The following is a 56343-nucleotide window of genomic DNA, read 5'->3' as shown; positions in this document are numbered from 1 at the left end:
CGGGTCGCACGGCGGGTGCGCATCGTGAAGGAAACGACGCTCGTGCAGGTGCTCGATACCTTGCCCGTATCGCTGGTGCCGTCGGCGCATTCGCATGGCGACGTGTTCGAGCAGATTGGCTGCGCAACGCTCGCTGATTTGCGCCAGCTGCCGCGCAAGGGCATCGCGCGCCGCTTCGGGCCGGGCATCCTGCAATGGCTCGCGCAGGCATACGGGCAGGCGCCCGATCCACGCGAGGCGTTCTGCGCGCCGGCATCGTTCGAGGCGCGGCTCGAGTTGCAGGCGCGCGTGGAAAGCGCCGATGCCTTGCTGTTCGCCGCACGCCGTCTCGTGCTGCAGCTGGCCGGTTGGCTGAGCGCGCATCACGCGGCGGTCAGCGAGTTTTCGTTCCTGCTCGAACACGAACTGGCCGCACGTCATGCGCCGAAGACATCGACCTTCAAGGTGACGTGGGCCGTACCGACACGCGATGCCGAACACATCCTCTGGCTGCTGCGCGAAAAGCTCAATCAGACGACGCTGGTCGCGCCGGTGATCGAGATGAAGCTGCTGGCCGACAAGGTCAGCGAGCACGCGCCGCCGCCCGACACGCTGTTTCCGCTGCCCGGCTCCGAGAGCGATTCGCTGGCGCAGCTGCTCGAGCGTCTGAGCGCGCGGCTGGGCGCGGAGAACGTGGTGCAGCTGGTCGAACATGACGATCATCGTCCGGAGGCGGCGATGACGGTCGAGGCGTACAAGACGGCGAGCGCAAGCAAGCCAAAGCGCAAGAAGAAGCAAACTGAAAAGACTGCTGAACCCGTCGAGCCAGCCGACACAGAAGCCGAAACCCAACCCGACGCGCCTCTCGAACTGCCGGATCGAGCGGTGCCTTCGCAGCCGCGTCCGGCGTGGATCCTCGATACCCCGCAGAAGCTGATGTTGCGCAACGAGCGGCCGTTTTACCGGCGGCCGTTGAAGCTGATCAGCCGGACGGAGCGTATCGAGGCGGGCTGGTGGGACGGCAACGGCGTGCAGCGCGATTACAACGTCGCCGGGGACGATCAAGGCCGCATGTTCTGGGTCTATCGCGAGCGCCTGACCGGCTTCTGGTTCCTGCACGGATTTTTTGGATGATGCCGCGATGGACGACGATCTGAACGACATCATCGGCTTGGGCGAAGGCGACGAAGGCGACGAGGGCGAGGGCGCAGGCAACGAAAAGCGGACCTTCCTCGGTTCGATGTCGGCCTCCGCGCTGCTGCCCGACTATGCGGAGCTGCATTGCCTGAGCAACTTTTCGTTCCTGCGCGGCGCGTCGCATCCGCAGGAACTGGCTGCCGCCGCGCTTGAGCATGGCTATACCGCGCTCGCGATCACCGACGAATGCTCGCTCGCGGGCGTCGTGCGTGCGCATGCGGCGATCAAGGACATCGAAGCGCAAGCGGACGCGGCCGCGAAAGCCGCCAGCGAGGCCGGCGAGCCACCGCCGAAAAGGCAGCACCTGAAGCTGATCATCGGCAGCGAACTGCATCTGACGGACGCCGATGGCAATCCCTTCTGCACACTCATTGCGCTGGCGACGAATCGTGACGGTTACGGCAACCTGTCCGAACTGATTGCGCTGGCGCGCTCGCGTTCCCCGAAGGGCCGCTATCAACTCGGCCCGGAGGATTTCACGAATCCGGCGGCGTCGTCGAGTGCGCTCGACGCCACCGACTTGCGCGGCGACATCGCGCATCTGAAGCATCTGCACGACTGCCTGCTGATCCTGGTGCCGCAGCGTTCGGCGACGCTCGCCGAAACCCTTGACCGCGCGCACTGGCTGGCCGGTTTCGCCGCCGGGCGCGCGTGGCTCGCCCTGGAACTCTGGCAGGACGGCAGCGATGACGAACGTCTCGCCGCGTCGCGCGTGATTGCCGAAGCGAGCGGCTTGCCGCTTGTCGCGGCCAGCGGCGCGCTGATGCACGCGCGCTCGCGCAAGCCCTTGCAGGACACGCTGACCGCCATCCGCCTCGGCCGTCCGCTCGCGCAATGCGGCTACGCGCTCGAAGCGAATGCGGAACGGCACCTGCGCACGCGGCTACGCATCGGGGCGCTGTATCCGGCGGCGGCGATCCGGGAAACGCTCCGGCTGGCCGCGCGCTGCACCTTCAGTCTCGACGAGCTGCAATACGATTATCCCGAAGAACTCGTCCCGCGCGACGAAACCCCCGCCAGCTATCTGCGCAAACGGGTGATGGAAGGCGCGCGCGTGCGCTGGCCAGACGGACTGGATGCCGACACGATCGGACTGATTGACAAGGAGCTCGCGCTCGTCGCGGCGCTGAAGTACGAAAAGTATTTCCTGACGGTCTACGACATCGTGTCGTTCGCGCGCAGCCAGAAGATCCTGTGTCAGGGACGCGGCTCGGCGGCGAACTCGATCATCTGTTTTTGCCTGTTCATCACCGAACTCGATCCGGTCCGCATGGGGCTGCTGATCGAACGCTTCATTTCGCAGGCGCGCAACGAGCCGCCGGACATCGACGTCGATTTCGAGCATCAGCGGCGCGAAGAAGTGATCCAGTACATCTATCGGAAGTACGGACGGCATCGCGCGTCGCTGGCGGCGTCGGTCATCACGTATCACACGCGCAGCGCGTTGAAGGACGTCGGCCGTGCGCTCGGGCTGGATGCGTCGCTGATCGAGCGGATCGGCAAGTCGCAGCAGTGGTGGGACGGACCGTCGGCGGTGGCGGGCTATCTGCGCGAAGCCGGGTTCAGCGACGACTCCCATGTGACCAAGCATCTGATCCGGCTCACGCGCGAGTTGCGCGGCTTTCCGCGGCATTTGTCGCAGCACGTCGGCGGCTTCGTGATTGCGCGGGAACGCTTGTCGCGGCTCGTGCCGATCGAAAACGCCGCGATGAAGGACCGTTGCGTGATCCAGTGGGACAAGGACGACATCGACCAGCTGAAGCTTCTGAAAGTCGATGTGCTCGCGCTCGGCATGCTGTCGGCGATCCGTCGCGCGCTCGAATTCGTCGCCTTGCGCCGGGGCATTCCGGATTTCGGCGTCCAGCACATTCGCCGCGAGGACAAGGCGGTCTACGAGATGTGCTGCCGGGCGGATACGGTCGGCGTGTTCCAGATCGAATCGCGCGCCCAGCAGAGCATGCTGCCGCGTCTGCGGCCCAACAAATATTACGACCTCGTGATCGAGGTGGCGATCGTGCGCCCCGGACCGATCCAGGGCGGCATGGTGCATCCGTATCTGCGGCGCAAGCAAGGACTCGAAGAAGAGGAATATCCGAAAGAGGAGTTGCGACCGGTTCTTGGACGCACGCTCGGCGTGCCGATTTTCCAGGAGCAGGTGATGAAGCTCGCGATGGTCGCGGCCGGCTACACCGCCGAACAAGCCGATCAGTTGCGGCGCGCGATGGCAGCCTGGCGGCGCGGCAGTCATCTCGAGAAATATCAGGCCGATCTGATGGCGAAGATGCTGGCGCGCGGCTATGAGCACGATTTCGCTGCGCGCGTGTGCAAGCAGATCGAGGGCTTTGGCGAATATGGTTTTCCGGAAAGCCATTCGGCGAGCTTCGCGCTGCTCGTCTACCTGAGCGCATGGATCAAGCGTTACGAACCTGCGGCGTTCCTGGCGGGCTTGCTGAACAGTCAGCCGCTCGGTTTCTATTCGCCGTCGCAGCTCGTGCAGGACGCGCAACGTCACGGCGTGAACGTGTTTCCGCCCGATGTCTCGCTGAGCGACTGGGAATCCGTGCTGGAGGCGCGTTCGGGCAACGGCGAGCGTCTCGTCTTCGATGCCGGCAAGGAGCAGCGCCGCCAGCAGTTCTATGGGGCGGGATCGTCGGGTCAGATCTTTCGCAAGACGATGCGGCGTGGGGCGCGCCGACTCACTGCGCGCGTCAAGCTGCCGTCACGGCAATACGGCGTAACCGGGCCAGGCGTGCGCATCGGCTTGCAGCAGATCAAGGGCATGTCGCAGGCGGCGGCCGAGCGGATCATGGCCGCGCGGGCGCAGGCGCCGTTCGCGGATGTCGACGACCTCACGCGCCGCGCGGCGCTCTCCCGCCGCGAGCTCGAAGCGCTGGCGGCCGGCAATGCGCTGGCGAGCATCGCGGGGCACCGGCGTCAGGCGTGGTGGGCGGTCACCGCGCAGCAGCGCGCGCCGGAACTGCTGCGCGACGCGCCGATGAGCGAAACGCCGCTCGCGTTGCCGGAGGCTTCGGAGGGACGCGAGATCGTCGACGATTACGCGAGTCTCGGGCTCACGCTCAATCGTCATCCGCTGGCGCTGCTGCGCGACAGGCTCGCGCGCATGCGCTTCAAGAGCGCGGCCGAGCTGGAAAAGACCGCCAACGGGCGCTTCGTGCGGGCGTGCGGCATCGTGACGGTGCGGCAACGGCCGGGCACGGCGAACGGCACGATCTTCGTGTCGATCGAGGATGAAAGCGGCTCGATCAACGTGATCGTGTGGCCGGGGCTCGTCGAGAAGCAGCGCAAGGTGCTGCTGGGCGCGTCCTTGCTCGGCGTGCACGGCGTCTGGCAAAAGGACGGCGACGTGCGCCACCTGGTGGCGCAGCGGCTCGAAGACCATAGCGCGCTGCTCGGCCGCCTTGCCGCGACGAGCCGCGATTTTCACTGATCTGGAAGGTTCGGATAGTTGGCAAGCAGGCTGGCGATCGCATGATCGAACGGCGTGCGCCTGCCGATGCCCAGCGCTTCCAGCCGGGCGGAATCGAGATGGCAGTCGCGCGGACGCGGCGTCGTGTCGGTCGGCGTGCGCTGCGCGATGAGCCGCGGGTCCAGCTTCAGGGCCCGCGCAATGCGCCCGGCGATGTCGAACTTCGTCATGGGTTCATCGCCGGACCAGTGCGTGATGCCGGAAATCGTCGCGCCGCGCGCGTGATGTTCGAGCATGCCGCGGATCACCACGGCGACGTCGGGTGTGAAGGTCGGATAGCGCGTTGCCCAGGCGTCCATCGGCGCGCCGGGGTGCACTGCATCCGCCGATGCGACGATGGCCGGCGTCAGGCTCGTCACCGCGGATTCGTTCCAGTCGGTGCACGGCCCGTAAAGCAGCGGCAGACGCAGCACGCAGGACGCCGGATCGCAGTCGAGCAGCGCGCGCTCGCCATCCAGCTTGCTGCGCCCATAGGCGTTGAGCGGCGCGGGCGCGTCATCGGGACGATAGGGCGGCGAGGTGCCGTCGAACACGTAATCGGTCGAGATCGACAGCACCCATGCGCCGGTCGCGCGCGCCTCGCGGGCAATCTCGCGCAATGCGTCCACGTTCAGGGCGCGAGCCAGCGCGGGATCGTGCTCGCAGACATCTGGCCGACGTTCGGCTGCCGCGACGACGATTGCATCGGGTTTGAGGTCCTTCAGGAAGGCGCGGACGGCGCCGTGGTCGAGCAGATCGAGTTTGACGTCGTGCAAGCCGGCGCGGCTGTGCGCGGTGGTCACGACGCGCCATGTCCTGGCGCTGTCCGCGCGCGCCAGTTCGGCGGCGACCGCCCGTCCAAGCAGGCCTGAAGCGCCGATCAGCGCGACGGTGAAAGGCGTGTCGCCCGTCATGCCGAAGCGACGTTTACCACGGTATAGCCGGCTTCGTCGATGGCGTCTTTCAGGGCATTGGCCGGTTGCGCCGATTCAACCGCGACCCGGCCGCGTTCAAGATCCACGCGCACTTGCGCTTGCGGATCGATTTCCTTGATGGAGCGCGTCACGGCGCCCACGCAGTGCTGGCAACTCATGCCTTGAACTTCGAATTCGGTCATTGCGATTTTCCTCGTGAGAAGGTTCGATGGACACATCGTATACCTTGCCATTGTGGGAAGGTGTAGAGTCGAAGTGACTTTTTTCCGGGAGTACACGATGAACATCGGCGAAGCGGCCCGCGCCTCGGGCGTGACAGCCAAGATGATCCGCTACTACGAGAGCGTCGGACTGCTCAATCCGGTGGGGCGGACGTCGTCGGGGTATCGCGTCTACGGCGCGCAGGAAGTGCATGCGTTGCGCTTCGTGCGGCAGGCGCGCCGGCTCGGGTTTCTCGTCGAGGACATTCGCAAGCTGCTCGCTTTGTGGCACGACCGCACGCGTGCGAGCGCGGAAGTGAAGTCGATTGCGATGGAACATGTTGCGGACCTGGACCGGCGCATTGCCGAGCTCACCGAGATGCGCGAAACGCTGGCCCATCTTGCGAATCACTGCCACGGCGATGAGCGGCCGGATTGCCCGATATTGGACAGGCTGGCTCAGTGATGCACCAATATTGTGCTCAAGCATAGGCTGCATTGCGGCTGGAATCCGGAATCCTTACATAAAACATCGACCTGAAGACGGTCCCAGTTCCGCACCATTCCGAAACAGAATGCACAGTATTCAAGCATTTCCTAACACAGCGCCACAAAACTTCCCTATAATCCGGGTATTCCCTAACGGGTAATCCCTGACCCAACCGCCAGGGATCGTCTTGATACCTTGGAGCACATCATGGTTGCGTACATCATCGAAAAGTTGAGCATCTGGTTTGAAGCCGCTGAGCAGCGTCGTCGCGAGGCGTATTTGTCGGAATCGACGGATATCGTCCAACTCGAACAGCGTATTCGCTCGCTCGAATCCAACGGCTACAACGCGTAAGCGTCGGTCGTGAAGGCAAAAAGCCCCGCATTGCGGGGCTTTTGTTTTTTGGCTGGCGTAGTACGCCCTGCGTGCCGCGCCGCGCTTTCTGCGTTCTATTGCTTGCGTGGATGCTGCTCCAGCCACTGCTTCATGAACGCAATTTCCTTGTCCTGCGCGGCGATGATGTCCTTCGCCAGTTTGCGCATCTTTGCGTCCTTGCCGTATTTCAGCTCCACCTTCGCCATTTCCACCGCGCCCTGGTGATGCGGAATCATGTGCGCGACGAAATCACGGTCCGGATCGCCCGTGTATTCGATGCCCGACATCCCCGACATCATCTTCTGATCTGCGGCCTGATAGGCGGCGGTGGACGATACGTCGGTCGGCTTCTGTGTGTGCTGTTCCATGTTCATACCCGGCATGGCGTCGCTCGCGGCCGGCGCATTCTGAGCCACTGCGCCTGCGCTCAGGCAGGTGGTGAGAACGGCAAGCGCGATTTTTGTTGACTTCATCGTTTCTCCTGGAGAAGGGGCAATCGGTGCTGCTTCGGGCAACGGCGCCTAGCCTAAAGCTTGCCACCGCGGTAATGTAAAGCGATTTCGTCTACATAAAGAGCGAGCGATGCGCCATTCCATGACGACCCCGCGTCCGGCACTCCTTCCATTGCGCACGGTGCGCGCTTGTGCCGCACTTGTCGCCCCCGCCGCGTTCGCCGCAGGTTTGTGCTGCTTGAGTCCGGCGCAAGCCAAGGCCGGAGGCGAACCGCTCGTGCTCGATACGCAAACCGGCATTCACAGCGGCGTGAGCGGCACGGTGCTGCAAAGCGGGTCGCTCGGCGGCCCCGGCATGGTGCCGATGCAGACCTTGCCCGGGCCGCCGCAGGAGGCTCAGCCGCCGATCGTCGTTTCGCCCTATGTCGAGTATCCGGGTGCCGGTCAGAACAGCGTGCCGACACAACAAGGGCACGGAGGACGCAGCCGCGTGCCGGTTGCGCCTCATCCATAAGGACTCGCGCGCAGACGGATTCAGTCGCCGCGATGTTCGAGCTTGAACGAAGCGCCGCTGTCTTCGCCCAGCAGTTCGACCAGGCGAGGCAACGCTTCCTTGAGATCGCGGGCGAGCGTGTAAGGCGGATTCAGCACGAACATGCCGCTGCCGAACAGGCCCAGCCCATCCTCGGGCGGCTTTTTGACGGTGAGGCTGGCGTGCAGCCAGCCAGTCGGCCGAATGGCCTTCAACTGATCCGCGAACCGTTGCGATTCCATGCGCGTCACGAGCGGATACCAGACCGCATAGGTTCCCGTTGCGAACCGTTTCAGACCTTCCCCAAGACATTCCAGCGTGCGCGCGTAGTCGCGCTTGTCCTCGTACGACGGATCGATCAACACGAGCGCACGCCGCGGCGGGGGCGGAAGAAGGGCCTTGATGCCGTCGAAGCCGTCGCCGGCGTAGATCATCGCGCGCCGGCCCGCGTCGCGGAAGTTGTGGCGCAGCACGTCGATCTCCGTGCTGTGCAGTTCGAACAGACGCATGCGATCCTGCTCGCGCATCGTGCGCCAGGCGAGATACGGCGAGCCGGGATAGAAACGCATCGCGCCGTCGGGATTCAGCGCCTTGACCTCAGCGACATAATCGGCCAGCAGCGGCGGCAGATCATCCCGCTCCCACAGCCTGCCGATACCCGTCTCGAACTCGGCGTTCTTCGCGGCGAAGCCCTCGGTGAGGGCGTAGACGCCGGCGCCCGCATGCGTGTCGATGTACCAATACGATTTGTCCTTCAACCCGAGGTGCTGAAGCATCTGGATGACGATGGCGTGTTTCAGGACATCGGCGTGATTGCCCGCGTGGAAGGCGTGACGGTAGCTGAGCATGACGAAAGGCCCGCGAGGGCATGAAAAGCAGTAATGAAACGGAGCGCAACAAGGTGCTCATAAAAGGGCACCCATTCTAGCCGAGACTGCCCGCCGCGCCGGAGGCCGGTTTGCGTCAGCGCGTCACGGCCTTCATGCACAATAACCCGGCGCGCCGCGTCGTGACAGTCGGCCGAATGGCCAGGGTCGCGAACACACACGACTCGTCCTAGGCCGATCGGCCAGCTTGATGGCGGCGCCGATGAATGGTGTCATTGCTTCGATGTCGTTCAATCACGTGCGCCGTTTCTCAAGCGTGCGTGCGTCATGACGGTTCCATGCAGCGAGGAGGCGTACGCGGAATGTCGGAAATCGAAAATCAGAACGCAGTGCCACGGGGGCGCGTCAGGCAGCAAGCCGGGGAACGCGCGGATTCGGCCATCACCTTGCCGCCCTACGAGACGGTCGCGCTGATGCTGCAGGGCGGAGGCGCGCTCGGCGCTTATCAGGCGGGGGTCTACCAGGGCCTGCACGAGAGAGGTATTCATCCGAACTGGATCGCCGGCATTTCAATCGGCGCGCTGAACACGGCGATCATCGCTGGAAACGCGCCCGAACAGCGCGTGACGCGGCTGCTCGAGTTCTGGGAAACCATCTGCCAGCCGGCGTTCGGCTTCCCGCTTCCCGGCCTCGTCGAACGGGCGCTGTTCGACTCCGCCGACGAAATCCGCAAGGCGTTCACCGCCTGGCAAGCTTTCGGCGCGCTCGTCGAAGGGCAAAAGGGCTTCTTCATCCCGCGCTTTCCGCCGCCGTCGCCCATTGCCTCCAGCTCGCCGCAGACCGCCAGCTACTACGACACCACGCCGCTCAAAGCCACGCTCGAGCGCCTGTGCGACTTCGACCGCATCAATTCAGGCGAAACTCGCGTGTCGGTCGGCGCGGTGAACGTCGCGACCGGCAACTTCGCCTATTTCGACAACACGCAGATCCGCCTGCGCGCCGAGCATTTCATCGCGTCCGGGGCTCTGCCGCCGGGTTTCGCTGCCGTCGAGATCGACGGGCAGTTTTACTGGGACGGCGGACTCATGTCGAACACGCCGCTCTACGAGGTGGCCATGGCCACGCCGCGCCGCGACACGCTCGCTTTCCAGGTCGATCTATGGAGCGCGCGCGGACCGGTGCCGGACAGCATCGTCGACGTGATGGGGCGCGTGAAGGACGTGCAGTATTCCAGCCGCACGCGGCTCGTCACCGACCAGATGCAGCGGTCGCAGCGCGCCCGCAACGTGTTGCAGCACGTGCTCGACCTCGTGCCCGAGGACATCCGCCAGAACAACGAATGGTGCCGGCGCGCGGAGGAACTGGCGTGCTCGAAGCGCTACAACATCATCCACCTGATCTACCGCCAGAAGGAGTACGAGGGCCACTTCAAGGACTATCAGTTCGGCCTGTCGACGATGCAGGAACATTGGGAAAGCGGCCTGTCCGACATCCGCCGCACGCTCGCGCACCGCGACTGGCTCGAGATGCCCAACGGCGAAGCGCGTTTCGTCACGCACGACATCCATCGCGACGAGCCCTGAATACGTCACGCGAAGCACGCGAGGCGGTCCTGAGCGGGAAATTCTCCCTCTTTGTATAATCCGGAGCGCTTCGGGCGGCGTCCCGCTGACACGACCGCCCATCACGACTTCCTCCGGTTCCGAATGACTCCGATCTCGGTCTGCTTCGTCTGTCTCGGCAATATCTGCCGCTCGCCCAGTGCTGAAGGGGTGATGCGGCATCTCGTCGAGCGCGCGAACCTGGCCGGTCATATCGTGATCGATTCGGCCGGTACCGGTGACTGGCAGATCGGGGACGCGCCGGACGCGCGTGCCCAGAAGGCCGCGAAAAAGCGCGGCTACGACCTCTCGATGCTGCGCGGGCGGCAGATCGGCGCCGCGGATTTCGCGCGCTTCGACCTGCTCATCGCGATGGACGACGCCAATGTCGCTGCGCTGACGGCTATTTGCCCGCCTGAGCATCGCGACAAGATTCGCCTGTTGATGGACTTCGCCACGCGCAAGGACAGTCGCGTCGTGGTCGATCCTTATTTCGGCGGCGAGGCGGGTTTCGAAACCGTGCTCGATCAGTGCGAAGACGCCTGCGAGGGCCTGCTGAAAGCCTTGCAAGCGCGACTCTCCGCGTAGATCGCCGCAGCAGTCCGCATCGGGCAAGCGAAATTAAGAAACTACTTATCTCGTCCCGGATACTTGACTAAAACTGTGGGATATTTATACTTGACGAAAATCATCGAGTATTAGCGTTAGCTCCCCATTATGAGACTCACCACGAAAGGCCGTTTCGCCGTTACGGCGATGATCGACCTGGCATTGCGCCAGGAGCAGGGCCCGGTGACGCTGGCAGGCATCAGTCAGCGCCAGCGCATCTCGCTTTCCTATCTCGAGCAGCTCTTCGGCAAGCTGCGGCGGCATGAGATCGTCGAATCGGTCCGCGGACCGGGCGGCGGCTACAACCTTGCGCGCCGCGCGGAAAACGTCACGGTGGCGGACATCATCATCGCCGTCGACGAGCCCATCGACGCTACTCAATGCGGCGGCAAGGGCGCGTGCGAAGGCACCAAGCAGCATGACGGCCATTGCATGACGCACGAGCTGTGGGCCACGCTGAACCAGAAGATGGTCGAGTATCTGGATTCCGTTTCGTTGAAGGATCTGGTCGACCAGCAGCGTGCGCGCGAAGGTTCGGCGGCGGTGCTGCGCGATCGCCGCACGGATGCGTCCGGCGTCGAGGCCACGCGGGTGGTGCCCAAGGGTCCGAATTCCATTTTCAATCTGGCCGGATGACCTGCGCCGCCGCGCGGCACGAGCCGTGCGCGTGATGATGCAAGGCGCGTCCCAGCCGGAGCTTTGACCGATTTTCCCGGAGCGACTGATGAACAACGATATTCCCCACCTGCCCATCTACATGGATTACAGCGCGACGACCCCTGTCGACCCGCGCGTGGTGGACAAGATGATCCCGTATCTTCGCGAGCAGTTCGGCAATCCGGCCTCGCGCAGCCACCAGTACGGCTGGGATGCGGAGCGTGCAGTCGAGGAAGCGCGCGAGAACGTCGCGGCGCTCGTCAATTGCGATCCGCGCGAGATCATCTGGACCTCGGGTGCGACGGAATCGGACAACCTCGCCATCAAGGGCGCGGCGCATTTCTACAAGAGCAAGGGTAAGCACCTCATCACCGTGAAGACCGAGCACAAGGCCGTGCTCGACACCACGCGTGAGCTGGAACGCGAAGGCTACGAAGTCACGTACCTCGACGTGAAGGACGACGGTCTCATCGACCTCGAGAAGTTCAAGGCGGCCATCCGCCCGGACACGATCCTCGTTTCCGTGATGAACGTGAACAACGAGATCGGCGTGATCCAGGATATCGCGGCGATCGGCGAGATCACGCGCGAGAAGGGCATCATTTTCCACGTCGACGCGGCGCAAGCCACCGGCAAGATCGAAATCGACCTGCAGAAGCTGAAGGTCGACCTGATGTCGTTCTCGGCGCACAAGACCTATGGCCCGAAGGGCATCGGCGCCCTGTATGTGCGTCGCAAGCCGCGCGTGCGCATCGAAGCGCAGATGCACGGCGGCGGTCACGAGCGCGGCATGCGTTCGGGCACGCTCGCGACGCATCAGATCGTCGGCATGGGCGAGGCGTTCCGCATTGCGCGCGAAGAAATGGCCACGGAAAACGAGCGCATCCGCATGCTGCGCGACCGTCTGTTGAAGGGCCTGCAGGACATGGAAGAAACGTATGTGAACGGCGACATGGAACAGCGTGTGCCGCACAACCTCAACATCAGCTTCAACTTCGTCGAAGGCGAGTCGCTGATCATGGCGGTGAAGGACGTCGCGGTGTCGTCGGGTTCGGCGTGTACGTCGGCGTCGCTGGAGCCTTCTTACGTGCTGCGCGCGCTCGGCCGCAACGACGAACTCGCACACAGCTCCATCCGCTTTACGGTGGGCCGTTTCACCACCGAGCAGGACGTCGACTACGTCATCAACCTGCTGAAGAGCAAGATTGCCAAACTGCGCGATCTGTCGCCGCTCTGGGAAATGCACAAGGACGGCATCGACATCTCGAGCATCCAGTGGGCCGCTCATTGAGCTTGCACTGAACGCACGCGACACCGAATACAGGAGAGTTTGAAAATGGCTTATAGCGACAAGGTCCTTGACCACTACGAAAATCCGCGCAACGTCGGTTCGTTCTCGAAGGACGACGACACCATCGGCACCGGCATGGTCGGCGCACCGGCTTGCGGCGACGTGATGAAGCTGCAGATCCGCGTCGGCGCGGACGGCGTGATCGAGGACGCGAAGTTCAAGACCTACGGCTGCGGCTCGGCGATTGCATCGAGCTCGCTCGTCACCGAATGGGTGAAGGGCAAGACGCTCGACGAAGCCATGAGCATCAAGAACACGCAGATCGCCGAAGAACTGGCGCTGCCGCCGGTGAAGATCCACTGCTCGATTCTCGCGGAAGACGCGATCAAGGCGGCGGTGGCGGATTACAAGCAGCGTCACGGCAGCGCGGCGCCGGCAGCGGAAGCCAGCGAGGCGAAGCAGCACGCGGCGTAAGGTTCAACGCGGGCGTCGTGCAGGAGCATGACGTCCGCCCGAACGACGAAGGTCGGTTAAAGCGACGAGAAGCGAAAGATCATGGCAATCACGTTGACGGACAAGGCGGCACAACACGTGCAGAAGTATTTGACGCGGCGCGGCAAGGGCGTTGGCCTGCGTTTGGGCGTGCGCACCACGGGCTGTTCGGGTCTGGCGTACAACCTCGAATACGTCGATGAACTCGCGCCGGAAGACACCGTGTTCGAAACGGCGGGCGTCAAGATCGTGATCGACCCGAAGAGCCTGCCGTATCTCGACGGCACCGAACTCGACTTCGCGCGCGAAGGGCTGAACGAAGGCTTCCGCTTCAACAACCCGAACGCGAAGGACGAGTGCGGCTGCGGCGAATCGTTCCGCGTGTAACACGCAGGGCGCCGGCAGCAACGGCAAAAGAGGCGGCGCGGGCCGCCTTTTTCATTCGCGCAACCTGAAACCTCATCATCGTCATGGCTTCGCTCACCGACACCCACTTCGCGCTCTTCGACCTGCCGCAGACCTTCGCCATCGAGCAGCCGACGCTCGACGACGCCTATCGCACCGTCCAGGCGCAAGTGCATCCCGACCGCTTCGCCGCGGCCGGCGACGCCCAGCGGCGTCTCGCGATGCAATGGGCCACGCACGCGAACGAGGCGTATCAGACGCTGCGCGATCCGCTGAAGCGCGCGCGCTACATGCTGTCGCTGCGCGGCATCGACGTCGGCGCGGAGAACAACACGGCCATGGAGCCCGCGTTCCTGATGCAGCAGATGGAATGGCGCGAGAATATCGAGGATGCGGCCGGCGCGAAGAACGTCGGCGCACTCGAAGCGCTGCTCGACGAGTTACGCGACGAGGAGCGCGTGCGCTTCGCGAAGCTCGCCGCATTGCTCGACAGCCAGTCCAACCAGGCCGCGAGCGAAGCCGTGCGGCAGTTGATGTTCATCGAGCGCGTGGCGCAGGAAATCGGCGCGCAAATCGAACGGCTGGAGCACGCGTAAAGACGCGCTCGCCGTCACCACCCCATAAGATCAACGATGGCTTTACTGCAAATTTCAGAACCCGGCATGGCGCCGGCGCCGCATCAGCGGCGCGTGGCGGTCGGCATCGATCTCGGCACGACCAATTCGCTCGTCGCGGCCGTGCGCAACAGCGTCCCCGAAGCGCTTCCCGACGAGGACGGCCATGTGCTGCTGCCATCGGTCGTGCGTTACCTGGAGAAGGGCGGGCGGCGCATCGGCCGTATCGCGAAGGAAGAAGCCGTTCTCGATCCGCGCAACACGATCGTCTCGGTGAAGCGCTTCATGGGCCGCGGCAAGAGCGAAGTGGAAGGCGCCGAGAACGCGCCGTACGATTTCATTGACGCGCCGGGCATGGTGCAGATCCGCACCATCGACGGCGTGAAGAGCCCGGTGGAAGTGTCGGCGGAAATTCTCGCCACGCTGCGGTATCGCGCGGAAGATTCGCTCGGCGAGGATCTCGTCGGCGCGGTCATCACAGTGCCCGCGTATTTCGACGAAGCGCAGCGCCAGGCCACCAAGGATGCCGCGAAGCTCGCGGGCCTGAACGTGCTGCGGCTGCTCAACGAACCGACGGCGGCGGCGATTGCCTACGGTCTCGACAACGGCGCCGAAGGACTCTACGCGGTCTATGACCTGGGCGGCGGCACCTTCGATCTGTCCATCCTGAAGCTGACCAAAGGCGTCTTCGAAGTGCTCGCGGCAGGCGGCGATTCCGCGCTCGGCGGCGACGATTTCGATCACGCGCTGTATCGCCACGTGCTGGCACAGGCGGGCGTGTCACTGAACGCGCCCGAAGACGTGCGCTTGCTGCTCGACCGCGTGCGCGCGGCGAAGGAAGCGCTGTCGGATGTGGCCGAGACGCGTGTGCAGGCCACGCTGTCGACCGGCGGGGAAATCGATGTCGCCGTGAGCGAGGCGCAGTTCGCCGAAGTGACGCAGGCGCTCGTCGCGCGCACGCTTGCGCCGACGAAAAAAGCGCTGCGCGACGCCAAGGTGACGGCGCAGGACATCAAGGGCGTGGTGCTGGTCGGCGGCGCGACGCGCATGCCGGTGATCCGCCGCGCGGTCGAGACGTTCTTCGGCCAGCCGCCGCTCATCAATCTCGATCCGGATCAGGTCGTCGCGCTCGGCGCCGCGATCCAGGCCAATCTGCTCGCCGGCAATCGCCGTGGCGAGGGCGACGACTGGCTGCTGCTCGACGTGATTCCGCTGTCGCTTGGCGTCGAGACAATGGGCGGCCTCACCGAGAAGATCATCCCGCGCAATTCCACCATCCCGACCGCGCGCGCACAGGACTTCACGACCTTCAAGGACGGCCAGACCGCGATGGCCATTCACATCGTGCAGGGCGAGCGCGAACTGGTGTCCGACTGCCGTTCGCTCGCGCGTTTCGAGCTGCGCGGCATCCCGCCGATGGCCGCCGGCGCGGCGCGCATCCGTGTGACCTATCAGGTCGATGCCGACGGTCTCCTGTCCGTGTTCGCGCGTGAGCAGACGTCGGGCGTGGAGGCATCGGTGGTGGTGAAGCCATCCTATGGCCTCGCCGACGACGAAGTCGCGCGCATGCTCGAAGAGAGCTTCAAGACCGCCGACATCGACATGCGCGCGCGCGCGTTGCGCGAGGCGCAAGTGGAAGCGCAGCGCATGATCGAAGCGACCCACGCAGCGCTTGCATCCGACGGCGAACTGCTCGACGAGCAGGAGCGCGCGGAGGTCGATACGCTCACCGCGGCGCTGGCGCAGGTTGCGCAGGGCGATTCGCCGGAGCAGATCGAGGAGGCGACGAAGACGCTCGCCACGGCCACCGACGAATTCGCCGCGCGCCGCATGAACAAGAGCATTCGTCGTGCGCTTGCGGGCCGCAAGCTCGACGACGTCTGATCATCCCCATTCGAGAACTTACGAAAAATGCCTCAAATCGTTGTACTGCCTCACGTGGAGCTGTGTCCGGACGGCGCGGTGATCGACGCCGATACGGCCAAGAGCATCTGCGACAACCTGCTGGATCACGGCATCGAGATCGAGCATGCGTGCGAGAAGTCGTGCGCGTGCACGACCTGTCACGTCATCATCCGGGAAGGCTTCAACGCGCTCGAACCGTCCGAGGAACTCGAGGACGATCTGCTCGATAAAGCGTGGGGGCTGGAACCTACATCGCGGTTATCATGTCAGGCAATGGTGCCGGCCGACGAGGATCTGGTGGTCGAGATCCCGCGCTACACCATCAATCACGCCAAGGAAAATCACTGACAGGAGGCTCGCCCATGAAGTGGACAGATACTCAGGAGATCGCGATGGCTCTCACCGACGCGCATCAGGATATCGATCCTCAATATGTGCGTTTCACTGACCTGCACCGCTGGATCACCGAGCTCGATGGCTTCGACGATGATCTCGACAAGTCCAACGAGAAGATCCTGGAATCGATCCAGGCAGCGTGGATCGAGGACGCGGATTACTGATCCCTCACGCTTGTCCGGCTTGAAATGAAAAACGGCGGCTTCGCAGGAAGCCGCCGTTTTTTTGTGCCCGTTGCGTTCAGATGTTCAGACCCGTACGCCCTTGTCCTGCAACTGGCGTTGCAGCGTCGGCCACATCTTCGCCACCGCTTCTTCACCCGCGAGGATCGACGCGTTGCGCTGGCTGAAGTCGCTGCTGCTCATCGCGTTGAGGTTCGGGCGGATCACCGCGTTGGCGTACTTGTCGAGCTCGTAGGCCTTGATGGTCTGGCCCATGATCGTGAAGGTCTGCATGAGCACGTCGAACGAGCTTGTCGTGAGACCGCTTTCGGGGCGCGCCGAGATATCGACGGCAATCACGAAGTCTGCGCCCATCTTGTGCGCGAACGCGGCCGGCACCGGGCTCACGAGGCCGCCGTCCACATACTCGCGATCGCCGATCTTCACCGGCTCGAAGATCGACGGCACGCTGCATGATGCCCGCACCGCAATGCCCGTGTCGCCGCGCTGGAAGAGGATCGGCTGGCCATTCCTGAGGTCCGTGGCGACGATGCCGAGCGGCCGCGCCATCTTCTCGATCGGACGGTTGTCGAGGGTCTTGTTGAGGTAGTTCTGCAGCGCCACCCCCTGCAGGATGCCACGCGTGCGAAAGGGCATGGCCCAGTCGCTGATGGAGGCTTCGTCCATCGTCAGCGCGAGCTTGTTGATGGCGATGCCGTTCATGCCTGACGCATACAGCGCTGCGATCACCGAGCCCGCGCTCGTGCCGGCCACGAGATCCACGTGCAGATTGCGCGCTTCGAGCGCCTTGATCACGCCGATATGCGCGAAGCCACGCGCCGCGCCCCCGCCCAGCGCAAGGCCGATGCGCACCGGCCGCTGCGGCTCTTGCCGGGGCGGCGGGGCGGATGCGGTCTCGCCCGACAGGCCGCTGTTGGTCGTGGTGCAGGCAGCAAGAACGGACGACGCGGCCGCGAGCGAAAACGCGCGGCGCGAAAGACGGGGTGACGATGAACTCAAGGCGTGCTCCGGATGCAGCGGGTCCCGGACGGATGGCGCAAGGCGTCGGGGAGGTTGCGTGGACATGAAACGATCAGGCGCGCACATCATAAAGCAAAGGCTCGCGGGCCGACACGATGCGGCCGGCGAGTATAATTTCGGCTCATTTTGGGTGGGCTTCGCGCGCGGCTGTTCCGCGCGCCACGCCGCGCGCAGGGCCGTCTCCGACGGTCATCGCGCAGGCCGCCCGACACATGCATTCCGGCCTCGGCCGCGCGTCACCCGCACCGGGTACGGCGCGCGACGGCAGCGCCATCATCGAGTACACAGCAATGACCACCCCAGTCCGCACACGCTTCGCTCCGAGCCCGACCGGCTTCATCCATCTCGGCAACATCCGTTCCGCGCTGTATCCGTGGGCGTTCGCGCGCAAGATGAAGGGCACCTTCGTGCTGCGCATCGAGGACACCGATCTCGAGCGCTCCACCGACGCCTCGGTCGATGCGATTCTTGAAGGCATGGACTGGCTCGAACTCGATTTCGACGAAGGCCCGTTCTATCAGATGCAGCGCATGGACCGTTATCGCGAGGTCGTCGCGCAGATGCTCGAGAAGGGGCTGGCGTACCACTGCTACATGTCCACGGAAGAGCTCGACGCCCTGCGCGAGCGCCAGCGCGCCGCCGGCGAAAAGCCGCGTTATGACGGCACGTGGCGTCCCGAACCGGGCAAGGTGCTGCCGCCGGTGCCGGAAGGCGTGGAACCGGTGGTGCGCTTCCGCAATCCGCTGACGGGCGTCGTCGCGTGGGACGACGCGGTGAAAGGCCACATCGAGATCTCGAACGAAGAACTCGACGACCTCGTGATCGCGCGTCCCGACGGCACGCCGACCTATAACTTCTGCGTCGTCGTCGACGATCTCGACATGAAGATCACGCACGTCATCCGCGGCGACGATCACGTCAACAACACGCCTCGCCAGATCAACATCCTGCGTGCGCTCGGCGGGGAAGCGCCGGTGTTCGCCCATCTGCCGACCGTGCTGAACGAGCAGGGCGAAAAGATGAGCAAGCGCCACGGCGCGATGAGCGTGACGGGCTATCGCGACAACGGCTATCTGCCGGAAGCGGTGGTGAACTATCTCGCGCGCCTCGGCTGGTCGCACGGCGACGCGGAGATCTTCTCGCGCGAGCAGTTCGTCGAGTGGTTCGATCTCGAGCATCTCGGCAAGTCGCCCGCGCAGTACGACCATGACAAGCTCAACTGGCTCAACGCGCATTACATCAAGGAAGCCGACAACGCGCGCCTGGCGGAGCTGACCCGGCCGTTCCTGCTCGCCGCCGGGATCGACGCCGCCGCGCTCGATGCCGGCGCGCCGCTTGATCAGGTGATCGGCCTGCTGAAGGATCGTGCATCGACGGTGAAGGAAATCGCCGACAACGCCGCGATGTTCTATCGCGAGCCGGTGATCGAACCGGATGCGTATGCGCAGCATGTGACGGATGCCGTGCGTCCGGCCATCGCCGATCTGCGCACGGCGCTTGCCGAGGTCGAATGGACCAAGGAAGCGATTTCGGCTGCGCTCAAGGCGACGCTCGGCGCGCACAAGCTCAAGATGCCGCAGCTCGCGATGCCGGTGCGGCTGCTCGTGGCCGGCACGACGCACACGCCGTCCATCGATGCCGTGCTGATGCTGTTCGGCCGCGACGCGGTCGTGAATCGTCTGGAAAAGGCAGCGCGTTGATGCTCCTTTGGAACCCAGCGCGCGGGTAGCGCCGGGCTCCATCGATTGCGCGCAACGGCGCGGTATGAGCCAAATAATTTGCGATTTGTTCGTCAGAGGGTATTTACAACTACGAAAACGCCCTATACAATCTCGTTTCTGTTCTGCAAGGGGGTATAGCTCAGCTGGGAGAGCGCTTGCATGGCATGCAAGAGGTCAGCGGTTCGATCCCGCTTACCTCCACCAAGAACAGTCGAGCAGAGTGAAGTAGGGCGAAGTTGTTCTCCAGAAGCTTGGAAGCCGCAAGAAATACTTCACAAACAGCACGAAGTTGTATAGAATTTCGGTCTTCGCTGACGAGTGACAAATAAGTCAGCGAGACAGTAGTCAAGACAGAGTCAACAAGTTTCTGTCCCCTTCGTCTAGAGGCCTAGGACATCACCCTTTCACGGTGAGTACAGGGGTTCGAATCCCCTAGGGGACGCCAGATTATCGGCGGCTGCTAGAAAGCGCTGCAGCGTTCGCCGGTGACACGGCGAATCGATAGCAGGAAAGTGGAGCGGTAGTTCAGTTGGTTAGAATACCGGCCTGTCACGCCGGGGGTCGCGGGTTCGAGCCCCGTCCGCTCCGCCAACACTTGGTTTGGTTTGAAAACTGCGAGCAAAAACACTCCGGCTATTGAGAGCCGGTTTTTTTTCGCCGCAGCATTGCACGAAGTTGAAGTCCCCTTCGTCTAGAGGCCTAGGACATCACCCTTTCACGGTGAGTACAGGGGTTCGAATCCCCTAGGGGACGCCAGATTATCGGCGGCTGCCAGAGAGCGCTGCAACGTGCGCCGGTGACACGGCGGACCGATAGCAAGAAGTGGAGCGGTAGTTCAGTTGGTTAGAATACCGGCCTGTCACGCCGGGGGTCGCGGGTTCGAGTCCCGTCCGCTCCGCCAAGCAGTAATGAGAATCCAGTCTTCGGGCTGGATTTTTTTTGCCTGCTCGTTTGCCTCTCTGTTTATCTGCTCGTCGCCTATCGTTCGTACCTGGCCGAATGGACGATCGCCCGTAGTAATGGCCATTGCCAGCCTGCGCGCACTGACTTAGTGTTGAGGCACTTGTTCTCGTGCCGCACCCGCGATGCTCGATCCCACCGAAGACCTCTCGCTGTATCAATTGCGCCAGGCGACCATGGCGGACTTTGCATTTGCCGAAGCGCTCATGCACGACAACATGGCGGGCTACTATCGACGCCACAATCTCATCTGGCGCGGCGATCTCTTTCTTTCCAGCTGGCGCGAATCCGAAAACTTCGTTCTTCAAGCGGATGGCACGCCCATCGGCGTCATGCGCGTGACCGAAGAAGGCGACTCGCTGCACATTCGCGACGTACAGATCGCACAAGCTTATCGCGGTCGCGGCGCGGGTACGTTCCTGCTCAACACGGCACATCGCTGGGCGCGGGCGCGTGGACTGGCCGAATGCCAGTTGCGTGTGTTCGTCGACAACCCCGCAGCCCGGCTTTACCTGCGCATGGGCTATCGGCTGGCCGGGCCGCGTCTCGCGCAACTCGGCGCGATCCGTCATATGGTGCGGCGCGTCTGACCGGGCCTTATGGGCTGTCCGGATCGCGCGTACTCCGATCTTCACGGCTGTCGCCGTTGTCGCGCGCGAAGAACTCACGCGGACTCTCGCCGAACGCGCGCCGGAACATCGCTGAGAAGGCGCTCTGACTCTGATAGCCGAGTTCGCGCGCCACCTGCGCGAGCGGACGGCCCTGGCTCAACAACGGAATCGCGCGCGCGAGCACGGCCTGCTGGCGCCATTGCGAAAAGCTGACGCCGAGTTCCCGCCTGAACAGCCGCGCGATGGTACGCGGACTCGCGCCCGCCTCGGACGACCAGCGCTCAAGATCGGAATGAGACGGTTCGGCGAGCACGGCGTTGCACAGCGCGCGCAGGCGCTTCTCGTTGGGCATCGGCACCGAGAGCGGCAAGGGTTCCGAGCGAATGATCTCGTCCAGTGCGAGCGTGCCGAGCAGCCGTTCCCGCTCTGGGGAGATGGACGCGTCGTCGAGCGCGGCGATCACCTCGCGAAGCAGCGCCGACACCTCTACCACGCGGCACGCGCCGAGGCCCGCCGGCACGACGCTCGCATCGACGTAAAGCGTACGCAGATAGGCATCCTCGACAATCACCACTTCGTGCGTGACATTCGGCGGCACCCAGATGGCCCGGGAGGGCGGCACCATCCAGGTCGAATCGACGGTCGCGACGCGCAACACCCCGCGCGACGTATAGGCGACTTGCGCCCACGAATGCGTGTGCAAGGCGATGCGTACGCCATACGGCACGGGTCGGGAGCGCACGCGAATCGGATGCGCGAGCGTGGGCGCATGCTCGGGCGGGATGTCGAGATGTTCGACTTCCTCGTCCGGCGATGTCGCTTCGACAAGGTTGGCCATGTGTGCCCGATGGATGGAGGTGCGAATTGACTGCGCGCCGACGCGCAACCATCAGCCGACGATGTTAGCCGAAAGCCGGTTTTTTTGGCCCGGCTCGCCGGCGCACGCAGCCGGCGCATAATTCGCCATCGATGGATTCAACGACAGGAGCGGCATTTCCGATGCAATACGTTTTCGTGTACGGCACGCTGCGCGCGGGCGAGGCGAACGATATCAACCGGGCGGCCGAACGGCACGGCATTGCGGCCCCGCAGTGTCTCGGCAGCGCGCACGTTCATGGACAGCTCTTCGATTTCGGCGCCTATCCGGGCCTTGTGATCGATGACGACGGACAGCTGGTTCATGGCGACGTGTACCGCATCGAGGATGCGCTGGTGCCGGTGCTGGATGAGATCGAGGAGGTTTATCCGGGCGTGGAAGGACTGTTCCGGGCGCACCGGCTGCACGTGGAGGTGGAGATGGATGGCCGCAGGGACCGGATCGATTGCATGATCTATCCCGTCACCGTGCAGGCGGTAGCAGGTCTGTCGCGCATCGAGAGTGGGGACTGGGTCGCGCATCGCGCCAGCCGAATCCGATAAACGGGCAAGCCAACGCAGGAAGCGCTGCTGTATATGTCCGCGCCGCCTTTGACGCGACATGGCGTCAAAGGCGGCGTGAATGGCCCCGAAGCTTGAAGGGCGGTTCGACCGTTACTGGCTCGAGCCGCTCATCGGCTTGCTGTGTGACTTCTTGTGATGCATCGACTTGTGCGACGGCGTTTGCGAATGCATGCTTTGCATGTTGTCCTGCTGCGACTGCAAGTTTTGCGCACGCGTTTCGATATCGGAGATCTTGGCGGGATCAGTGCTCATGGTCACGCCTTGATCGCTCTGCGCGTAAGCGCCCGTTGCGATTGCACTGAGGGACAACAAAACAGCCAGGGACACTTTCTTCATTGTTACCTCCTAGTAGGTGTTGAACCCGGGAATCGCCTGTCCGATCCGGTGGAAAAGCGCTTGCGAGTGAGCAATAAACGCTCCTGATATCAGCAAGCATCCTTCTTGAAGCCGCGTGTCCGCGATCCGGACCATCCTATGATAGGCGCGGAACAGGGCGGACGTGTCGGGCGATGTCCAGCGCCGCGCCCGTTTTGACCGTTAGAAATCATATCGACGGATTGTTTCAGTTGCCAGTACTGATAAATCGAGACGGTCGATCATCCGCCCTTTTCAGACGATTCGTCCGATTTCGCGACCTCGATTCAATACAAATGCAGCCAGCGATACACCCTGAGTTGCGCCAGCCCGACAAGTTCATGCAGTGCAATTTCGCTCGTCTCGACACTTCCGAGGCGCGGAAGGAGCGTGACCTGGCCGCGCCGGGCGTTGGACACGTACAGCTGGGGATCGAGGCCGAATGCCTGAAACGCGCGGAGCGAACGCCGCATGTGATAGGCGGAGGTTACGATGATCAAACGGCTGTCATGTGCGCGGCCCACAATGGCAGCGACGTTGCGGGCGTTCTGCCGGTATTGAGGCTTCGGTTCTCACGCACAAGATCCTCGGGCCGCACGCCTTGGGCCAGCACATAGGGCGCGTAGTTGTCCGCTTCGGCCTGGCCGTGATGTTCGGGATCCCCGCCGCTCACAATCACCTTGCACGATCGCACCGCTTCCCGGCATTCACGGTAAAGCGCTGTTGTCGCTGCAATGCGCTGTATCCAGGCAGGCTTGGGCACGAGGCCCGTGTCGCTGCGATGGGTCCCGCCGCCCATCAGCACGATGATCGTATCCGGACCGAAGCGGGGCGCGGCCGTGCGGGCGTAGCCGCGCTGCGCCACATCCATCAGCGGCGCGGCGAACCAGCCCGCACCGACGCCCCACGCCAGCGTCATCGTGACGATTGCGATCTGTGCGCGGCGGTCGCGCCACAGCGCGAATGATGCAAAAAAAAGCAGGAATAAAGTGAATAGAACCAATTTGATTGGGGTAACGTATTGGTTTTAAGACAAATCGTTTCGCCATCGCGCAAATCGGAGCGCATCGGCGGGTTGGCAGCAAAGCGCGCGATCAGCGCGTTTTCATCGGGGGCTTGTAATAGAAAGCAGCACCTAACGCAAGCGGCGGCCAAACATTCGGCTGCGAGTCGCCTTGCTCGCAAACGAGATTCGGCGCGCCGCGTTTAGTCGACGTCGCGGACCGTCTTGCGACCGTCACGAGCGTCGTCATGGCTGCATAGGAAGAAAGAACGAGATGACCACGTATTCCAACGAAGCCGTACTCGAAGCACTTCGCCGAGCGCAGTATCGTCAGGTTCCCTGGGCGAAACGCCCCAATGTCTTCGATCTCCTGCGCGCACTCGGCCTGCTGGAATTGACCCGTCAGCGCACCGTTGCGCCTGCGCCAGGCTTTCATGCACCGGTCGACATCGCTGTCGTGACCGAACGGGGAAAAAACGAATTCTCGAGACTTTCGCGCGATGAGCGCTCGACCGACTGGGACTTGCGCCGCACAGAACGCTACACGTTCGGTGGACAGGAAACGCTGGTGGAGGCCAAGGTCTAGTCCGCCGGACAACGTTGACGCCGTCCTGTTTCGGGCGGCAAGCCGATCGGCGCAGGCCGAGGGACAAGCTTCGCCCGTTCGTTCTTCCGGCGCCGAGGCGACCGGATGCGCCCGCCGCAGCGCGCAGTGCTCCTGCTGGAGCCGCAGCCGAAAAAAGCCCGTATCAGGAAGATACGGGCATTGCAGAGTTCACTGCTGCCACGCTACGGGCACGGCAAAAACCCGTGTCCATCGTTGACGAGCGGCATTCCTTCTCGTCGTCTCCCCATGCGAACGCAGGGTCGAGCGCACACCTGCACAAGTTCAAACCTAATGATGTTGCGGGCGTCCGTCGCGCCCAGAATCCGGCCGTGCGCGCACATTGCTGGCGATATCGCCGCGCAGGTCGCCACGAGGCGCCGGAGGCGTCACGCCGCGCGTGCGCGGCCCGCCTTGCGGTGCTTCCATGGCTGCCCTGGTGCTGACATGAAAATCGGACGCGGCTGGCGGCGGCTGAGCCTGGCTCATCGCCGTCGTGCTCATCAGCGCAACCAGTGCGCCGGGGGCGAGCAGAGTCGATGCCTTCATGGCGAAATCCCTCCAAGCCCTCATGGAGCTTGTTCGATCATTCACCAAGCTAAGCGTCGAGCCGCGTCCGCGCTGTAAGGAATAGTAAAGAGTTGTTTCGCTCCGGGCGTGCGCCGACGGCGTCTGTTAGCGTACAGAGCCACAGGGATAAGCCGATGGAGAGAAGAAGCAGGGCGCAAGGCGAGCTTGCGCAGCAGGACGTTGAGGCGCCAAGGCCGCCGGACGACGGCCTCGGGAAGGCAAGACGGTCAGGCCATCTTCGCCGGAGCGCGCCACGATTCCGGGTTGGTCCAGAACGCGCCGCGCAGGCGGTCGCGGCTAGGCGGCGAGGGCGGCTTGGCAGCGCTTGAGCCGATGCGGCCACGCAGCGACACTTCGCGGCCATTGCCCGAGAGACGCTTGACGATCTCGGCCAGCGTGCCGTCCGCTTGCCATTCGTCGAAGCGTCGACGGCAGGTCGGCGGGGAAGGGTAGCGGCCGGGCAGCTTCGACCAGCCTTCGCCTGTCGAGAGCACCCACAACACGGCATTGACCACCGCACGCGCTTCGACGCGCGGGCGGCCGCGCCGCTCGCTACGCGCCGGTTCGGCACAGAACAACGCCTCAACCAGCGCCCACTCGTTATCTCTCAAATCGTCGAACAGCACCATATCTCACCTCAGCGAAGCTAACCCCGGTGCGCTGCCCCGCGCCGCGCACTCTGGTCGGAATCCGATGAACGAATACCCAGGAAAGGCCGGAGCGCATGACGGTGAACGATCATTTCGTGCTTCCGTGTAATAACTCCGACCTCTGTGCGCAATGAAATGCGAGAACCGTGCCATGCATGTCGCTAAATCCGGGAAACCCGCATGGCAGTAGGCTGACGCGATGTCAGCATGGCCCGTATCAGACCCGAAATGAATCAATTAAGAAATCGGGACAATCACCAATCCAGTGCAATAGGCCCATCCAGCGTGCGTTTCCAGAATTTGCTGCACCGCAGCGAAACGTACGTTCGCGCATCCAGTCTGGCCAAGAAAACCTATAATTCTGACTGAAACGACAACATTGATGAGTGAGTGGAATGAACGCGCCCTTGAACGTGACCCTGCGGCAGCTGCGCGTCTTCATCGAGGTTTCGCGGCTGCGCAGCTTCAGCCGCGCGGGCGATGAAATCGGCCTCACGCAGTCGGCCGTCAGCCGCTGCGTGCGGGAGCTGGAAGGCGAGATCGGTTTCAAGCTGATCGACCGAACGACCCGCGAAGTGCAGTTGACTGATGTCGGCTTGAACCTCGTCGGCACGGTGTCGCGGCTGCTCGCGGATCTGGACGAGGCGCTGCGCGAAGTCCGCGACCTGGGCGAGCAGCGTCGCGGGCGGGTGATCGTCGCCGCAAGCCCGACGATCGCGTGCCGGCTGATGCCGCGCGTCGTGGCCGCGTGCCTGCAGCAGTTCCCGCTGATCTCGCTGGGCCTGCGCGACGACGTCCAGTCCGACGTCCTGCGCAAGGTGAAGTCGGGCGAGGTGGATTTCGGCGTCGTGATCGGCCCGTTTGCCTCGGATGACCTGTACGGCGAAGCCGTCATGACAGATTCGTTCTGCCTCGTGGCACGCCGCGATCATCCGCTCGGCCGTCACGACGCCGTGCCCTGGGAGCAGCTGGCCGGCGAGCGCCTCGTGATGCTCGATCACGCATCCGGCAGCCGGCCGCTCATCGATGCCGTGATGCGCGAGCACGGCGTCGACGCGCAGGTGGTGCAGGAACTGGGGCACCCGGCGACGGTGTTCGGGCTCGTCGAGGCGGGCGTCGGCGTGAGCGTGCTGCCGTGGCTTGCGTTGCCGTTGCCGGCGGAGTCGTCGCTGGTGGCGTTGCCGCTCGAACCGCGCGCGGAGCGCACGGTGGAACTGGTGCGCAGGCGCGATCGTTCGCTTTCGCCGGCGGCCGAATCGGTCTGGTCGCTGATCGCCTCGCTGCCGCGGCGCGCGGAGGATCTGAATTGAACCGGCTTGAACCGGCGCGGCGCCGCTGAACGGACGGTGGCGCGTTAGACTTGACTTTCTCTGAAACGACAACGCAACGGGGCGGGCAATGAGCGAATCGGAAGGCGCAGTGATCAGCGAACTGAATCAACTCGGAGGCGCGCACGGATTCGGTGCGCCGAATGCACGCGACGCCGTGCGGGCGCTGCGCCCGTCGCAGATCCGCGAAGTGGCGAACGCGGGATTTGGTGTCGCGAATGTCCTGCCGTTCTGGTTCGGCGAATCCGACCGCGTGACGCCGCCCTTCATTCGCGATGCCGCCAGCCGCGCACTCGCCGACGGCGACACCTTCTACACGCACAATCTCGGTATCGTCCCGCTGCGCGAGGCGCTTGCCGCCTATGTGAGTGGCTTGCACGGCGCAACCTCGGCGGATCACGTCGCCGTGACGAGCGCCGGTGTGAACGCGCTGATGCTCGCGGCCCAACTGGTGGTCGGCGCGGGCGATCGCGTGGTCGCGGTGACGCCGCTGTGGCCGAATCTCGTCGAGATTCCGAAAATTCTGGGAGCGAGCGTCGAAACCGTGTCGCTGAACTACGGCGCGCGCGGCTGGACGCTCGATCTCGACCGTCTGCTGGCGGCGCTCACGCCGGACACGCGCATGCTGATGATCAACTCGCCCAACAACCCCACCGGCTGGACGATGAGCCGCGACGACCAGCACGCCGTCCTGGCGCATTGCCGGCGTCATGGCATCTGGATCGTCGCGGACGAAGTCTACGAGCGTCTCTACTACGGCGATGAAGGCGGCGCCGCGCCGTCCTTCCTCGATCTCGCCGCGCGCGACGAGCGCGTGATCGCGGTGAATTCCTTTTCGAAGGCGTGGCTCATGACGGGCTGGCGGCTGGGCTGGCTCGTCGCGCCGACTCAACTGATGGACGATCTCGGCAAGCTCGTGGAGTACAACACGTCGTGCGCGCCGTCCTTCGTGCAGCGGGCGGGCGTGGTCGCCGTCGCGGAGGGCGAGGGCTTCACGCAGTCGCTCGTCGCCGATCTGCGCGCGAGCCGCGATCACCTCGTGAGCGCGTTGCGGGGCATTGAAGGCGTCGACGTGCGCGCGCCGGACGGCGCGATGTATCTGTTCTTCTCGCTGCCGGGCGCGGCGCACAGCCTCGACCTCTGCAAGTCGCTGGTGCGCGACGCCGGGCTCGGGCTCGCGCCGGGCAGCGCGTTCGGACCGGAGGGCGAAGGCTTCGTGCGCTGGTGCTACGCCTGCGATCCGGCGCGCCTCGATGCGGGCGTCGAGCGTCTGCGGCGCTTCCTGGCGGCGCGCGGCGCAGCTTGAGCGGAAGGGAGGGGAATAGGCGGAATGCCGGCAAGCCGGCGCCGTCGAGTGAGTTTCGGCTGCGATGCTGCTTCACCTTTACGCACCGGTTCTTTTTGCGTAATATGGCGCTCAGTCACGCGCTTTCGTCTTGGAAAGCGCCACCTCGACCGGCTGGACTGGCCCGGCGTTCGCTCACCGAACGCCCAATGCTGCCTCTCCCCGGTGCGTGCTCCCAATCAATATGACCGATTCCGATCGGGCGAGAAATCGGGCGAGCGCGTCTTGAAATTCCGCGTACAGCTTTATCGTTCGCACCGCTTCGGTGGCGTTCGAATCTGCTCAAGCTCGCATTGAATCGAATCATTGACCATACAGGGTTGACCCAAGCTGCATGAATACCCAAGAGGCGAAGATCGTCCTCGAGACTGCCCTGATTTGCGCGCAGGAACCGCTGAGGCTGCCTGATTTGCGCAAGCTGTTCGCCGACGAGATCTCGGCGGACACCGTGCGCACCTTGCTCGAAGCGCTTCAGGCCGAGTGGTCGGGCCGTGGCGTGGAACTCGTGGCGCTCGCCTCGGGCTGGCGCTTCCAGAGCAAGCCGGCAATGCGGAGTTATCTCGACCGCCTGCATCCGGAGAAGCCGCCCAAGTATTCCCGCGCGGTGCTCGAAACGCTCGCGATCATTGCGTATCGGCAACCGGTGACGCGCGGCGATATCGAAGAGATTCGGGGCGTGACCGTGAACACGCAGGTCGTGAAGCAACTGGAAGACCGCAGCTGGATCGAAGTCATTGGTCATCGCGACGTGCCGGGACGTCCGGCGCTGTACGCCACGACCAAGCAGTTTCTCGACGACCTCGGCTTGAGCGCGCTCGACGAACTGCCGGCACTGGATAATCCGTCGGCGCAATTCGAAGCGTCGTTGCTCGCGCAGCATTCGATCGAATTTCCCGAAAGCGCGGCAGCGGATGCGCCCGCCGCGGACGCTCAGGCGCAGGAAACGACGGGCGCCGGGGAACACCCGCCCGAGACGCCGGTCAACGCCGATGACACGTCGGAGGCAGCGAGCGTGTCTGCTGCGCCGGACGAGGAATCGCAGCCGCCTGGCGCGGCTCTCGAAGCACAGCAGGGCGAGGAAGACGGGCGGCAGGGCACGCAAGCCGCGCAGGCCGAAGCGGATGGCATCGACTCGACCGAGGCGGTCCCCGCCGCGCTTCACCCGCAGCAATTGAATACCGCGCAGGACGCGCACACCGCGCCCGCTCCGGCGCCGCGCGACGACGCGCAAGACGTGGGTCCAGGGTATGAAGACGAACTGGACGACGACTCCGAAGAACCGAAGGCGCGCCGCGCCTGACGCAAAGACGCATGGCCCCTGATCCGAACCCGGCTCTCCATAAAGAACATTTCGAGACGACCAGCCGGGCCGATCAGCGGATTTTTTGTCGCGCCCGCGAGGGGCGCGCAATTCGACATTTGAGGTTGTTTTGACACACTCCCACGACAGCGATTCGCCTGATTCCGCACGCCGCGTGCACGACGCGGATGCACCCGAGTCGGCCGATGCCGGCGAACGCACGCGCAACGACGAGCATGGCGAGGGCGACGATCGTCCGCGCCGCGGTCTGCGCCGCGGGCCGCGCAGCCTGATCGCGCGGCGTCGCGCTGTCGCCAAGACAAAGGGCGGCGAAACGTCGCCGGACGCGCCGGGCGTCGTCACCGAAACGCCGCCGGACGGCGTCGTGGCAGCCCAGGTGCGCACGCCGCGCAAGGATCCGAACGCCAAGGGCGCGCGCAAGGAAGGCGCGAAACCGCGTAGTCGCAAGAACCCGCGCGCCGAAGCAGGTGAAACCAACGGCGACGCGTCGCTCGAGGCTGCGAACGGCGCCGCCGGCCAAACCGCCGCGCCCGCCCAGCCCGCACGCGAAGGCGCGCGCCGCAAGCAGGCCCAGCCGCAGCAGAAGCGCGGCAAGCGCAACGACGGCGGCCCCGCGACGGTGGAAAGCGCCGCGGCCGCAGCGGTCGACGACGTCTTCGCCTACGTTACCTCCCCGGCCTTCGATGCGGACAACACCGGCCCCGGCGGCGGCGCGCCGATGCTGCGTCGCGGTCACGCGACCCCGCAGCAAAAGCGCGTGCTGGAGCCGGACGACGACGCGCCGAAGCTGCACAAGGTACTCGCCGACGCGGGCATGGGCTCGCGTCGCGATATGGAAGAACTGATCATCGCGGGGCGCGTGTCGGTGAACGGCGAGCCGGCCCACATCGGCCAGCGCATCATGCCGACCGATCAGGTCCGCATCAACGGCAAGCCGGTCCGGCGCAAGCTCGCCAGCAAGCCGCCGCGTATCCTGCTGTACCACAAGCCGACCGGCGAGATCGTCAGCCACGCGGACCCGGAAGGCCGTCCGTCGGTGTTCGACAAGCTGCCGTCGATGAAGACGGCCAAGTGGCTCGCCGTCGGCCGGCTCGACTTCAATACCGAAGGGCTGCTGCTGCTCACGACCTCCGGCGACCTGGCGAACCGTTTCATGCATCCGCGCTATAGCGTCGAACGTGAATACGCGGTGCGGGTGGTCGGGCAGCTGTCGGAAGGAATGAAGCAGAAGCTCCTCAAGGGCGTCGAACTCGACGACGGCCCCGCCAACTTCCTGCGCATCCAGGACGGCGGCGGCGAGGGCACGAATCATTGGTACCACGTCGCGCTGGCGGAAGGCCGCAATCGCGAAGTGCGCCGCATGTTCGAGGCCGCCGGCCTGATGGTGAGCCGCCTGATCCGCACGCGCCATGGTCCGATCGGGCTGCCGCGCGGTCTCAAGCGGGGCCGCTGGGAGGAGCTCGAGGACACTCAGGTGCGCAGCCTGATGGCGTCGGTCGGACTCAAGCTGCCGACGGAAGAAAAGGGCGGACGCCAGTCCGCGCCGCGCGTGCAGCCCGATCCCATGCAGACATCGATGGGCATCATCACGCGCGAGCCGGTGCTGAGCTCGCATTCGCGGATGACGCAGCAGACGACGCCGGGCCGTGGCGGACGCCGCGGGCAACCGGGTGGCATGGCCAGCAGCTTTGGCCTCGGCGGCATGGGCGGCTTCGGTGGCAATTCCGGCAACGCGGGCAATGCCGGCGGCGGCGCGGGCCGTCGCGGCGGCCGGGAGCCGAACGGCAACCGCGCCGGCCAGGAGCCGAATGGCAATCGCGCCAACGGCGGCCGGCCCGGACCGCGCGGCGCGCGCCCACAAGGCAATCCGCAGGGCGTGGCCGGCGCCGGCAAGCGCCCGGGCAACAACGCGCCGCGCGGCAATCGTTCAGGCGGCGGCGGTCAGCCGGCTGGCGGGCAAGGCAAGCCGGGCGGCGTGAATCGCGGCGCGCGCAATCGGTCGCGAGGGCGGTAAGACGCGGAGCATGGGCGGGAGCGGGCACACGCCGGCTCGCCTTGGTCGCCTTCGTTGCCTTTGTGCTCCCGCGCCGCGACTGCACGGGCTTGCAGCATCGGGATCAAGCGCGTTGAAACCGGCATCAACAGGGCATCAACGGGCCTGAAAGCGCGCTGTACGTTTGCGTTCGTCGCGAAAAACGGCTAAAATTACGAAGTCGCTGGGCACGTAGTTTTTCTGCTGCCCGGGTGCGACCTGGTTGAAAAAGATGGGCATTGGCCCATTTTTTTTTGGCTTTTCGGTTCGGCATCTCGGGAGCAGGGGTGCGCGCCCGCATGTAGGCGCTGCCCGCGGGTGTTTCGGCGTGGAGCGCGCGAACACCTTGGAGTTACTGTGCAACTGACGGAATTGGTAGAAACCACGGTCTCGGGCCTGGGCTACGAGCTGGTCGATCTCGAGCGTTCGGGCGGCGGCTTGCTGTGCGTGTATATCGACCAGTCGGCCGGTATCGCCATCGAAGACTGTGAGAAGGTCACGCGCCAGCTCCAATATTTGTTCGAAGTCGAGAACATCGACTACGGTCGGCTCGAAGTCTCGTCGCCGGGCCTCGATCGGCCGCTCAAGAAGCTGGCCGATTTCGAGCGCTTCGCGGGAAGCGAAGTCGCCATCACGTTGAAAAAGCCGCTGGACGGGCGCAAGTCGTTCCGCGGCATCTTGCACGCCCCCGAAGGCGAAACGATCGGATTGGAATTTGAAGGGAAGGACGGCGCCGCGATGCTGGATTTCACGCTCGCGGACCTCGATCGCGCACGTCTCGTCCCCAAGGTTGACTTTAGGAGCCGCAAACAATGAGTCGCGAAGTATTGATGCTGGCGGATGCGCTGGCACGCGAAAAGAACGTCAACAAGGACGTCGTGTACGCAGCGCTGGAAGCTGCGCTTGCTTCTGCTACGAAAAAGCTCTTCGAAGAAGACGTGGACATCCGCGTCGCGATCGACCGCGAAAGCGGCGAGCACGAAACCTTCCGCCGCTGGCGCGTGGTGCCGGACGAAGCCGGTCTGCAGGAGCCGGATCAGGAAATCCTGCTGTTCGAAGCGAAGGAACAGAAGGCCGACGCGGAGATCGACGACTTCATCGAAGAGCCGATTCCCTCCATCGAGTTCGGCCGCATCGGCGCGCAGGCCGCCAAGCAGGTCATCCTGCAGAAGGTGCGCGACGCCGAACGCGAGCAGATCCTGAACGACTTCCTCGAGCGCGGCGAAAAGATCATGACCGGCTCGGTGAAGCGCCTGGACAAGGGCAACTTCATCGTTGAATCGGGCCGTGTCGAGGCGCTGCTGCGCCGCGACCAGCTCATCCCGAAGGAAAACCTGCGCGTGGGCGACCGCGTGCGGGCGTACATCGCGAAGGTCGACCGCACCGCGCGCGGCCCGCAGATCGAACTCTCGCGCACGGCGCCCGAGTTCCTGATGAAGCTGTTCGAACTCGAAGTGCCGGAAATCGAACAAGGCCTGCTGGAAATCAAGGCGGCTGCGCGCGATCCCGGCGTGCGTGCGAAAATCGGCGTGATCGCCTACGACAAGCGCATCGATCCCATCGGTACCTGCGTCGGCATCCGCGGTTCGCGCGTGCAGGCCGTGCGCAATGAGCTCGGTGGCGAGAACGTCGACATCGTGCTATGGTCGGAAGACCCCGCGCAGTTCGTGATCGGCGCGCTCGCGCCGGCAGCCGTCCAGTCCATCGTCGTCGATGAAGAAAAGCACTCTATGGACGTCGTCGTGGACGAGAACGAGCTCGCCGTCGCCATCGGCCGCGCAGGCCAGAACGTGAGACTCGCAAGCGAACTCACCGGCTGGCAGATCAACATCATGACGCCGGACGAGTCGGCGTTGAAGCAGAACGAAGAGCGTGGCAAGTTGCGCGACCTGTTCATGGCGCGTCTGGATGTGGACGAGGAAGTCGCCGACATCCTGATCGACGAAGGCTTCACGAGCCTCGAAGAAATCGCCTACGTGCCGCTCAACGAAATGCTCGAAATCGAAGCCTTCGACGAAGACACCGTGCACGAATTGCGCAATCGCTCGCGCGATGCGCTGCTCACGTTGGCCATCGCCAATGAAGAGAAGGTGGAAGGCGTCGCGCTCGACCTGAAGAGCCTCGAAGGCATGGACAACGAGCTGCTCGCGAAACTCGCCGAGCATCAGATTCAGACCCGCGACGAGCTCGCGGAGCTGGCAGTCGACGAACTGGTTGAAATGACCGGTATGGAAGAGGATGCCGCTAAGGCGTTGATCATGAAAGCACGTGAACACTGGTTCCAGTGAGAAATGACCATGGCGCACTGATATATGGCGGCCTGTCTGGCCGCGTGACCCCGATCTAACCGCAAGGATCTGTCCTTGCATCAAGAGGAATGAATGGCGAGTAACAACGTAGCCCAATTTGCCGCGGAACTAAAAATGCCTGCAGGCGTACTGCTGGAACAACTGCAGGCGGCTGGCGTACAGAAAGCGAGCGCGAACGACGATCTCTCCGAGACGGACAAGGCGCGCCTGCTCGATCATTTGCGCAAGTCGCACGGTTCCACCGATGCCGACAAACGCAAGATCACTCTGACCCGCCGGCATACGTCGGAGATCAAGCAATCCGACGCAACGGGTAAGGCTCGCACCATTCAGGTCGAGGTGCGCAAGAAGCGTGTGTTCGTGAAGCGCGACGAGCCCGGTATGGAGCAGGGCGAAGCGGCGGCGAATCACGTCGATGAACCCGAAGTCGACGAAGCCGAACTTCAGCGGCGCGAGGAAGAAGCGCGCCATGCCGCCGAGCAGCTCGAGCGCGAAGAGCGCGAGCTGAAGGAGCGTCAGGCGAAGCTCGAGATCGAGGAAGCCGAGCGCCGCGCCCGCGAGGAAGCGGCCGAAGCGGAGCGCCGCAAGCAGGAAGAGGAAGTCGAACGCCGTGCGTCGGCCGCGGCTCAGGCGGCGGAACTCTCGCGTGCCGCGCAGGCGTCGCGTCAGGAAGCCCGCGACGAAGCGCGTGAAGAAGCGCGCGCCCAGGCAACGGCCGAGGCCAAGCAGAGCGAAGCGAAGCGGAACGAAGACGCGCAGCGTGAAGCCGCGGAAAAGGCTGCCGAAGAAAAGGCCGCCAGTGAACGCGCCGCGCAACGTGAAGCTGCGAAGAAGGCGGAAGAAGACGCGCGTGCTGCGTCCGAGAAGGCCCGTCTCGAGCAGGAAGCCATCGCGAAGCGTCGTGCGGCGGCGGAAGCCGAAGCGCGTGCGATCCGCGAAATGATGAACACGCCGCGCAAGGCGCAGGTGAAGGCGCCGGAACCAGCGCCCGTCGCGAAGCCGGTCGAAGCGGCGAAGGCCGCTGAAGCCAAGGGCACGCTGCACAAGCCGGCCAGGCCGGAAGGTGCGCAGGCCGCCCGTCCGGCGGCTGCCAAGCGCCCGGCACCCGGCACCACGGCCGCGCCCGCATCCACGGCGCCCGCAGGCGCCGGCGACAAGAAGAAGGCCGGCGGCAAGGGCGGCTGGCAGGACGACGCATCGAAGCGGCGCGGCATCAAGACGCGCGGCGACAGCAGCGGCGGTGTCGACCGCGGCTGGCGCGGCGGTCCGAAGGGTCGCGGCAAGCATCAGGATCTGAACACGTCGTTCCAGGCGCCGACCGAACCCATCGTTCGCGAAGTGCACGTGCCGGAAACCATCTCGGTGGCGGATCTCGCGCACAAGATGTCGGTGAAGGCTTCGGAAGTCATCAAGGTGATGATGAAGCTTGGCCAGATGGTCACGATCAACCAGGTGCTGGACCAGGAAACCGCGATGATCGTCGTCGAGGAACTGGGCCATCGCGCGGTCGCGGCAAAGCTGGACGACCCGGAAGCGCTGCTGATCGAAGGCGAAGCCACGGAAGACACGGCCGAGAAGCTGCCGCGTCCGCCGGTCGTCACGGTCATGGGTCACGTCGATCACGGCAAGACCTCGCTGCTGGACTACATCCGTCGCGCGAAAGTGGCGGCGGGCGAAGCGGGCGGCATCACGCAGCATATCGGCGCGTATCACGTCGAAACACCGCGTGGCGTCATCACCTTCCTCGACACGCCGGGTCACGAGGCCTTCACGGCCATGCGTGCGCGTGGTGCGAAGGCAACCGACATCGTCATTCTGGTGGTAGCCGCCGATGACGGCGTGATGCCGCAGACGAAGGAAGCCATCGCTCACGCGAAGGCGGGTGGCGTGCCGATCGTCGTCGCGATCAACAAGATCGACAAGCCGGATGCCAACCCGGACCGCGTGAAGCAGGAACTGGTCGCGGAAGGCGTGGTGCCGGAAGAGTACGGCGGCGATTCGCCGTTCCTCGAAGTGTCGGCGAAAACCGGCAAGGGCATCGACGATCTGCTGGAAAACGTCTCGTTGCAGGCCGAAGTGATGGAACTGACCGCGCCGGTGGAAGCCGCCGCGAAGGGTCTCGTCATCGAGGCGAAACTGGACAAGGGCAAGGGCGCGGTCGCGACCATCCTCGTGCAGTCGGGCACGCTGAACCGCGGCGACGTGGTGCTGGCCGGCAGTGCATATGGCCGCGTGCGCGCCATGCTGGACGAAACCGGCAAGCCCACAAAGTCGGCGGGTCCGTCGATCCCGGTGGAAATCCAGGGTCTGTCGGAAGTGCCGGCGGCGGGCGAAGAAGTCATCGTGTTGCCGGACGAGCGCAAGGCGCGCGAAATCGCGCTGTTCCGTCAAGGCAAGTTCCGCGACGTCAAGCTGGCCAAGCAGCAGGCCGCCAAGCTCGAGAACATGCTCGAGCAAATGGGCGAAGGCGAAGTGCAGAACCTGCCGCTCATCGTCAAGGCGGACGTGCAGGGCTCGCAGGAAGCGCTGGTGCAGTCGCTGCTCAAGCTCTCGACCAGCGAAGTGCGCGTGCAGATCGTGCACAGCGCGGTCGGTGCGATCAGCGAGTCGGACGTCAACCTGGCCACGGCTTCGAAGGCGGTCATCATCGGCTTCAATACGCGTGCGGATGCTCAGGCGCGCAAGGTGGCCGAGGCGAACGGCATCGACATCCGCTACTACAACATCATCTATGACGCTGTGGATGAGGTGAAGGCGGCAATGTCCGGCATGCTCGCGCCGGAGAAGCGCGAGACGGTGACGGGCACGGTCGAGGTGCGCCAGGTGATCCGCGTGCCGAAGATCGGCCTGATCGCGGGTTGTATGGTCACGGACGGCGTGGTCAAGCGTTCCTCTTCGGTGCGCGTGATCCGCAACAACGTCGTGATCCATACCGGCGAGCTGGATTCGCTGAAGCGCTTCAAGGACGACGTCAAGGAAGTGCGTCAGGGCTTCGAATGCGGTATGTCGATCAAGAACTTCAGCGACATCGTCGAAGGCGATCAGTTCGAAGTCTTCGAAGTGACCGAAGTGGCACGTACGCTGTAATGCGCTAAGCCGCTGGATAGAGGGCGGGGTGAGTCTCACGGCTCGCTCCGCCTTTTTCATTTGCAGCGGCGCGAAAGAGATACGGAAACAACATCATGGCTAAACGCAAGTCTTCCCCCAATCGCAACGTGCAGATTGCGGACCAGATTCAACGCGACCTGTCGGCGCTGATGCGCGAGGTGAAGGACCCGCGCATCGGGCTCGTGACGATTCAAAGCGTCGAACTCACGCCCGACTACGCGCACGCGAAAGTATTTTTCACGACGCTCACCGGCGATCCGCAACAGACCCAGGAAGGGTTGAATCACGCGGCCGGGCATCTGCACAACCTGCTGTTCAAGCGCCTGCACATCCACACCGTGCCGACGCTGCATTTCCACTACGACAAGACGATCGAGAGGGCGGTGGAGATGTCGCGCCTGATCGACGAAGCGAACGCGACGCGCGCGAAAGACGCCGACGACGGTCAGGAAGGCGCGTAACCCATGAGCGGTTCGGAGAAACAGGCGCGGCCGAAGCTTCCGCGCCGCGCGCTGGATGGCGTGCTGCTGCTGGACAAGCCGCTCGGGCTATCGAGCAACGACGCGCTGATCAAGGCAAAGCGCATTTATCTGGCGAAGAAGGCCGGCCATACGGGCACGCTCGATCCGCTTGCAACCGGCCTGCTGCCCTTGTGTTTCGGCGAGGCGACGAAGTTCTCGCAGGATCTGCTGGAAGCCGACAAGACCTACGAGGCGACCATGCGCCTGGGCGTGCGCACGACCACGGGCGACGCCGAGGGCGAGGCCGTGCAGACGCGCGACGTGAACTGCGATGAAGCGGCTGTGATCGACGCGATGCAGCAGTTTCTGGGCGACATCGTGCAGATCCCGCCGATGTACTCGGCGCTCAAGCGCGACGGCAAGCCGCTCTACGAATACGCGCGCGCGGGTCAGACGGTGGAGCGCGAGGGACGTCCGGTGACGATTCACGCGTTGCAGATGATCGCCTGTGCGTTGCCGCTCGTGACGTTCCGCGTGACGTGCAGCAAGGGGACATACGTGCGCACGCTTGCCGAGGACATCGGCGAGACGCTGGGTTGCGGAGCGCATCTGACGGCGCTGCGGCGCACGGGCGTGGGCGCGCTGACGCTCGAACACGCGGTCACGCTCGATGCGCTCGCCAGTTTGAGCGAAGCGCAGCGCGACGAGCGGCTTCAGCCGGTGGATGCGCTGCTGTCCACTTTCCCCGAGATTCGCCTCGACGGTGACGCGGCGAAGCGCTTCCTGCACGGCCAGCGGCTGCGGCTCGCGGACCTTGCCTCCACGCCATTCGATGACGGACGCGTGCGGGTCTACGCGCAGGACGACGGACGGCTATTGGGCGTGGCGCGCGCCGGCGAGGGCGTGCTGGCGCCGGAACGGTTGATCGTCACGGCGCAATAAAGAAAAAGCCTGGATTCTCATCCAGGCTTTTGTCATTGCAGCACTCAAAGCACCCGCAGCGCGCTCAATGCGCAGCCGATGCCGCCGCTGCTGAATCTCCACCGCCCGAGCGTTCGGGCCGCGTGATCCAGATCAGCGCGATCAGCGCAATGAAGATCCCCGCTGAGATATAGAACATGTCGTTCACCCCGAGCTGCGCGGCCTGCTGGGTCGCCATGCTGTTGAACAGGCCGTAGGTCTGCTCCTGCGAGAGTCCCATGCCGTGCAGTTGCTGCATGGAGTTTGTGAAGTTCGGATTGAAGGCGTTCGCCTGTTCCGTCAGTTGCACGTGATGCACGATGGTCCGGTGCTCCCACGCCGTCGAGAAGATCGACGTGCCGATGCCGCCGCACATGATCCGCACGAAGTTCGAGAGCCCCGACGCCGCCGGAATCCGGTGCCCCGGCAGACCCGACAGCGTGATGGACACGAGCGGGATGAAGAAGCCCGCCATCGCGATGCCCTGGATCAGCGTCGGCAAGGTCAGCGCCCAGGTATCGACGCCCGTGGTATAGCGCGAACGCATCCAGAAACACAGCGCGAAGACGATGAACGCAGCCGTCGCGATGCGGCGCGGATCGGTGCGCGGCAGGAACTTGCCGGTGATCGGCGAGAGCAGCACCGCGAACAGTCCGACCGGCGCCATCACGAGCCCCGCATCGGTCGCGGTATAGCCGATGACCGTCTGCAGCCACAGCGGCAACAGCACCAGATTCCCGAAGTACAGCCCGTAGCCGACCGACAGCGCGATCGTCCCGCCCGAGAAGTTGCGCAGCGCGAACAGCGACAGGTCGACCACCGGATGCTCGGCCGTCAGCTCCCACACGATGAAGAACGCAAACGCGATCACCGCGACCAGCGCGAGCACGACGATCGTCGTGGAGTTGAACCAGTCGAGATCCTTGCCCTTGTCGAGCATGACCTGCAGCGAGCCCACCCAGATCACGAGCAGCGCCAGGCCGACCGAATCGATCGGCGCCTTGCGGATCGCCGAGTCGCGGTCGCGGAAGATTGCGAAGGTCGCGCCGGCCGCGACGATCCCCACCGGGATGTTCACGTAGAAAATCCACGGCCAGGAGATGTTGTCCGAGATCCAGCCGCCGAGAATCGGCCCGGCGACCGGCGCGATGAGCGTGGTCATCGACCACATCGACAGCGCCACCGGCGCCTTCTCGCGTGGATAGCTCGCGAGCAGGAGCGTCTGCGACAGCGGGATCATCGGCCCGGCCACGGCGCCTTGCAGCACGCGCGCGGCGAGCAGGAAGGGCAGCGTCGGCGCGAGGCCGCACAGCCAGGACGCAATCACGAACAGGATGATCGAGCCGAGGAACAGCCGCACCTGGCCCACGCGCTGCGTGAGCCAGCCGGTGAGCGGCACCGAGATCGCGTTGGCGACGGCGAACGACGTGATGACCCACGTGCCCTGGTCCGATGCCACGCCGAGGTCGCCCGAGATCGACGGAATCGAGACGTTCGCGATCGACGTGTCGAGCACGTTCATGAAGACCGCGAGCGACACGGCGATCGTGCCGATGACGAGCTTCGCGCCCGACAGCGGCGGATGGACGACGTTTTGCGAAGACATGACGCGCGCCCGCTTACATCAGCTTGGTGGCCGAGGCGGACTGGGTCGCCTTGCCGCCGCGCGGCTTGGCCGACGAAGTCGAAGACGTCGATGACGCCGTGCCCTGCGAACCCGTGCCCGTACCCGCGTTCTGCTGGATGATGCGCGCGATTTCCTGATCCGCTTCCGCGCCGTACTTGTCGAACACGTTGGTCTGGTAGACCGTGTTCTGCGCGTTGCCGAGCTGGCCGCCCTGGTCGTTCTTGATGGTCACGTCGACGTCCATCGACAGGCCGATGCGCAGCGGATGCTGCTCGAGTTCCTTCGGATCGAGTTCGATACGCACCGGCAGGCGCTGCACGACCTTGATCCAGTTACCCGTCGCGTTCTGCGCGGGCAGCAGCGAGAAGGCCGAGCCCGTGCCCGCCGAGAAGCCGACCACCTTGCCATGGAACACGACGCCCGAGCCGTACAGGTCGGCCGTGAGTTCGACCGGCTGGCCGATGCGCATGTGCTTCAGCTGCACTTCCTTGAAGTTCGCGTCGACCCACACGGCGTTCAGCGGAACGATGGCCATCAGCGGATTGCCCGGCGAGACGCGCTGGCCGACCTGCACCGAACGCTTCGCCACATAGCCCGTCACCGGCGCCGGCAGCGTGTTGCGCGCGAAGTTGATGTACGCGTCACGCACCTTCGCGGCGGAGGCCAGCACGTTCGGATGATCGGCGATGGTCGTGTTCGCGGTCAGCGAGCGGTTGGACGCCAGTTCCTGCTGGGCGGCATCGAGTGAAGCCTGTGCGCCGCGCACGGCGTCGCGCGCATGGGAGATCTCTTCCTGCGACACGGCGCCGGTCTGCGCGACCATCATGCGGCGCTTCAGGTCGTCCTGTGCGCGCTGGAGGTCCGAGCGGCGCAGCGCGATCTGCGCTTCGTACTGGTTGTTGTTGACGAAGAAGGTGCGGACCTGGCGCACGGTCTGCGCGAGGTTCGCTTCCGCCTGATCGAGCGCGACCTTCGAATCCGCCGGATCGAGCGCGACCAGCGGGTCGCCGATCTTCACGGTCTGCGTGTCGTCCGCATTCACGGAGATGACCGTGCCCACGACCTGCGGCGTGATCTGCACGACATTGCCGTTCACATAGGCGTCGTCGGTGCTCTCGTGGAAGCGCGCGACGAGGAAGTAGTACAGCCCGTACGCGACGGCCGCGAGGATGACGACGAGCACGATCAGCGTCATCAGCCGGCGGCGTTTGCCGTTGCCCGCTTTCTGCGCGGGCGCGGCCGCGGCGTTTTGTTGAGGGTCGCTCATGAAATGACTCCGAGTATTCCTGTTATGTCCTGATGCGTATTCGGTGTGCGGGACTTGGCGCTTATTGCGCCGGCGCCGTGGCCTGATTCGCCGCCTGCTGCTGGCCGCTGCCGTCGATCGCGAGATTGCTGCTGGTGGCGTCGAAGCCGCCGCCGAGCGACTTGATCAGCGCGATCTGCAAGTCGGTGCGTTTCAGGCGCAGATTGGTCACGGTCTGCTCGTTGGCGAGCCGGTTCGAGTCGGCGTTCAGCACCTGCAACTGCGGCGACAGTCCCGCCTTGTAGCGGATCACGGCGAGCTGATAGGCGCTCTCCGCGGCCGTCAGGGCGCGCTGCGCGTCAGCCGTCTGCTTGTTGAGCGAGCGGATGGCCGTAATGTTGGTGGCCACGTCGTTCATCGCGTTGATCAGCGTCTGGTTGTAGTTCGCGACATCGCCCTCGAAGTCGGCGTAACGGCCCTTCAACTGGGCGCGCAGGGCGCCGGCGTCGAAGATCGGCAGATGCACGGCCGGACCCGCCTGGATCTGGCGGCTGCTCGATTGCAGGAAGCGGCCCCAGCCGAACGCATCGAAGCCGAAGCCCGCCGCGAGGTTGATGTCCGGGAAAAACTCGGCCTTCGCTTCCTTGATGTTGTGCGTCGCGGCTTCCACCTGCCAGCGCGCGGCGACGATATCCGGGCGGCGCGCCACGAGATCGGCGGGCACGTTGTCGGGCAGGATCACGTCCACTTTCGGGTCGAGCGCGGGTCTCGCGATCTGCAGGCCGCGGTCCGGACCCTTGCCGAGCAGCGCGGCGATCTGATAGCGCACCGATTCGATCTGGCCGTCCAGTTCGGAGAGATTCGTCTGGCTCGTCGCGACATTGCCTTCCGCAGTGCGGCGCTCGACGTTCGTATCGATGCCGGCCGCGACGCGCCCGTCCGTGATGCGCCCGACATTCTGGCGGTTGGCGATCTCGCGCGCGGCGACGTCGCGCAGCGCGTAGAGCAGCGCGAGCTGGTTATAGGTCCGCGCCACCGACGCCGCGAGCGTCACGCGCGCCTGCTGCATGTCGGCTTCGGCCGCCTTCTGCTGCGAAACCGCCTGATTCAGCCGTGCGCGGTTCTTGCCCCAGAGGTCGAGATCCCACGAAGCGCTGGCCAGCACGTTGTTCTCGCTGAACCACGTGCCGCCGTAGGGCGGCGGGAAGAGGGCATTGCCCGAATAGAGTTCGCGGGTCCACGAATAGGAGCCATTGACCTTCGGATACAGCGCCGAGCGCGAGCTTTCGATGTACGACGACGCCTTCGCGATGCGCGACTGCGCCTGCGCGATGCTCGGGCTGTCGGCGAGCGCTTCGTCGATCAGCTGCGGCAGTTGCGGATCGCCGAACTGTTTGGCCCAGTCGAGCGTCGGCCACTGGCCGCCTTGGCCGGGGACGCTCTGGGTCGCCGCGAAGTTGTCGGGCGTGGCGATGGTCTTGTCGCTGGAAATGCCGGCGTAGTTCGCGCAGCCCGCCACCACGAAGGCGGCCGCCGCGGCCGCGGCTGCGCTTCTGGCGCGGCTGAGCGGCCGGGCTCCGGAGCGAAGCGCGGACAAGGAGAGGTGTTTCATTTCCCGTCTCTCGAGATGAACATCAATAATGGACATTGCAATCAGTTTGCGGACTGGCGATCGGCGATTTGCTTGTCATCGCAAGGAACTGCCGGCTCGGTCGCCGGCGCAGGCCAGTCCGGCTACCGACGGATCACACGAGTTCGCGAGGATGCGCCGGAGCATGCTTTTCAGGAAGCCTGCTTCCTCGGGCGTGAAGCCGGTGAGCAGGTGATCGAGCACGTGCGTGAAGATGGCCGGTACGCGTTCGGCGGTGGCCTGGCCTTCGTCGGTCAGCGCGAGCCGCACGACGCGCCGGTCCTCCTCGCTACGCACCCGCGACAGCAATCCGCGCTTCTCCAGCCGGTCGATCAGGCGCGTGACCGCGCTGGCGTCGATGCCGTATTCGCGAGCGATATCGGCCGCTGTCACGCATTTGCCGACCGCCAGCATGAAGAGAATGCTGGCCTGCGTGCTGGTGATGCCGAGTTCGGACGTAGTGTGCTGCGTGACCATGTTTCCCATGGTCGAGCGCACGCGGCCGATCAGATACCCGACGCTCTCGTTGAGCACGTATTCACTGATCGGGATGGCTTTCGGGGCGTCGCTCATGAAAAACTGGGTGCGCTTGCAATAGTTGACTAGGCAGGATTATAAGTAAGCGTCTCTTGTGCTGCAAGAATGTTTTTCGGAAAATGCTTAACGATTGTGGGGCCGCACGGCATGAGGGCGGGGCCGCGAAAACCACGTGGAGACGTCCCGGGTTGCGTCCTATTGCGAGGGAACGACATTTGTGCGTGCTATAATTTACGGTTCTCACCGCGCCGAGCCCGCGAAGTCATGCTTGCATGACGGTTCTTGAGGGGCTGCCGGGCCAAGAAGTCTCGCCTATCCCTTGAACGGGATTCGGGGATTCGCTCGACGGCGCACAACCAAGATACCTCTATATGACTCGCGCCCTCCGCAATATCGCCATCATTGCCCACGTCGACCACGGCAAGACCACGCTCGTCGACCAGTTGCTCCGCCAGTCGGGCACGTTCCGGGAAAATCAGCAGGTCGCCGAACGGGTCATGGACTCGAACGACATCGAAAAGGAACGCGGCATCACGATTCTGGCCAAGAATTGCGCCGTCGAATACGAAGGCACGCACATCAATATCGTCGACACGCCGGGACACGCGGACTTCGGCGGTGAAGTCGAGCGCGTGCTGTCGATGGTCGATTCCGTGCTGCTGCTGGTCGACGCCGTCGAAGGCCCGATGCCCCAGACGCGCTTCGTCACGAAGAAGGCGCTTGCGCTCGGTCTGAAGCCGATTGTCGTGATCAACAAGGTGGACCGTCCGGGCGCGCGTATCGACTGGGTGATCAACCAGACGTTCGACCTGTTCGACAAGCTCGGCGCCACCGAAGAACAGCTCGACTTCCCGATCGTCTACGCGTCGGGCCTGAACGGCTACGCCGACCTGAATCCGGAAGTGCGCGAAGGCACGATGCGTCCGCTGTTCGAAGCCATTCTCGAGCACGTTCCCGTCCGTCCGGCCGACCCGGACGGTCCGCTGCAACTCCAGATCACCTCGCTCCACTACAACTCGTATGTGGGCCGTATCGGCGTGGGCCGTGTGGCGCGCGGCCGTATCCGCCCCGGCATGCAGGTGGCGGTGCGTTCGGGTCCGGACGGCGCGATTCTGAACCGCAAGATCAACCAGGTGCTGTCGTTCCACGGCCTCGAGCGCGTGCAGGTCGAGGAAGCGCAGGCCGGCGACATCGTGCTGATCAACGGCATCGAGGAAATCGGCATTGGCGTGACCATCTGCTCGCCGGAGCAGCCCGACGCGCTGCCGATGATCACCGTCGACGAACCCACGCTGACGATGAACTTCCTCGTGAATTCGTCGCCGCTCGCGGGCAAGGAAGGCAAGTTCGTGACGAGCCGCCAGATTCGCGACCGTCTGACGAAGGAACTGAATCACAACGTCGCGCTGCGCGTGAAGGACACCGGCGACGAAACCACATTCGAAGTGTCGGGCCGCGGCGAACTGCATCTGACGATTCTGGTCGAGAACATGCGCCGTGAAGGCTATGAACTCGCGGTGTCGCGTCCGCGCGTGGTGCTGCAGGAGATCGACGGCGTGAAGTGCGAGCCGTACGAGAACCTGACGGTGGATATCGAAGACCAGCATCAGGGCGGCGTGATGGAAGAGCTGGGCCGTCGCAAGGGCGAAATGCTCGACATGACGTCCGACGGCCGTGGCCGCACGCGTCTCGAGTACAAGATCTCGGCACGCGGCCTGATCGGCTTCCAGAGCGAGTTCCTGACGCTCACGCGCGGCACGGGCCTGATGAGCCACACGTTCGATTCGTATGCGCCCGTCAAGGAAGGCTCGGTGGGCGAGCGCCGCAACGGCGTGCTGATCTCGCAGGACGACGGCGCGGCTGTCGCCTATGCACTGTGGAAGCTGCAGGATCGCGGCCGCATGTTCGTGTCGCCGGGCGATGCGCTCTATGAAGGCATGATCATCGGCATCCACAGCCGCGACAACGACCTCGTCGTGAACCCGATCAAGGGCAAGCAGCTGACGAACGTGCGCGCCTCGGGCACCGACGAAGCCGTGCGCCTCGTGCCGCCTATTTCGATGTCGCTGGAATACGCGGTCGAGTTCATCGACGACGACGAGCTGGTCGAAGTCACGCCGCAAAACATCCGTCTGCGCAAGCGTCATCTGAAGGAACACGAGCGTCGCCGCGCGAGCCGCGAAGCCAACGCTGAGTAACAAGACGCGCGTCGCGATTGCGGCGCGTGGCGAATCATGAAAACCCGGCGGTGCGTCATGCACCGTCGGGTTTTTTTGTCTCAGGCTCGAAGCATGTGCGATCGCTTTGCTACCGAGCCGTCGCGCGGCGGGTTATTTCACCAGATCAGAGAGTCCGGCCAAGGGCTGGAAAACGGCCTGCAGGGCGTGTTGCGCCAGGTTCGCCACATCATGGAACGCTGCCGCCAGCGGTCCCTGGGTCTGCTGCTCGGCGGGAGCCTGAGCCTGCGTGTCCTGCGGTTGTGCGATCTGTGGCTGGACGATCTGCGGTTGAACAATCTGCGGCTGGATGATCTGCGGTGTAACTTGCTGCTGTGCGCCGTGTGCCGCGAGAATCTGCCCCGCCCGGTCCACCGCCGCGTCCCGCATCTGGGCCACCACATTCGGGTCGTTCATCATCGACGAGAACTCATCCGTGTTGGAGTGCGAGCCGTAGAAAGCGGTCCATCCATGGATAAGAAGTCGGCGGCGCGCTGACCGACGAGGTGGACGAGGTCGAATAGTTGCTGCCGGTGTCGGAAGACGACGACTGCGTGGAACTCGACCGGCTGGTGAAGACCGGCGGCACAAGCGGACCGCCCGCCATGCCTTGATAAGACTGGGACGAAGCATTTGAAAAATTGAGGCTGGATAGCATATTCACTCCTGTAGCACATTGCGTGCGTTGGTTGCGATCCGGATGCGTCAGAGCCGGGAATGCCCGGCCCATCGTGCGTTCCGACCCGTCGCGACAGAGTCGCCCGGGCAGTTCAGTGTGCAAAGCTTGAGGTCGGTCGCGGTGTCAATCCGATATCGCGCCATGCGCGTCGGGCATGCGTCGAAAGCGGCGGCAAGCAACGGCAAAGTGCCGCTTGCAAATCCGGTCATCGGCATGGGACAAGCGTTTGCGGGCTTCCTGAACTTCAGAGCAATGGTGTTCTGTGCTATGCTTCTCAGATTAGCTAGTGCTATTAGGTCCTTCCAAGCAGACTTGATTCGCGCAATCCGCTAAACGGTCAGGCCGTGGCGCGGAAGGTTTTGTAACCCGCACTTCCTCGAGAAACTCGAAGAAAGGTGAGCGTAAAATGATGAAGCAATTCCAGTCGAACTCTTATCTGTTCGGCGGCAATGCTCCGTACGTCGAAGAGTTGTACGAGCAATATCTCGATAATCCTGCGTCAGTGCCCGAGACCTGGCGCGCCTATTTCGACGCGTTGCAGAACGTGCCCGCCTCCGACGGCACGGCACACAACGACGTGGCCCACGGCCCCATCGTCGAATCGTTCGCCCAGCGCGCGAAGGCCAATGCCTTCCTGCCGCGCGAGAGCGCCAGCACCGGCGACCTCACCACTGCACGCAAGCAGGTCTACGTCCAGTCATTGATTGGCGCCTATCGCTTCCTCGGCTCGCAGTGGGCCAATCTCGACCCGCTCAAGCGCCGCGAGCGTCCCGCCATTCCCGAACTCGAACCCGGTTTCTACGACTTCACTGAAGCCGACATGGACCAGGTGTTCAACGCGACCAACCTGTACTTCGGTTTCGAGCAGGCTTCGCTGCGCGACATCGTCAAGGCGTTGCGCGACACGTACTGCGGCACGATCGGCGCCGAGTACATGTACATCAGCGATCCGGAACAGAAGCGCTGGTGGAAGGAAAAGCTGGAATCCATCCGTTCCACGCCGGACTTCTCGAACGACAAGAAGAAGCACATCCTGAATCGCCTGACGGCCGCCGAAGGCCTCGAGCGCTTCCTGCACACGAAGTACGTCGGCCAGAAGCGCTTCTCGCTGGAAGGCGGCGAGAGCTTCATCGCGTCGATGGACGAAGTCGTGCGTCACGGCGGCAAGAGCGGCGTGCAGGAAATCGTCATCGCGATGGCTCACCGCGGCCGCCTGAACGTGCTGGTCAACACGCTCGGCAAGATGCCGGCGGACCTGTTCGCCGAATTCGAAGGCAAGCACGTCGATGACCTGCCGGCCGGCGACGTCAAGTACCACAAGGGCTTCTCGTCGGACGTCTCCACCGAAGGCGGCCCGGTCCACCTGTCGCTCGCATTCAACCCGTCGCACCTGGAAATCGTGAACCCGGTGGTCGAGGGTTCGGCGAAGGCGCGTATGGACCGTCGCGGCGACGATGAAGGCCTGCAAGTGCTGCCGGTGCAAGTGCACGGCGACGCCGCATTCGCCGGCCAGGGCGTCGTGATGGAAACGCTGAACCTCGCGCAGACGCGCGGCTACGGCACGCACGGCACGCTGCATATCGTCATCAACAACCAGATCGGCTTCACGACGTCGGACCCGCGCGATGCGCGCTCCACGCTGTATTGCTCGGACGTGGTCAAGATGATCGAAGCGCCGGTGCTGCACGTGAACGGCGACGACCCGGAAGCGGTCGTGCTGGCTACGCAGCTGGCCATCGACTTCCGCATGAAGTTCCACAAGGACGTGGTCGTCGACATCATCTGCTTCCGCAAGCTGGGTCACAACGAGCAGGACACGCCGGCGGTCACGCAGCCGCTGATGTACAAGACCATCGCGAAGCATCCGGGCACGCGCGCCGTCTACGCCGAGAAGCTGGTGCAGCAGGGCGTCATCACGGCCACGGACGCGGACAACTTCATCAAGGAATACCGCCAGGCGATGGACGAAGGCCACCATACGGTGGATCCGGTGCTCTCGAACTACAAGAGCAAGTACGCAGTCGACTGGGTGCCGTTCCTGAACCGCAAGTGGACCGACGCAGCCGACACCGCCGTGCCGCTCGCGGAACTCAAGCGTCTGGCCGAGCGCATCACGACGATTCCGGACAACTTCAAGGTTCACCCGCTGGTCGAGCGCGTCATCAACGACCGCCGCGCCATGGGTCTTGGCGAAAGCAAGCTCGACTGGGGCATGGGCGAGCATCTTGCGTTAGCGTCGCTGGTGGCTTCGGGCTATGCCGTGCGTCTGACGGGCCAGGACTCGGGCCGCGGCACGTTCACGCACCGCCACGCGGTGCTGCACGACCAGAACCGCGAGCGCTGGAACGACGGCACCTACATTCCGCTGCAGAACATCGCGGAAGGCCAGGCCAAGTTCAATGTGATCGACTCCGTGCTGTCCGAAGAAGCCGTGCTCGGCTTCGAGTACGGCTATTCGACCGCCGAGCCGAATACGTTCGTCGCGTGGGAAGCGCAGTTCGGCGACTTCGTGAACGGCGCGCAGGTCGTGATCGACCAGTTCATCTCGTCGGGCGAAGTGAAGTGGGGCCGTGTCTCCGGTCTCACGATGCTGCTGCCGCACGGCTATGAAGGCCAGGGTCCGGAGCACTCGTCGGCGCGTATCGAGCGTTTCCTGCAACTGTGCGCGGACCACAACATGCAGGTGGTCCAGCCCACGACGCCGGCGCAGATCTTCCACTTGCTGCGCCGTCAGATGATCCGCCTGTTCCGCAAGCCGCTGATCATCGCCACGCCGAAGTCGCTGCTGCGTCACAAGGAAGCGGTGTCGGACCTGTCGGAACTGGCGAAGGGTTCGTTCCAGCCGGTCATCGGCGAAGTGGACGAAAGCATCGAGCCGAAGAAGGTCAAGCGCGTGATCTGCTGCTCGGGCCGCGTGTATTACGACATCGTCGCGCATCGCCGTGAAGCGAAGTCGAACGACGTCGCGATCGTCCGGATCGAGCAGCTGTATCCGTTCGCGCACAAGCAGTTCGACGCGGAAATCAAGAAGTACGAGAACGCAACGGAAGTCGTGTGGGTGCAGGACGAGCCGCAGAACCAGGGCGCCTGGTTCTACATCGAGCACCATCTGCGCGAAGGCATGCGCGACGGCATGAAGCTCGCCTACAGCGGCCGTCCGGCTTCGGCCTCGCCCGCGGTCGGCTACTACGCGAAGCACTACGAGCAGCAGAAGGCGCTCGTGGAAGGCGCGTTCGGCCGCCTGAAGGGCGCGCAGATCGTCGCGAAGTAAGCATCGCTTGAAGGAACCGGCTGAGCGCACGCTCGCCGGTTCTTCGCTCGAACACACACGAACACGCATCAGGACAATACAGAAATGGCTATCGTAGAAGTCAAGGTTCCCCAGCTTTCCGAGTCGGTCTCGGAAGCCACCATGCTGCAGTGGAAGAAGAAGCCGGGCGAGGCTGTCGCACAGGACGAAATCCTCATCGAAATCGAAACCGACAAGGTCGTGCTCGAAGTGCCCGCGCCGTCGGCCGGCGTGCTCGCGCAAGTCATCAAGCATGACGGCGATATCGTCACCGCCGACGAAATCATCGCCAAGATCGACACCGAAGCGAAGGCCGGCGAAGCACCCGCCGCCGCCGCTGCCGGCGACGCCGAAGTGAAGCCCGCGCCGCAAGCCGAGCCGGCTGCCGCCGCTGCAGCGGCTCCGGCTGCTGCCGCCAGCGCATCGACGGGCGGCGCTACATCGCCGGCTGCGACCAAGATCCTGGCCGAGAAGGGCGTGTCGGCGGATCAGGTGTCGGGCTCGGGCCGCGACGGCCGCATCACGAAGGGCGACGCACTCGCTGCTTCGGCATCGGCACCGGCACCGGCGGCGAAGGCAGCCCCGGCCGCCGCTCCCGCAAAGGCCGCGAAGCCGGCGCTGCCGCAAGTCAGCGCACCCGGTTCGGCCGACCAGTGGCTCAAGGACCGTCCGGAACAGCGCGTGCCGATGTCGCGTCTGCGCGCACGTATCGCCGAGCGTCTGCTCGAGTCGCAGCAGACCAACGCCATCCTGACGACGTTCAACGAAGTCAACATGGCGCCGGTCATGGATCTGCGCAACAAGTACAAGGACCGCTTCGAGAAGGAACACGGCGTGAAGCTCGGCTTCATGTCGTTCTTCGTGAAGGCGGCGGTGCACGCGCTGAAGAAGTTCCCGCTCGTGAACGCGTCGATCGACGGTAACGACATCGTTTATCACGGCTACTTCGACATCGGTATCGCGGTCGGTTCGCCGCGCGGCCTGGTGGTGCCCATCCTGCGCAACGCAGACCAGATGAGCCTCGCCGACATCGAGAAGAAGATCGCTGAATTCGGCCAGAAGGCGAAGGACGGCAAGCTGTCCATCGAGGAAATGACGGGCGGCACGTTCTCCATCTCGAACGGCGGCGTGTTCGGCTCCATGCTCTCGACGCCGATCATCAACCCGCCGCAGTCCGCCATTCTTGGCGTGCACGCGACGAAGGAACGCGCGGTCGTGGAGAACGGCCAGATCGTCATCCGTCCGATGAACTACCTCGCCATGTCGTACGACCACCGCATCATCGACGGCCGCGAAGCCGTGCTGTCGCTGGTCGCGATGAAGGACGCGCTGGAAGATCCGGCCCGTCTGCTGCTGGACCTGTAAGAACTCAGTGCCTTCGGGCGCGCGCGATAGGCTCGCGCGCGCCTTCTGGAAGGCGTCTCCGCAAGAGCGGAGTCACGATCAAGGAAAGTCATGTCCAAGGAATTTGATGTCGTCGTGATCGGCGCGGGCCCGGGCGGCTATATCGCGGCGATTCGCGCAGCGCAGCTCGGCAAGACAGTTGCGTGTATCGAGAAGTGGAAGAACCCGGCGGGTGCATTGAAGCTTGGCGGCACGTGTCTGAATGTGGGCTGCATTCCGTCGAAGGCGCTGCTCGCTTCGTCGGAAGAGTTCGAGAACACGTCCAAGCATCTGGCCGATCACGGCATTACCGTGTCGGACGTGAAGCTCGACGTATCGAAGATGCTTGCCCGCAAGGACGGCATCGTCGAGAAGATGACCAAGGGCATCGAATTCCTGTTCCGCAAGAACAAGATCACCTGGCTCAAGGGCCATGGCAAGTTCACCGGCAAGAACGACGCCGGCGTGCAGATCGAAGTGTCGGGCGAAGGCGAAACGGAAACGGTCACGGCGAAGAACGTGATCATCGCTACGGGTTCGAAGGCGCGTCATCTGCCGAACATTCCCGTCGATAACAAGATCGTCGCGGACAACGAAGGCGCGCTGTCGTTCGACGCCGTGCCGAAGAAGCTCGCCGTGATCGGCGCGGGCGTGATCGGTCTGGAGCTCGGCTCGGTGTGGCGCCGTCTGGGCGCGGACGTGACGGTGCTCGAAGCACTGCCGCAGTTCCTCGGCGCGGCGGACGAAGCGCTCGCGAAGGAAGCCGCGAAGCAGTTCAAGAAGCAGGGTCTCGACATTCACCTCGGCGTGAAGATCGGCGAAGTGAAGACCTCGGACGAGGGTGTGTCCATCGCCTACACGGACAACGCCGGCAACGCGCAGACGCTGGACGCGGATCGCCTGATCGTGTCGATCGGCCGCGTGCCGAACACCGACAACCTCGGTCTGGAAGCCATTGGCCTGAAGGCCAACGAACGCGGCTTCATCGACGTGGACGATCACTGCGCGACCAGCGTGCCGGGCGTCTACGCGATTGGCGACGTGGTGCGCGGCCCGATGCTCGCGCACAAGGCGGAAGACGAAGGCGTGGCGGTGGCGGAGATCATCGATGGTCAGAAGCCGCATATCGACTATAACTGCGTGCCGTGGGTCATCTACACGGAACCGGAAATTGCGTGGGTCGGCAAGACGGAACAGCAGCTCAAGGCCGAAGGCCGCGAGATCAAGACCGGCCAGTTCCCGATGATGGCCAACGGCCGCGCGCTGGGTATCGGCAAGGCTGAAGGCTTCGTCAAGATGATCGCGGACGCGAAGACCGACGAGATTCTCGGCGTGCATGTGATTGCGGCGGACGCATCGGACCTGATCGCGGAAGCGGTCGTGGCGATGGAGTTCAAGGCAGCATCGGAAGACATCGGCCGGATCTGCCATCCGCACCCGTCGCTGTCGGAAGTGATGCGTGAAGCGGCGCTCGCCGTCGACAAGCGCGCGCTGAACATGTAAGAAGCTCGGCTTCGGGCATTACGCAAGGCATCGCAACGAAGGCGAGCGGCTCACACCGCTCGCCTTCGTCATTTTCAACGTCATCGAAGCACAGACGCCGCATCATGAACGTCACCGAATACTACGAAAACGAACTGCGCACGCGGAGTTATCAATCGGACGAGGCCCAGGTCGCGGCGGTCGCGCGTCTGCAGCGCTGCTATGACGAGTGGGTCGCCTACAAGGCGCGCCGTTCGAACGCGCTGAAGAAGTTCCTGGTGCGCCCGGAGTTGCCGCGCGGCGCGTACTTGTGGGGCGGCGTCGGGCGCGGCAAGAGCTTCCTGATGGACAGCTTCTACGCGGTCGTGCCGGTGCAGCGCAAGACGCGTCTGCACTTTCACGAGTTCATGCGCGAGGTGCATCGTCAGCTGGAAGAGCTGAAAGGCCAGGCCGATCCGCTCGACGAAGTCGCGAAGCGCATTGCGAAGCGCTATCGGCTGATCTGCTTCGATGAGTTCCACGTGTCCGACATCGCCGACGCGATGATCCTCTATCGCCTGCTGGACCGTCTGTTCAAGGCGGGCGTGCAGTTCGTGATGACGTCCAATTACGAGCCGGACACGCTGTATCCGGAAGGGCTGCACCGCGACCGTCTGCTGCCGGCCATCGAGTTGCTGAAGGAGCATCTCGACGTGCTCAACGTCGATGCCGGCACCGACTATCGCAAACGCACGCTGTCGCAGGTGAAGGCGTATCACACGCCGCTCGGCGCGGCGGCGAGCGAGGCCTTGCGCGCTGATTTCGCGAAGCTCGCGGCAGTGCCCGACGAAAGCCCGATCCTGCACATCGAGAAGCGCGAGATCAAGGCGTTGCGCCGCGCGGATGGCGTCGTCTGGTTCGACTTCGCGACGCTGTGCGGCGGTCCGCGCTCGCAGAACGATTATCTCGAACTGGCGAACCGGTTTCATGCGGTGATCCTGTCCGACGTTCCGCAGATGAGCCCGCGCATGGCCTCGGAAGCGCGCCGTTTCACCTGGCTCATCGACGTGTTCTATGACCACAAGGTCAAGCTGCTGATGTCCGCCGCGGTGCCTGCGGAGGAGCTGTACGTCGAAGGACCGATGGCGAACGAATTCACGCGCACCGTTTCGCGGATCGTCGAGATGCAGTCGAAGGAATACCTCGAAGCGCCACGCCGGGTCGCGGATATTACATTTAATTAATAAGAGAACAGGGGAAGGGCGATCGGTCAAACGGCGTAAGGCTAGAGGGTATTTTCAAGATTCGGATCACTCTGATGTGCGGGCTGGCAGGGACTCGGTATTGTCGAATCCGGTTATCAGTCAGCGATTGGAGAGATGAACGTGAAACCCTACCGCGATATGTCCGACGATGAATGGCAGATGGTGGCGCCGCTGCTTCCCGAACTACGGCCGCGCTCGGAGTTGCGCGGCCGGCCGCTCGCCAACACGCGCGCGGTGCTCAATGGCGTGTTGTGGGTGATGTACAGCGGCGCGTCGTGGTCCACGTTGCCGCGCAAGTACCCGTCATATCAGACGTGTCACCGGCGTTTCAAGGCCTGGTATGAATCGGGCGTGTTGTTGCGCGTGATGACGCAGTTGTTCGGACCATCGGGTGAATCGCTGTACACGCTGATGATGTCGCGCATGCGCGTGCCGGCGGAATTCGAACACGGCGCCGTGTGCGCTTGAAGAGGTGCAGGCCGAAGTGGCGGAACGTCAGGCGGCTTGAGATTGCAGGGCGCGCACGAGGCTCGTGAAGAACGCCACGCCGTTCGAAGATGACTCCCCTGGCATGGCCCGTCGCATGGCCCGTTGACTCAAGGCTGCCGCAGCCAGGTCTGCGAACGCCCGAGCAGCGACACGCCAATGAATCCGCGCACCACGAGTTTCTGGCCGTTGTCGTCGAGCTTCATCTTGCACTTGTACAGCTTGCCGCTGTCCGGGTCGAGGATGTGTCCGCCGTCCCACGTGTCGCCGTCCTGACGCATGCCCGTGATGATCGTCATGCCCTTGACGAGTTGATCGTGGCGCTCGTCGGTGCAGGCGGTGCAACGCTTGTCCGGCTGATCGAATTCGCCGATGCCGCGCACCACCTTGCCGGACAGCTGGCCGTTGCCTTCGTCGACAATCTGGATGATCGCTTTCGGCTTGCCGCTTTGATCGTCGATGGTCTGCCAGGTGCCGACCGGCGTGGCGTTCTGCGCGAACGCGCTCGCGGCCAGCATCGCGCAGAGTATGCCGAGCGGGAAACGCATGCCGCGCGGACCGATGAAACGGGTCATGTTGCCTCCTCGTTCTGATTTTGATTGGGACCTTGTGACCATGCCGCCATGCATCCGGCCGCGCCACGCACGCCGCCGGACCGGCTCAGCATAAAGGAAACCGGACACCGCATTCGAGAGGAAAGGTTCTAGACGTGCGCGCGCGAATGCGTGTGCCAGCCGCAGCCCGGGCCGTGCGTCAGGCCGTGCGCGTGAGTCCCGCCTGAAGCGTGGCGAAGGTGCGCTCGTCGGTGCGGTCGAAGTGCAGCGGCGTCACCGAGACACGTCCGGAGTTCACGACCGCCGTCTCGCTATCGGGCGAATTCGGACGCGGGCCGCGCTGGAAGCGCAGCCAGTGATAGTCGATGCCGCGCGGATCCACCTCGGCGACCACGTCGATGCCCTCGACCAGACCCACGCCCTGGCGCGTGACCGTCAGCGGTCCGGCGGTGGAGGCATCGCAGTCGGGGAAGTTGACGTTCAGGCAAGTGGGCGCGTCGTGCGAGATTTGCAGCAACTGACGGATCACACCGGGCGCGAGCATGCGCGCCGTGTCCCAGCGGACGTTGTCGCGATCGCGAAAGGTCTGGCTGAGCGCAATGGAAGGCAAGCCGAGCAGCAAGCCTGTCATCGCGGCGCCTACGGTGCCGGAGAACATGGTCTCCACGCCGAGGTTCGCGCCGCGATTGATGCCGGACAGCACGAGCGTAGGTGGCGCGTCCTTCATGATGTGGCGCGCGGCCATCACGACACAGTCGCCAGGCGTGCCCTGCACGCCGAAGCGCCGCTCGCTCCGGCGCGATACCCGCAGCGGCGAATGCAGGCTGATGGAGTGCGAGGTGCCGCTCTGATCGTGTTCCGGCGCGATCACCCAGACCTCGTGCCCGAGTTCGGAGGCCACGGCCTCGAGGACAGCCAGTCCGGGGGCGTCGATGCCGTCGTCGTTGGTGATGAGCACGCGTTGCAAGATGGGCGAAGAGGCGGACATCGCGAATCACTCCTGGTCGATGGTGAAATTGATCGACCGATTATTGCAGAGTTCGCATGACGGGGGCGTCCGCCTTCCCCGGTACAACCCGGCTTACTTGACCCCGAGACCCCGCAGGAGGGCATTGCCGTTTTCGGTCAGGCGCACTTTGGGACCGCTCGCGTCCGGCGACACGATTTCCACATAGCCGTATTCCTGCAGCGAGGCGACATCCGGCGTGGCTGCCATGACGTCGATGGGTGCGTGCAGCAGCAGGAGCAGCGTGGCGATTTCGTGATGGCTGAGGAGCCGCTTGATGGCTCGCACGGGAGCCGAAGCCGGACGGATGAAGTTCATGGTATTTCCTCAAGTGTGCATGACGATGTGCGGCGCCCGGGGCCGGCTGTGCCGGGATGGTGCGCGTGCTGTGATGTCGATGGAATGCGCGCAGGTTATCGGCCGACACTTAGGCGAGACTTAAAAATCGCGCTCCGCGCCCGCCGCGGTTGTTACATTGAATGTCACGTCTTATGCGGGCACTGCACTGCCTGCACGACCGTCGCGCTCAGAAGTGATAGTCGGGGTTTTTCGGGTCGAACGT

General features: G+C 64.1%; 52 protein-coding genes, 5 tRNA genes and 1 pseudogene (2 of these 58 cut by a window edge). 39 read left to right on the top strand and 19 right to left on the bottom strand.

Going from position 1 to position 56343, the window contains the following annotated elements; translation table 11 throughout:
- Both QCE63_RS09840 and QCE63_RS09835 read left to right on the top strand, forming a co-directional pair.
- A protein-coding gene (locus QCE63_RS09840) for a DNA polymerase Y family protein (protein ID WP_309832583.1) crosses the window boundary here: on the top strand, nucleotides 1-1113 show its 3' portion. 462 nt of this gene lie to the left of the window's left edge; 1113 of the gene's 1575 nt are visible here — the last part of the coding sequence; its start codon lies beyond the left edge, outside the window; the stop codon is at nucleotides 1111-1113.
- 106 nt (nucleotides 1114-1219) lie between these two features.
- Entirely contained in the window at nucleotides 1220-4624 is a 3405-nt protein-coding gene (locus tag QCE63_RS09835; protein ID WP_309833758.1) for an error-prone DNA polymerase, read from the top strand.
- Here QCE63_RS09835 and QCE63_RS09830 read toward each other — a convergent pair.
- Both QCE63_RS09830 and QCE63_RS09825 read right to left on the bottom strand, forming a co-directional pair.
- On the bottom strand, nucleotides 4618-5556 hold the full coding sequence (locus tag QCE63_RS09830) for an SDR family oxidoreductase (protein WP_309832582.1): 939 nt from the start codon (nucleotides 5554-5556) through the stop codon (nucleotides 4618-4620). The two genes, QCE63_RS09835 and QCE63_RS09830, sit on opposite strands and share 7 nt — an antisense overlap.
- Nucleotides 5553-5759, bottom strand: coding sequence for a heavy-metal-associated domain-containing protein (locus tag QCE63_RS09825; protein ID WP_309832580.1), 207 nt, complete (start codon nucleotides 5757-5759; stop codon nucleotides 5553-5555). The genes QCE63_RS09830 and QCE63_RS09825 overlap by 4 nt, the downstream gene beginning before the upstream one ends.
- A 97-nt stretch (nucleotides 5760-5856) precedes the next feature.
- Here QCE63_RS09825 and cueR point away from each other — a divergent pair, with 97 nt between their 5' ends.
- Together cueR and QCE63_RS09815 are read left to right on the top strand one after the other, a co-directional pair.
- Entirely contained in the window at nucleotides 5857-6243 is a 387-nt protein-coding gene (gene cueR / locus QCE63_RS09820) for a Cu(I)-responsive transcriptional regulator (protein WP_309832579.1), read from the top strand.
- A gap of 231 nt (nucleotides 6244-6474) precedes the next feature.
- Nucleotides 6475-6621 (top strand): DUF3563 family protein, encoded by a 147-nt coding sequence (locus QCE63_RS09815; RefSeq protein WP_309808650.1) that lies wholly within the window; start codon nucleotides 6475-6477, stop codon nucleotides 6619-6621.
- Nucleotides 6622-6716: 95 nt separating this feature from the next.
- On the opposite strand, the gene QCE63_RS09810 is transcribed toward QCE63_RS09815, so the two are convergent.
- A complete protein-coding gene (locus QCE63_RS09810) occupies nucleotides 6717-7115 on the bottom strand; it encodes a DUF305 domain-containing protein (RefSeq protein WP_309832578.1) in 399 nt (132 codons plus the stop codon).
- A 217-nt stretch (nucleotides 7116-7332) separates the two neighbouring features.
- Between QCE63_RS09810 and QCE63_RS09805 the strand changes: the two genes are divergently transcribed.
- Nucleotides 7333-7608, top strand: a complete 276-nt coding sequence (locus QCE63_RS09805; RefSeq protein WP_309832576.1) for a hypothetical protein — start codon at nucleotides 7333-7335, stop codon at nucleotides 7606-7608.
- A gap of 20 nt (nucleotides 7609-7628) precedes the next feature.
- Here the strand turns inward: QCE63_RS09805 and QCE63_RS09800 are convergent, their stop codons facing one another.
- Nucleotides 7629-8474, bottom strand: coding sequence for a 23S rRNA (adenine(2030)-N(6))-methyltransferase RlmJ (locus QCE63_RS09800; RefSeq protein WP_309832574.1), 846 nt, complete (start codon nucleotides 8472-8474; stop codon nucleotides 7629-7631).
- 341 nt (nucleotides 8475-8815) lie between these two features.
- On the opposite strand from QCE63_RS09800, the gene QCE63_RS09795 reads away from it, so the two are divergent.
- The 10 genes from QCE63_RS09795 to iscX all read left to right on the top strand — a co-directional run bounded on the left by QCE63_RS09795 (nucleotide 8816) and on the right by iscX (nucleotide 16587).
- Complete coding sequence (locus QCE63_RS09795; RefSeq protein ID WP_309832572.1) at nucleotides 8816-10036, top strand: patatin-like phospholipase family protein; 1221 nt, start codon at nucleotides 8816-8818, stop codon at nucleotides 10034-10036.
- Between the two features lie 123 nt (nucleotides 10037-10159).
- A complete protein-coding gene (locus QCE63_RS09790; protein ID WP_309832570.1) occupies nucleotides 10160-10642 on the top strand; it encodes a low molecular weight protein-tyrosine-phosphatase in 483 nt (160 codons plus the stop codon).
- A 129-nt stretch (nucleotides 10643-10771) separates the two neighbouring features.
- The gene (gene iscR, locus QCE63_RS09785) at nucleotides 10772-11299 is read left to right on the top strand and encodes a Fe-S cluster assembly transcriptional regulator IscR (protein WP_309832567.1); all 528 of its coding nucleotides are present in this window, start codon (nucleotides 10772-10774) and stop codon (nucleotides 11297-11299) included.
- 88 nt (nucleotides 11300-11387) lie between these two features.
- A complete protein-coding gene (locus QCE63_RS09780; protein WP_309832564.1) occupies nucleotides 11388-12611 on the top strand; it encodes an IscS subfamily cysteine desulfurase in 1224 nt (407 codons plus the stop codon).
- Nucleotides 12612-12656: 45 nt separating this feature from the next.
- A complete protein-coding gene (iscU, locus tag QCE63_RS09775; protein ID WP_309832561.1) occupies nucleotides 12657-13085 on the top strand; it encodes a Fe-S cluster assembly scaffold IscU in 429 nt (142 codons plus the stop codon).
- 81 nt (nucleotides 13086-13166) lie between these two features.
- Entirely contained in the window at nucleotides 13167-13490 is a 324-nt protein-coding gene (iscA, locus tag QCE63_RS09770; protein WP_309832558.1) for an iron-sulfur cluster assembly protein IscA, read from the top strand.
- 83 nt (nucleotides 13491-13573) lie between these two features.
- The gene (hscB, locus tag QCE63_RS09765) at nucleotides 13574-14104 is read left to right on the top strand and encodes a Fe-S protein assembly co-chaperone HscB (protein WP_309832556.1); all 531 of its coding nucleotides are present in this window, start codon (nucleotides 13574-13576) and stop codon (nucleotides 14102-14104) included.
- Between the two features lie 36 nt (nucleotides 14105-14140).
- Nucleotides 14141-16006, top strand: coding sequence for a Fe-S protein assembly chaperone HscA (gene hscA, locus QCE63_RS09760; RefSeq protein ID WP_309832553.1), 1866 nt, complete (start codon nucleotides 14141-14143; stop codon nucleotides 16004-16006).
- A gap of 27 nt (nucleotides 16007-16033) precedes the next feature.
- Complete coding sequence (gene fdx, locus QCE63_RS09755; protein ID WP_061138726.1) at nucleotides 16034-16375, top strand: ISC system 2Fe-2S type ferredoxin; 342 nt, start codon at nucleotides 16034-16036, stop codon at nucleotides 16373-16375.
- 14 nt (nucleotides 16376-16389) lie between these two features.
- Nucleotides 16390-16587 (top strand): Fe-S cluster assembly protein IscX, encoded by a 198-nt coding sequence (iscX, locus tag QCE63_RS09750; RefSeq protein ID WP_309832551.1) that lies wholly within the window; start codon nucleotides 16390-16392, stop codon nucleotides 16585-16587.
- An 84-nt stretch (nucleotides 16588-16671) separates the two neighbouring features.
- Here the strand turns inward: iscX and QCE63_RS09745 are convergent, their stop codons facing one another.
- Nucleotides 16672-17604: a patatin-like phospholipase family protein gene (locus tag QCE63_RS09745; protein WP_309832549.1), complete on the bottom strand. Its 933-nt coding sequence runs from the start codon at nucleotides 17602-17604 to the stop codon at nucleotides 16672-16674.
- A 311-nt stretch (nucleotides 17605-17915) separates the two neighbouring features.
- Between QCE63_RS09745 and gltX the strand changes: the two genes are divergently transcribed.
- From gltX to QCE63_RS09710, 7 genes are all read left to right on the top strand, one after another.
- Complete coding sequence (gene gltX / locus QCE63_RS09740) at nucleotides 17916-19325, top strand: glutamate--tRNA ligase (RefSeq protein ID WP_309832547.1); 1410 nt, start codon at nucleotides 17916-17918, stop codon at nucleotides 19323-19325.
- Nucleotides 19326-19474: 149 nt separating this feature from the next.
- Nucleotides 19475-19550, top strand: a tRNA-Ala gene (locus QCE63_RS09735).
- Between the two features lie 165 nt (nucleotides 19551-19715).
- A tRNA-Glu gene (locus QCE63_RS09730) sits at nucleotides 19716-19791 on the top strand.
- 69 nt (nucleotides 19792-19860) lie between these two features.
- Nucleotides 19861-19937 (top strand) — tRNA-Asp (locus QCE63_RS09725).
- Between the two features lie 89 nt (nucleotides 19938-20026).
- Nucleotides 20027-20102, top strand: a tRNA-Glu gene (locus QCE63_RS09720).
- A 68-nt stretch (nucleotides 20103-20170) separates the two neighbouring features.
- Nucleotides 20171-20247 (top strand) — tRNA-Asp (locus tag QCE63_RS09715).
- A 184-nt stretch (nucleotides 20248-20431) separates the two neighbouring features.
- Nucleotides 20432-20896, top strand: a complete 465-nt coding sequence (locus tag QCE63_RS09710) for a GNAT family N-acetyltransferase (protein WP_309832545.1) — start codon at nucleotides 20432-20434, stop codon at nucleotides 20894-20896.
- Between the two features lie 7 nt (nucleotides 20897-20903).
- Here the strand turns inward: QCE63_RS09710 and QCE63_RS09705 are convergent, their stop codons facing one another.
- Nucleotides 20904-21755, bottom strand: a complete 852-nt coding sequence (locus QCE63_RS09705) for a helix-turn-helix transcriptional regulator (RefSeq protein WP_309832544.1) — start codon at nucleotides 21753-21755, stop codon at nucleotides 20904-20906.
- 161 nt (nucleotides 21756-21916) lie between these two features.
- Here QCE63_RS09705 and QCE63_RS09700 point away from each other — a divergent pair, with 161 nt between their 5' ends.
- Nucleotides 21917-22336 (top strand): gamma-glutamylcyclotransferase family protein, encoded by a 420-nt coding sequence (locus QCE63_RS09700; protein WP_309832542.1) that lies wholly within the window; start codon nucleotides 21917-21919, stop codon nucleotides 22334-22336.
- Between the two features lie 111 nt (nucleotides 22337-22447).
- Here the strand turns inward: QCE63_RS09700 and QCE63_RS09695 are convergent, their stop codons facing one another.
- Together QCE63_RS09695 and QCE63_RS09690 are read right to left on the bottom strand one after the other, a co-directional pair.
- On the bottom strand, nucleotides 22448-22693 hold the full coding sequence (locus QCE63_RS09695; RefSeq protein ID WP_309832540.1) for a hypothetical protein: 246 nt from the start codon (nucleotides 22691-22693) through the stop codon (nucleotides 22448-22450).
- A 305-nt stretch (nucleotides 22694-22998) separates the two neighbouring features.
- A pseudogene (locus tag QCE63_RS09690) lies at nucleotides 22999-23510 on the bottom strand (YdcF family protein).
- Between the two features lie 478 nt (nucleotides 23511-23988).
- Between QCE63_RS09690 and QCE63_RS09685 the strand changes: the two are divergent.
- Nucleotides 23989-24300: a hypothetical protein gene (locus tag QCE63_RS09685; RefSeq protein ID WP_309832538.1), complete on the top strand. Its 312-nt coding sequence runs from the start codon at nucleotides 23989-23991 to the stop codon at nucleotides 24298-24300.
- A 309-nt stretch (nucleotides 24301-24609) separates the two neighbouring features.
- On the opposite strand, the gene QCE63_RS09680 is transcribed toward QCE63_RS09685, so the two are convergent.
- Both QCE63_RS09680 and QCE63_RS09675 read right to left on the bottom strand, forming a co-directional pair.
- Nucleotides 24610-24867, bottom strand: a complete 258-nt coding sequence (locus tag QCE63_RS09680; RefSeq protein WP_309832537.1) for a hypothetical protein — start codon at nucleotides 24865-24867, stop codon at nucleotides 24610-24612.
- A gap of 248 nt (nucleotides 24868-25115) precedes the next feature.
- Complete coding sequence (locus QCE63_RS09675) at nucleotides 25116-25517, bottom strand: transposase (RefSeq protein ID WP_404990096.1); 402 nt, start codon at nucleotides 25515-25517, stop codon at nucleotides 25116-25118.
- Nucleotides 25518-25945: 428 nt separating this feature from the next.
- On the opposite strand from QCE63_RS09675, the gene QCE63_RS09670 reads away from it, so the two are divergent.
- The 9 genes from QCE63_RS09670 to truB all read left to right on the top strand — a co-directional run bounded on the left by QCE63_RS09670 (nucleotide 25946) and on the right by truB (nucleotide 38384).
- Entirely contained in the window at nucleotides 25946-26848 is a 903-nt protein-coding gene (locus QCE63_RS09670; protein ID WP_309833757.1) for a LysR substrate-binding domain-containing protein, read from the top strand.
- A gap of 88 nt (nucleotides 26849-26936) precedes the next feature.
- On the top strand, nucleotides 26937-28172 hold the full coding sequence (locus QCE63_RS09665; RefSeq protein WP_309832536.1) for a pyridoxal phosphate-dependent aminotransferase: 1236 nt from the start codon (nucleotides 26937-26939) through the stop codon (nucleotides 28170-28172).
- 373 nt (nucleotides 28173-28545) lie between these two features.
- On the top strand, nucleotides 28546-29511 hold the full coding sequence (scpB, locus tag QCE63_RS09660; protein ID WP_309832535.1) for an SMC-Scp complex subunit ScpB: 966 nt from the start codon (nucleotides 28546-28548) through the stop codon (nucleotides 29509-29511).
- 130 nt (nucleotides 29512-29641) lie between these two features.
- A complete protein-coding gene (gene rluB, locus QCE63_RS09655; protein ID WP_309832533.1) occupies nucleotides 29642-31546 on the top strand; it encodes a 23S rRNA pseudouridine(2605) synthase RluB in 1905 nt (634 codons plus the stop codon).
- A gap of 375 nt (nucleotides 31547-31921) precedes the next feature.
- Nucleotides 31922-32380 carry a ribosome maturation factor RimP gene (gene rimP, locus QCE63_RS09650; RefSeq protein WP_309832532.1) on the top strand — a complete coding sequence of 153 codons (459 nt, stop codon included), beginning with the start codon at nucleotides 31922-31924 and terminating at the stop codon, nucleotides 32378-32380.
- Nucleotides 32377-33852, top strand: coding sequence for a transcription termination factor NusA (gene nusA / locus QCE63_RS09645; protein ID WP_309832531.1), 1476 nt, complete (start codon nucleotides 32377-32379; stop codon nucleotides 33850-33852). Before rimP ends, nusA begins: the two co-directional genes overlap by 4 nt.
- Before the next feature lie 93 nt (nucleotides 33853-33945).
- On the top strand, nucleotides 33946-36960 hold the full coding sequence (gene infB, locus QCE63_RS09640; RefSeq protein WP_309832530.1) for a translation initiation factor IF-2: 3015 nt from the start codon (nucleotides 33946-33948) through the stop codon (nucleotides 36958-36960).
- Nucleotides 36961-37055: 95 nt separating this feature from the next.
- Nucleotides 37056-37442 carry a 30S ribosome-binding factor RbfA gene (rbfA, locus tag QCE63_RS09635; RefSeq protein ID WP_309832529.1) on the top strand — a complete coding sequence of 129 codons (387 nt, stop codon included), beginning with the start codon at nucleotides 37056-37058 and terminating at the stop codon, nucleotides 37440-37442.
- 3 nt (nucleotides 37443-37445) lie between these two features.
- Complete coding sequence (truB, locus tag QCE63_RS09630; RefSeq protein WP_309832528.1) at nucleotides 37446-38384, top strand: tRNA pseudouridine(55) synthase TruB; 939 nt, start codon at nucleotides 37446-37448, stop codon at nucleotides 38382-38384.
- Between the two features lie 64 nt (nucleotides 38385-38448).
- Here truB and QCE63_RS09625 read toward each other — a convergent pair whose 3' ends face one another.
- The 4 genes from QCE63_RS09625 to QCE63_RS09610 all read right to left on the bottom strand — a co-directional run bounded on the left by QCE63_RS09625 (nucleotide 38449) and on the right by QCE63_RS09610 (nucleotide 43478).
- Complete coding sequence (locus QCE63_RS09625) at nucleotides 38449-40008, bottom strand: DHA2 family efflux MFS transporter permease subunit (RefSeq protein WP_309832527.1); 1560 nt, start codon at nucleotides 40006-40008, stop codon at nucleotides 38449-38451.
- Nucleotides 40009-40021: 13 nt separating this feature from the next.
- A complete protein-coding gene (locus tag QCE63_RS09620; protein WP_309832525.1) occupies nucleotides 40022-41296 on the bottom strand; it encodes an EmrA/EmrK family multidrug efflux transporter periplasmic adaptor subunit in 1275 nt (424 codons plus the stop codon).
- A gap of 61 nt (nucleotides 41297-41357) precedes the next feature.
- A complete protein-coding gene (locus QCE63_RS09615) occupies nucleotides 41358-42887 on the bottom strand; it encodes an efflux transporter outer membrane subunit (RefSeq protein ID WP_309832523.1) in 1530 nt (509 codons plus the stop codon).
- 75 nt (nucleotides 42888-42962) lie between these two features.
- Complete coding sequence (locus tag QCE63_RS09610) at nucleotides 42963-43478, bottom strand: MarR family transcriptional regulator (protein WP_309832522.1); 516 nt, start codon at nucleotides 43476-43478, stop codon at nucleotides 42963-42965.
- Between the two features lie 335 nt (nucleotides 43479-43813).
- Between QCE63_RS09610 and typA the strand changes: the two genes are divergently transcribed.
- Nucleotides 43814-45640, top strand: a complete 1827-nt coding sequence (typA, locus tag QCE63_RS09605; RefSeq protein ID WP_309832520.1) for a translational GTPase TypA — start codon at nucleotides 43814-43816, stop codon at nucleotides 45638-45640.
- Nucleotides 45641-45772: 132 nt separating this feature from the next.
- On the opposite strand, the gene QCE63_RS09600 is transcribed toward typA, so the two are convergent.
- Nucleotides 45773-46078: a hypothetical protein gene (locus tag QCE63_RS09600; protein WP_309832518.1), complete on the bottom strand. Its 306-nt coding sequence runs from the start codon at nucleotides 46076-46078 to the stop codon at nucleotides 45773-45775.
- Between the two features lie 665 nt (nucleotides 46079-46743).
- Between QCE63_RS09600 and QCE63_RS09595 the strand changes: the two genes are divergently transcribed.
- The 5 genes from QCE63_RS09595 (at nucleotide 46744) to QCE63_RS09575 (ending at nucleotide 54203) form a co-directional block, all read left to right on the top strand.
- A complete protein-coding gene (locus QCE63_RS09595) occupies nucleotides 46744-49608 on the top strand; it encodes a 2-oxoglutarate dehydrogenase E1 component (protein WP_309832517.1) in 2865 nt (954 codons plus the stop codon).
- Between the two features lie 84 nt (nucleotides 49609-49692).
- The gene (odhB, locus tag QCE63_RS09590; protein ID WP_309832515.1) at nucleotides 49693-50991 is read left to right on the top strand and encodes a 2-oxoglutarate dehydrogenase complex dihydrolipoyllysine-residue succinyltransferase; all 1299 of its coding nucleotides are present in this window, start codon (nucleotides 49693-49695) and stop codon (nucleotides 50989-50991) included.
- Between the two features lie 90 nt (nucleotides 50992-51081).
- Entirely contained in the window at nucleotides 51082-52512 is a 1431-nt protein-coding gene (gene lpdA, locus QCE63_RS09585; protein WP_309832513.1) for a dihydrolipoyl dehydrogenase, read from the top strand.
- 104 nt (nucleotides 52513-52616) lie between these two features.
- Complete coding sequence (gene zapE, locus QCE63_RS09580) at nucleotides 52617-53714, top strand: cell division protein ZapE (protein ID WP_309832512.1); 1098 nt, start codon at nucleotides 52617-52619, stop codon at nucleotides 53712-53714.
- Between the two features lie 141 nt (nucleotides 53715-53855).
- Nucleotides 53856-54203, top strand: coding sequence for a transposase (locus QCE63_RS09575; RefSeq protein ID WP_309832509.1), 348 nt, complete (start codon nucleotides 53856-53858; stop codon nucleotides 54201-54203).
- 128 nt (nucleotides 54204-54331) lie between these two features.
- Here QCE63_RS09575 and QCE63_RS09570 read toward each other — a convergent pair whose 3' ends face one another.
- The 4 genes from QCE63_RS09570 to QCE63_RS09555 all read right to left on the bottom strand — a co-directional run.
- Entirely contained in the window at nucleotides 54332-54769 is a 438-nt protein-coding gene (locus QCE63_RS09570; protein ID WP_309833756.1) for a DUF2147 domain-containing protein, read from the bottom strand.
- A gap of 205 nt (nucleotides 54770-54974) precedes the next feature.
- The gene (gene surE / locus QCE63_RS09565) at nucleotides 54975-55763 is read right to left on the bottom strand and encodes a 5'/3'-nucleotidase SurE (protein ID WP_309832508.1); all 789 of its coding nucleotides are present in this window, start codon (nucleotides 55761-55763) and stop codon (nucleotides 54975-54977) included.
- A 93-nt stretch (nucleotides 55764-55856) separates the two neighbouring features.
- Complete coding sequence (locus QCE63_RS09560) at nucleotides 55857-56099, bottom strand: hypothetical protein (protein ID WP_309832507.1); 243 nt, start codon at nucleotides 56097-56099, stop codon at nucleotides 55857-55859.
- A 208-nt stretch (nucleotides 56100-56307) separates the two neighbouring features.
- Nucleotides 56308-56343 carry the 3' portion of a DUF1571 domain-containing protein gene (locus tag QCE63_RS09555; protein WP_309832506.1) on the bottom strand. 882 nt of this gene lie beyond the right edge of the window, so only the last 36 of its 918 coding nucleotides appear in the window; its start codon lies off the right edge, out of view — the gene reads right to left on this strand; the stop codon is at nucleotides 56308-56310.

It is taken from the genome of Caballeronia sp. LZ065, assembly GCF_031450975.1.
Lineage (GTDB): Bacteria > Pseudomonadota > Gammaproteobacteria > Burkholderiales > Burkholderiaceae > Caballeronia.
Note: the sequence above shows the minus strand (reverse complement) of the source record. Positions and strands in the feature narration are given on the sequence as shown.

Excerpts from the sequence above, each read along its gene's own strand:
- QCE63_RS09600 (WP_309832518.1), bottom strand. The coding sequence starts at position 46,078 with ATGATGAACGACCCGAATGTGGTGGCCCAGATGCGGGACGCGGCGGTG.
- typA (WP_309832520.1), top strand. The coding sequence starts at position 43,814 with ATGACTCGCGCCCTCCGCAATATCGCCATCATTGCCCACGTCGACCAC.
- QCE63_RS09680 (WP_309832537.1), bottom strand. The coding sequence starts at position 24,867 with ATGAAGGCATCGACTCTGCTCGCCCCCGGCGCACTGGTTGCGCTGATG.
- lpdA (WP_309832513.1), top strand. The coding sequence starts at position 51,082 with ATGTCCAAGGAATTTGATGTCGTCGTGATCGGCGCGGGCCCGGGCGGC.
- truB (WP_309832528.1), top strand. The coding sequence starts at position 37,446 with ATGAGCGGTTCGGAGAAACAGGCGCGGCCGAAGCTTCCGCGCCGCGCG.
- QCE63_RS09700 (WP_309832542.1), top strand. The coding sequence starts at position 21,917 with ATGCAATACGTTTTCGTGTACGGCACGCTGCGCGCGGGCGAGGCGAAC.
- QCE63_RS09570 (WP_309833756.1), bottom strand. The coding sequence starts at position 54,769 with ATGCGTTTCCCGCTCGGCATACTCTGCGCGATGCTGGCCGCGAGCGCG.
- QCE63_RS09810 (WP_309832578.1), bottom strand. The coding sequence starts at position 7,115 with ATGAAGTCAACAAAAATCGCGCTTGCCGTTCTCACCACCTGCCTGAGC.
- QCE63_RS09835 (WP_309833758.1), top strand. The coding sequence starts at position 1,220 with ATGTCGGCCTCCGCGCTGCTGCCCGACTATGCGGAGCTGCATTGCCTG.
- QCE63_RS09620 (WP_309832525.1), bottom strand. The coding sequence starts at position 41,296 with ATGAGCGACCCTCAACAAAACGCCGCGGCCGCGCCCGCGCAGAAAGCG.
- QCE63_RS09695 (WP_309832540.1), bottom strand. The coding sequence starts at position 22,693 with ATGAAGAAAGTGTCCCTGGCTGTTTTGTTGTCCCTCAGTGCAATCGCA.
- surE (WP_309832508.1), bottom strand. The coding sequence starts at position 55,763 with ATGTCCGCCTCTTCGCCCATCTTGCAACGCGTGCTCATCACCAACGAC.
- iscU (WP_309832561.1), top strand. The coding sequence starts at position 12,657 with ATGGCTTATAGCGACAAGGTCCTTGACCACTACGAAAATCCGCGCAAC.
- QCE63_RS09815 (WP_309808650.1), top strand. The coding sequence starts at position 6,475 with ATGGTTGCGTACATCATCGAAAAGTTGAGCATCTGGTTTGAAGCCGCT.
- QCE63_RS09800 (WP_309832574.1), bottom strand. The coding sequence starts at position 8,474 with ATGCTCAGCTACCGTCACGCCTTCCACGCGGGCAATCACGCCGATGTC.
- QCE63_RS09610 (WP_309832522.1), bottom strand. The coding sequence starts at position 43,478 with ATGAGCGACGCCCCGAAAGCCATCCCGATCAGTGAATACGTGCTCAAC.
- hscA (WP_309832553.1), top strand. The coding sequence starts at position 14,141 with ATGGCTTTACTGCAAATTTCAGAACCCGGCATGGCGCCGGCGCCGCAT.
- cueR (WP_309832579.1), top strand. The coding sequence starts at position 5,857 with ATGAACATCGGCGAAGCGGCCCGCGCCTCGGGCGTGACAGCCAAGATG.
- QCE63_RS09790 (WP_309832570.1), top strand. The coding sequence starts at position 10,160 with ATGACTCCGATCTCGGTCTGCTTCGTCTGTCTCGGCAATATCTGCCGC.
- QCE63_RS09795 (WP_309832572.1), top strand. The coding sequence starts at position 8,816 with ATGTCGGAAATCGAAAATCAGAACGCAGTGCCACGGGGGCGCGTCAGG.
- QCE63_RS09705 (WP_309832544.1), bottom strand. The coding sequence starts at position 21,755 with ATGGCCAACCTTGTCGAAGCGACATCGCCGGACGAGGAAGTCGAACAT.
- QCE63_RS09825 (WP_309832580.1), bottom strand. The coding sequence starts at position 5,759 with ATGACCGAATTCGAAGTTCAAGGCATGAGTTGCCAGCACTGCGTGGGC.
- QCE63_RS09560 (WP_309832507.1), bottom strand. The coding sequence starts at position 56,099 with ATGAACTTCATCCGTCCGGCTTCGGCTCCCGTGCGAGCCATCAAGCGG.
- rbfA (WP_309832529.1), top strand. The coding sequence starts at position 37,056 with ATGGCTAAACGCAAGTCTTCCCCCAATCGCAACGTGCAGATTGCGGAC.
- nusA (WP_309832531.1), top strand. The coding sequence starts at position 32,377 with ATGAGTCGCGAAGTATTGATGCTGGCGGATGCGCTGGCACGCGAAAAG.
- infB (WP_309832530.1), top strand. The coding sequence starts at position 33,946 with ATGGCGAGTAACAACGTAGCCCAATTTGCCGCGGAACTAAAAATGCCT.
- QCE63_RS09710 (WP_309832545.1), top strand. The coding sequence starts at position 20,432 with ATGCTCGATCCCACCGAAGACCTCTCGCTGTATCAATTGCGCCAGGCG.
- iscA (WP_309832558.1), top strand. The coding sequence starts at position 13,167 with ATGGCAATCACGTTGACGGACAAGGCGGCACAACACGTGCAGAAGTAT.
- zapE (WP_309832512.1), top strand. The coding sequence starts at position 52,617 with ATGAACGTCACCGAATACTACGAAAACGAACTGCGCACGCGGAGTTAT.
- scpB (WP_309832535.1), top strand. The coding sequence starts at position 28,546 with ATGAATACCCAAGAGGCGAAGATCGTCCTCGAGACTGCCCTGATTTGC.
- fdx (WP_061138726.1), top strand. The coding sequence starts at position 16,034 with ATGCCTCAAATCGTTGTACTGCCTCACGTGGAGCTGTGTCCGGACGGC.
- QCE63_RS09625 (WP_309832527.1), bottom strand. The coding sequence starts at position 40,008 with ATGTCTTCGCAAAACGTCGTCCATCCGCCGCTGTCGGGCGCGAAGCTC.
- QCE63_RS09595 (WP_309832517.1), top strand. The coding sequence starts at position 46,744 with ATGATGAAGCAATTCCAGTCGAACTCTTATCTGTTCGGCGGCAATGCT.
- QCE63_RS09830 (WP_309832582.1), bottom strand. The coding sequence starts at position 5,556 with ATGACGGGCGACACGCCTTTCACCGTCGCGCTGATCGGCGCTTCAGGC.
- QCE63_RS09665 (WP_309832536.1), top strand. The coding sequence starts at position 26,937 with ATGAGCGAATCGGAAGGCGCAGTGATCAGCGAACTGAATCAACTCGGA.
- QCE63_RS09780 (WP_309832564.1), top strand. The coding sequence starts at position 11,388 with ATGAACAACGATATTCCCCACCTGCCCATCTACATGGATTACAGCGCG.
- hscB (WP_309832556.1), top strand. The coding sequence starts at position 13,574 with ATGGCTTCGCTCACCGACACCCACTTCGCGCTCTTCGACCTGCCGCAG.
- iscX (WP_309832551.1), top strand. The coding sequence starts at position 16,390 with ATGAAGTGGACAGATACTCAGGAGATCGCGATGGCTCTCACCGACGCG.
- QCE63_RS09675 (WP_404990096.1), bottom strand. The coding sequence starts at position 25,517 with ATGGTGCTGTTCGACGATTTGAGAGATAACGAGTGGGCGCTGGTTGAG.
- gltX (WP_309832547.1), top strand. The coding sequence starts at position 17,916 with ATGACCACCCCAGTCCGCACACGCTTCGCTCCGAGCCCGACCGGCTTC.
- iscR (WP_309832567.1), top strand. The coding sequence starts at position 10,772 with ATGAGACTCACCACGAAAGGCCGTTTCGCCGTTACGGCGATGATCGAC.
- odhB (WP_309832515.1), top strand. The coding sequence starts at position 49,693 with ATGGCTATCGTAGAAGTCAAGGTTCCCCAGCTTTCCGAGTCGGTCTCG.
- QCE63_RS09615 (WP_309832523.1), bottom strand. The coding sequence starts at position 42,887 with ATGAAACACCTCTCCTTGTCCGCGCTTCGCTCCGGAGCCCGGCCGCTC.
- QCE63_RS09685 (WP_309832538.1), top strand. The coding sequence starts at position 23,989 with ATGACCACGTATTCCAACGAAGCCGTACTCGAAGCACTTCGCCGAGCG.